This is a genomic window from Streptantibioticus ferralitis, from assembly GCF_029223525.1.
In the GTDB taxonomy this organism is placed as follows: domain Bacteria; phylum Actinomycetota; class Actinomycetes; order Streptomycetales; family Streptomycetaceae; genus Streptantibioticus_A; species Streptantibioticus_A ferralitis.
Window position 1 is genome coordinate 1 of sequence record NZ_JARHTQ010000034.1, and the last position, 57,671, is coordinate 57,671.

49 protein-coding genes are annotated in these 57,671 nt (G+C 68.0%); 27 read left to right on the forward strand and 22 right to left on the reverse strand.

Going from position 1 to position 57,671, the window contains the following annotated elements:
- Positions 1-126 precede the first annotated feature (126 nt).
- Together P2L57_RS33275 and P2L57_RS33280 are read right to left on the reverse strand one after the other, a co-directional pair.
- Positions 127-744 carry an RICIN domain-containing protein gene (locus P2L57_RS33275; RefSeq protein ID WP_275820994.1) on the reverse strand — a complete coding sequence of 206 codons (618 nt, stop codon included), beginning with the start codon at positions 742-744 and terminating at the stop codon, positions 127-129.
- A gap of 251 nt (positions 745-995) precedes the next feature.
- Complete coding sequence (locus P2L57_RS33280; RefSeq protein WP_308292542.1) at positions 996-1,217, reverse strand: integrase core domain-containing protein; 222 nt, start codon at positions 1,215-1,217, stop codon at positions 996-998.
- Positions 1,218-1,272: 55 nt separating this feature from the next.
- On the opposite strand from P2L57_RS33280, the gene P2L57_RS33285 reads away from it, so the two are divergent.
- Positions 1,273-1,581, forward strand: coding sequence for a transposase (locus tag P2L57_RS33285; protein ID WP_372516027.1), 309 nt, complete (start codon positions 1,273-1,275; stop codon positions 1,579-1,581).
- Positions 1,578-2,450 carry an IS3 family transposase gene (locus P2L57_RS33290; protein WP_275820996.1) on the forward strand — a complete coding sequence of 291 codons (873 nt, stop codon included), beginning with the start codon at positions 1,578-1,580 and terminating at the stop codon, positions 2,448-2,450. The genes P2L57_RS33285 and P2L57_RS33290 overlap by 4 nt, the downstream gene beginning before the upstream one ends.
- On the opposite strand, the gene P2L57_RS40950 is transcribed toward P2L57_RS33290, so the two are convergent.
- Both P2L57_RS40950 and P2L57_RS40955 read right to left on the reverse strand, forming a co-directional pair.
- A complete protein-coding gene (locus P2L57_RS40950; protein WP_372516028.1) occupies positions 2,426-2,788 on the reverse strand; it encodes an integrase core domain-containing protein in 363 nt (120 codons plus the stop codon). The two genes, P2L57_RS33290 and P2L57_RS40950, sit on opposite strands and share 25 nt — an antisense overlap.
- A gap of 135 nt (positions 2,789-2,923) precedes the next feature.
- On the reverse strand, positions 2,924-3,643 hold the full coding sequence (locus tag P2L57_RS40955; RefSeq protein WP_372516029.1) for a helix-turn-helix domain-containing protein: 720 nt from the start codon (positions 3,641-3,643) through the stop codon (positions 2,924-2,926).
- Between the two features lie 104 nt (positions 3,644-3,747).
- Here P2L57_RS40955 and P2L57_RS33300 point away from each other — a divergent pair, with 104 nt between their 5' ends.
- Positions 3,748-4,062 carry a hypothetical protein gene (locus P2L57_RS33300; RefSeq protein WP_275820998.1) on the forward strand — a complete coding sequence of 105 codons (315 nt, stop codon included), beginning with the start codon at positions 3,748-3,750 and terminating at the stop codon, positions 4,060-4,062.
- Positions 4,063-4,177: 115 nt separating this feature from the next.
- Here P2L57_RS33300 and P2L57_RS33305 read toward each other — a convergent pair whose 3' ends face one another.
- The gene (locus tag P2L57_RS33305) at positions 4,178-4,693 is read right to left on the reverse strand and encodes a hypothetical protein (protein ID WP_275821000.1); all 516 of its coding nucleotides are present in this window, start codon (positions 4,691-4,693) and stop codon (positions 4,178-4,180) included.
- Between the two features lie 489 nt (positions 4,694-5,182).
- On the opposite strand from P2L57_RS33305, the gene P2L57_RS33310 reads away from it, so the two are divergent.
- Positions 5,183-8,104: an AfsR/SARP family transcriptional regulator gene (locus tag P2L57_RS33310; RefSeq protein ID WP_275821002.1), complete on the forward strand. Its 2,922-nt coding sequence runs from the start codon at positions 5,183-5,185 to the stop codon at positions 8,102-8,104.
- A 763-nt stretch (positions 8,105-8,867) separates the two neighbouring features.
- Here the strand turns inward: P2L57_RS33310 and P2L57_RS33315 are convergent.
- Together P2L57_RS33315 and P2L57_RS33320 are read right to left on the reverse strand one after the other, a co-directional pair.
- The gene (locus tag P2L57_RS33315; RefSeq protein WP_275821004.1) at positions 8,868-9,239 is read right to left on the reverse strand and encodes a hypothetical protein; all 372 of its coding nucleotides are present in this window, start codon (positions 9,237-9,239) and stop codon (positions 8,868-8,870) included.
- A gap of 469 nt (positions 9,240-9,708) precedes the next feature.
- Positions 9,709-10,956, reverse strand: a complete 1,248-nt coding sequence (locus P2L57_RS33320; protein WP_275821006.1) for a tyrosine-type recombinase/integrase — start codon at positions 10,954-10,956, stop codon at positions 9,709-9,711.
- Between the two features lie 892 nt (positions 10,957-11,848).
- Here P2L57_RS33320 and P2L57_RS33325 point away from each other — a divergent pair.
- The 3 genes from P2L57_RS33325 to P2L57_RS33335 all read left to right on the forward strand — a co-directional run bounded on the left by P2L57_RS33325 (position 11,849) and on the right by P2L57_RS33335 (position 16,155).
- Positions 11,849-12,511: a TetR/AcrR family transcriptional regulator gene (locus P2L57_RS33325; RefSeq protein WP_275821112.1), complete on the forward strand. Its 663-nt coding sequence runs from the start codon at positions 11,849-11,851 to the stop codon at positions 12,509-12,511.
- A gap of 298 nt (positions 12,512-12,809) precedes the next feature.
- Positions 12,810-14,213, forward strand: coding sequence for an NAD(P)-binding protein (locus P2L57_RS33330; protein WP_275821008.1), 1,404 nt, complete (start codon positions 12,810-12,812; stop codon positions 14,211-14,213).
- A gap of 760 nt (positions 14,214-14,973) precedes the next feature.
- Positions 14,974-16,155, forward strand: coding sequence for an epoxide hydrolase family protein (locus P2L57_RS33335; RefSeq protein ID WP_425574876.1), 1,182 nt, complete (start codon positions 14,974-14,976; stop codon positions 16,153-16,155).
- 406 nt (positions 16,156-16,561) lie between these two features.
- On the opposite strand, the gene P2L57_RS33340 is transcribed toward P2L57_RS33335, so the two are convergent.
- The 7 genes from P2L57_RS33340 to P2L57_RS33370 all read right to left on the reverse strand — a co-directional run bounded on the left by P2L57_RS33340 (position 16,562) and on the right by P2L57_RS33370 (position 25,447).
- Positions 16,562-17,371, reverse strand: a complete 810-nt coding sequence (locus P2L57_RS33340; protein ID WP_275821012.1) for an APC family permease — start codon at positions 17,369-17,371, stop codon at positions 16,562-16,564.
- 9 nt (positions 17,372-17,380) lie between these two features.
- Positions 17,381-18,466 (reverse strand): integrase core domain-containing protein, encoded by a 1,086-nt coding sequence (locus P2L57_RS33345; RefSeq protein ID WP_275821015.1) that lies wholly within the window; start codon positions 18,464-18,466, stop codon positions 17,381-17,383.
- Positions 18,467-19,761: 1,295 nt separating this feature from the next.
- Positions 19,762-20,940 (reverse strand): Vps62-related protein, encoded by a 1,179-nt coding sequence (locus tag P2L57_RS33350; RefSeq protein ID WP_275821017.1) that lies wholly within the window; start codon positions 20,938-20,940, stop codon positions 19,762-19,764.
- 417 nt (positions 20,941-21,357) lie between these two features.
- Entirely contained in the window at positions 21,358-21,909 is a 552-nt protein-coding gene (locus P2L57_RS33355; protein ID WP_275821019.1) for an integrase core domain-containing protein, read from the reverse strand.
- Between the two features lie 105 nt (positions 21,910-22,014).
- Complete coding sequence (locus P2L57_RS33360) at positions 22,015-22,341, reverse strand: hypothetical protein (RefSeq protein ID WP_275821021.1); 327 nt, start codon at positions 22,339-22,341, stop codon at positions 22,015-22,017.
- Complete coding sequence (locus P2L57_RS33365; protein ID WP_275821022.1) at positions 22,338-24,317, reverse strand: CHAT domain-containing protein; 1,980 nt, start codon at positions 24,315-24,317, stop codon at positions 22,338-22,340. The genes P2L57_RS33360 and P2L57_RS33365 overlap by 4 nt, the downstream gene beginning before the upstream one ends.
- A gap of 47 nt (positions 24,318-24,364) precedes the next feature.
- The gene (locus P2L57_RS33370; RefSeq protein WP_275821024.1) at positions 24,365-25,447 is read right to left on the reverse strand and encodes an integrase core domain-containing protein; all 1,083 of its coding nucleotides are present in this window, start codon (positions 25,445-25,447) and stop codon (positions 24,365-24,367) included.
- 112 nt (positions 25,448-25,559) lie between these two features.
- On the opposite strand from P2L57_RS33370, the gene P2L57_RS33375 reads away from it, so the two are divergent.
- From P2L57_RS33375 to P2L57_RS33385, 3 genes are read left to right on the forward strand one after another with little or no spacing between them, the layout of a single operon-like run.
- On the forward strand, positions 25,560-25,736 hold the full coding sequence (locus P2L57_RS33375; RefSeq protein WP_275821026.1) for a hypothetical protein: 177 nt from the start codon (positions 25,560-25,562) through the stop codon (positions 25,734-25,736).
- 42 nt (positions 25,737-25,778) lie between these two features.
- A complete protein-coding gene (locus tag P2L57_RS33380; RefSeq protein ID WP_275821028.1) occupies positions 25,779-25,925 on the forward strand; it encodes a hypothetical protein in 147 nt (48 codons plus the stop codon).
- A gap of 21 nt (positions 25,926-25,946) precedes the next feature.
- A complete protein-coding gene (locus P2L57_RS33385) occupies positions 25,947-26,243 on the forward strand; it encodes a hypothetical protein (RefSeq protein ID WP_275821030.1) in 297 nt (98 codons plus the stop codon).
- An 82-nt stretch (positions 26,244-26,325) separates the two neighbouring features.
- Here P2L57_RS33385 and P2L57_RS33390 read toward each other — a convergent pair whose 3' ends face one another.
- Positions 26,326-26,583, reverse strand: coding sequence for a DUF1003 domain-containing protein (locus P2L57_RS33390; protein WP_275821032.1), 258 nt, complete (start codon positions 26,581-26,583; stop codon positions 26,326-26,328).
- 703 nt (positions 26,584-27,286) lie between these two features.
- Here P2L57_RS33390 and P2L57_RS33395 point away from each other — a divergent pair.
- The 15 genes from P2L57_RS33395 to P2L57_RS33465 all read left to right on the forward strand — a co-directional run bounded on the left by P2L57_RS33395 (position 27,287) and on the right by P2L57_RS33465 (position 45,796).
- Positions 27,287-27,919 (forward strand): DUF6875 domain-containing protein, encoded by a 633-nt coding sequence (locus P2L57_RS33395; protein WP_275821034.1) that lies wholly within the window; start codon positions 27,287-27,289, stop codon positions 27,917-27,919.
- A 33-nt stretch (positions 27,920-27,952) separates the two neighbouring features.
- Complete coding sequence (locus P2L57_RS33400; RefSeq protein WP_275821036.1) at positions 27,953-28,831, forward strand: alpha/beta hydrolase; 879 nt, start codon at positions 27,953-27,955, stop codon at positions 28,829-28,831.
- Positions 28,828-29,709: a tryptophan 2,3-dioxygenase gene (locus tag P2L57_RS33405; protein ID WP_275821038.1), complete on the forward strand. Its 882-nt coding sequence runs from the start codon at positions 28,828-28,830 to the stop codon at positions 29,707-29,709. The genes P2L57_RS33400 and P2L57_RS33405 overlap by 4 nt, the downstream gene beginning before the upstream one ends.
- Positions 29,710-29,763: 54 nt before the next feature.
- A complete protein-coding gene (gene kynU / locus P2L57_RS33410) occupies positions 29,764-31,026 on the forward strand; it encodes a kynureninase (protein ID WP_275821040.1) in 1,263 nt (420 codons plus the stop codon).
- Between the two features lie 44 nt (positions 31,027-31,070).
- Positions 31,071-32,111 (forward strand): methyltransferase, encoded by a 1,041-nt coding sequence (locus P2L57_RS33415; protein WP_275821042.1) that lies wholly within the window; start codon positions 31,071-31,073, stop codon positions 32,109-32,111.
- A 300-nt stretch (positions 32,112-32,411) separates the two neighbouring features.
- A complete protein-coding gene (locus P2L57_RS33420) occupies positions 32,412-34,013 on the forward strand; it encodes an AMP-binding protein (protein ID WP_275821044.1) in 1,602 nt (533 codons plus the stop codon).
- On the forward strand, positions 34,013-35,035 hold the full coding sequence (locus P2L57_RS33425) for a hypothetical protein (RefSeq protein ID WP_275821046.1): 1,023 nt from the start codon (positions 34,013-34,015) through the stop codon (positions 35,033-35,035). The genes P2L57_RS33420 and P2L57_RS33425 overlap by 1 nt, the downstream gene beginning before the upstream one ends.
- Positions 35,022-35,288: a hypothetical protein gene (locus P2L57_RS33430; protein WP_275821048.1), complete on the forward strand. Its 267-nt coding sequence runs from the start codon at positions 35,022-35,024 to the stop codon at positions 35,286-35,288. The genes P2L57_RS33425 and P2L57_RS33430 overlap by 14 nt, the downstream gene beginning before the upstream one ends.
- 5 nt (positions 35,289-35,293) lie before the next feature.
- Positions 35,294-37,147 (forward strand): class I adenylate-forming enzyme family protein, encoded by a 1,854-nt coding sequence (locus P2L57_RS33435; RefSeq protein ID WP_275821050.1) that lies wholly within the window; start codon positions 35,294-35,296, stop codon positions 37,145-37,147.
- 95 nt (positions 37,148-37,242) lie between these two features.
- On the forward strand, positions 37,243-38,130 hold the full coding sequence (locus P2L57_RS33440) for an alpha/beta fold hydrolase (protein ID WP_275821051.1): 888 nt from the start codon (positions 37,243-37,245) through the stop codon (positions 38,128-38,130).
- Between the two features lie 67 nt (positions 38,131-38,197).
- Positions 38,198-39,346, forward strand: coding sequence for an SDR family oxidoreductase (locus P2L57_RS33445; RefSeq protein ID WP_275821053.1), 1,149 nt, complete (start codon positions 38,198-38,200; stop codon positions 39,344-39,346).
- Positions 39,347-39,364: 18 nt separating this feature from the next.
- Positions 39,365-41,602, forward strand: a complete 2,238-nt coding sequence (locus P2L57_RS33450) for an MMPL family transporter (RefSeq protein WP_275821055.1) — start codon at positions 39,365-39,367, stop codon at positions 41,600-41,602.
- Positions 41,599-42,342: a 4'-phosphopantetheinyl transferase superfamily protein gene (locus P2L57_RS33455; protein WP_275821057.1), complete on the forward strand. Its 744-nt coding sequence runs from the start codon at positions 41,599-41,601 to the stop codon at positions 42,340-42,342. The genes P2L57_RS33450 and P2L57_RS33455 overlap by 4 nt, the downstream gene beginning before the upstream one ends.
- Positions 42,339-44,288 (forward strand): FAD/NAD(P)-binding protein, encoded by a 1,950-nt coding sequence (locus P2L57_RS33460; protein ID WP_275821059.1) that lies wholly within the window; start codon positions 42,339-42,341, stop codon positions 44,286-44,288. The genes P2L57_RS33455 and P2L57_RS33460 overlap by 4 nt, the downstream gene beginning before the upstream one ends.
- A 77-nt stretch (positions 44,289-44,365) precedes the next feature.
- Complete coding sequence (locus tag P2L57_RS33465; protein ID WP_275821061.1) at positions 44,366-45,796, forward strand: nitrosuccinate lyase; 1,431 nt, start codon at positions 44,366-44,368, stop codon at positions 45,794-45,796.
- 275 nt (positions 45,797-46,071) lie between these two features.
- Here the strand turns inward: P2L57_RS33465 and P2L57_RS33470 are convergent, their stop codons facing one another.
- Positions 46,072-46,914, reverse strand: coding sequence for an AfsR/SARP family transcriptional regulator (locus P2L57_RS33470; RefSeq protein WP_275821062.1), 843 nt, complete (start codon positions 46,912-46,914; stop codon positions 46,072-46,074).
- Positions 46,915-47,277: 363 nt separating this feature from the next.
- Here P2L57_RS33470 and P2L57_RS33475 point away from each other — a divergent pair, with 363 nt between their 5' ends.
- The gene (locus P2L57_RS33475) at positions 47,278-49,122 is read left to right on the forward strand and encodes a choice-of-anchor C family protein (protein WP_275821064.1); all 1,845 of its coding nucleotides are present in this window, start codon (positions 47,278-47,280) and stop codon (positions 49,120-49,122) included.
- A gap of 403 nt (positions 49,123-49,525) precedes the next feature.
- On the opposite strand, the gene P2L57_RS33480 is transcribed toward P2L57_RS33475, so the two are convergent.
- The 4 genes from P2L57_RS33480 to P2L57_RS33495 form a co-directional block, all read right to left on the reverse strand.
- Positions 49,526-50,290 (reverse strand): bestrophin-like domain, encoded by a 765-nt coding sequence (locus P2L57_RS33480; RefSeq protein ID WP_275821066.1) that lies wholly within the window; start codon positions 50,288-50,290, stop codon positions 49,526-49,528.
- Between the two features lie 36 nt (positions 50,291-50,326).
- Positions 50,327-50,479 (reverse strand): hypothetical protein, encoded by a 153-nt coding sequence (locus P2L57_RS33485; protein WP_275821068.1) that lies wholly within the window; start codon positions 50,477-50,479, stop codon positions 50,327-50,329.
- 874 nt (positions 50,480-51,353) lie between these two features.
- The gene (locus P2L57_RS33490) at positions 51,354-53,081 is read right to left on the reverse strand and encodes a flavin monoamine oxidase family protein (protein ID WP_275821070.1); all 1,728 of its coding nucleotides are present in this window, start codon (positions 53,079-53,081) and stop codon (positions 51,354-51,356) included.
- A gap of 487 nt (positions 53,082-53,568) precedes the next feature.
- The gene (locus tag P2L57_RS33495; RefSeq protein WP_275821072.1) at positions 53,569-53,871 is read right to left on the reverse strand and encodes a hypothetical protein; all 303 of its coding nucleotides are present in this window, start codon (positions 53,869-53,871) and stop codon (positions 53,569-53,571) included.
- A gap of 246 nt (positions 53,872-54,117) precedes the next feature.
- Here P2L57_RS33495 and P2L57_RS33500 point away from each other — a divergent pair, with 246 nt between their 5' ends.
- Positions 54,118-54,363 carry a P-loop nucleotide/nucleoside kinase family protein gene (locus P2L57_RS33500; RefSeq protein WP_275821074.1) on the forward strand — a complete coding sequence of 82 codons (246 nt, stop codon included), beginning with the start codon at positions 54,118-54,120 and terminating at the stop codon, positions 54,361-54,363.
- Between the two features lie 158 nt (positions 54,364-54,521).
- Here P2L57_RS33500 and P2L57_RS33505 read toward each other — a convergent pair whose 3' ends face one another.
- Positions 54,522-54,944 (reverse strand): hypothetical protein, encoded by a 423-nt coding sequence (locus tag P2L57_RS33505; protein ID WP_275821076.1) that lies wholly within the window; start codon positions 54,942-54,944, stop codon positions 54,522-54,524.
- Between the two features lie 813 nt (positions 54,945-55,757).
- Positions 55,758-57,428: an alpha/beta hydrolase gene (locus P2L57_RS33510; protein WP_275821078.1), complete on the reverse strand. Its 1,671-nt coding sequence runs from the start codon at positions 57,426-57,428 to the stop codon at positions 55,758-55,760.
- Positions 57,429-57,671: the final 243 nt, after the last annotated feature.

Genomic DNA, 57,671 nt, shown 5'->3' on the forward strand with positions numbered 1-57,671 from the left:
ACACAGCGGCCGTTCTCTTGTACTTCGTGACTCGACATCTCGAAGCGTGGAGAACGGCCGCCTCCGCTGTCCCGGAAAGAACCGCAGATCAGCAGGTCGGGTGACCTGCGACGTTAAACGTCAAGCTTAGGAAACCATGCTCCAGGTCTGGTACGTGTTCGAGTGGTTGCTACACGTGTAGCTGGCCGTGTTGTTCCACGAGGGCGCGCCGAGGTCGTACAGCATGTTGTTCCAGTGGCCGGCCTGGCCTCGGTCCAGGCAGAGGATCTTCGGGCTGTCGCTGTTTTGCTGGTAGTTGGCGAACTGGTAACTATTTGGGTTCGGGTTGGTGTTGCCCACCCAGGTCAGGTTCCACTGGTCGTGCCAGTCCTGGTAGTCGCAACTACCTGTCTTCCCCACGTAATGCCAGTTGGACCAGACAGGGTCAAGCGCCATGTGCATACGATCGACCCGCAGGCATCGGCCGGTCTGCCGGTTCCTGATCTGGACTCTGTCGTAGTAGTTGCCAACGTTCCCGGCGTAAGAAGTGACGTCCCACCGCTGGTAGTTCCCGCCATTGCAGTTCAAGACATACAGGTCCCCACTGTTGTTGCTGTCCAGGCACTGACCATCGTTCTGGTCCTTGAGCTGGACGCTGTACTGGTAGGTGTTGGCCTGGGCCGTTCCCGCGGTGGCCAGCAGCCCGGCCATCGAGCCCAGGGCAAGGACCCCGGCGCCCACCGCTGACTTGAGGTTGAACTTCATCTGCACTCCTTCGGGGGTGCCCGGTGACGGTATTGATGCGTCTGTTTTGCATTCAGCTACACCACCGTCGTGGAACCGCTGCTGCATTGACCGAACGTTTCGTCGCTGTCCTGTGCGTTGTGCGGGAACGGCTGACCGCCCCGTGGAACGCTATGTCCACGGGTCCTTTGGCCGTCCTAGATTCGTCCTAGTACCAGGTCAGCCAGGGGGGCAGCGTTGTCCTGTGCCGTTCGGAAACTCGTTGTCGCTGGTCAAGCCGTGTACCTGTACTCGTTGATGGTGCCCTGAAGGACTCGGGTTCGTAGGAGTCGGTGAGTGGTCAGGTTGGCCACGGGTGTCGGCTGTTCCTGGGCGAGGGGTGGCAGCTGCCCTCGAGCGTGGTGCGGGCGATGACTGTTGTAGTGCTGGGCGTAGGCGTCGAGGACCTGCCGGGCGTGGGTCTCGTTCCAGATGAGGAGATGGTTAGGCTTGATTCAGTTTGACGGACATCCCAGATCAGGGGCCTCGGCCCCCGGAAGGATGTCTGTCATGGAGAGCATGGGGCAGAAGAAGCCGCGTCCTCGCCGCTCGTTCACTTCGGAGTTCAAGGCCGAGATCGTCGAGCTGTGCCAGCGCGGTGACCGCTCGATCGGGCAGGTCGCCAAGGACTTCGAGCTGACCGAGACCGCGGTACGCCTGTGGGTCGCGCAGGCCGAGACCGACGCAGGCCAGCGGCCGGGTCTGACCAGTGATGAGAAAAAAGAACTTGCCCGTCTGCGCAGGGAGAACCGGCGCCTGCGCGAGGACGTAGAGGTCCTCAAGCGGGCCACGGCTTTCTTCGCGAAGGAGACCCGGTGAACGTGCACCCGTTCATCGAGGCGGAGAAGCGGGGCGGCCACAGCGTCAAGCGCGCCTGTGAGCTGCTGAAGGTCTCCCGGGCCGGCTTCTATCACCGCCACAGCGGCACGCCCGGCCCCCGCGCGGTCCGCGACGCGGAACTGACCGGGAAGATCACCGAAGTCCACCAGTCCTCACGCGGCACCTATGGCGTCCCGCGTATCCACGCGGTCCTCCAGCGAGAGGGCATGGTCTGCGGCCGCAGGCGCGTCGCCCGCCTCATAAGAGCCGTCGGCCTCGTCGGCCGCTACCGCAGGCGAGGGCATCGCACCACGGTCCCCGACCCCGGTGCATGCCTGCGTCCGGACCTGGTGACACGCGACTTCGAGCCCGACCCGGCAGCAGCCGACACCCGCTGGTGCGGCGATATCACCTACATCCCCACCGAGGAAGGATGGCTCTACCTGGCCACCGTCATCGACATCGGCTCCCGCCGCGTCGTCGGCTGGGCCACCGCCGACCACCTGCGCACGGGGCTCGTCATCGACGCCTTGCAAGCGGCCTGCACGCAGCGCCGCCCAGCCGCCGAGGTGATCTTTCATTCCGACCGCGGCTGCCAGTACACCAGTCACGAATTCGCGGCTTTCGCCCACGAGTTGGGCGTCCGGCTGTCCGTCGGCCGCACCGGACAGTGCTGGGACAACGCGCTCGCCGAGTCGTTCTTCGCCACCCTCAAAAGCGAACTTCCCTGCGACCGTCCCTGGCCCAGCCGCGCTACCGCGCGCGCCGCCATCTTCGAGTGGATCGAGAGCTGGTACAACCTGCGCAGGCTGCACAGCAGCCTCGGCTACCGCAGTCCCGCCGACTACGAGACCGCCCTCGCAGCCTGACCAACACAACACCGGTGTCCGTCAAAGCGGAACAAGCTCAGGTCGAGTGCTTCGCGCCGAAGGGTGCCGATGACCCGTTCGCAGTGCGCGTTCATCCGAGGAGCCCGCGGAGCAGTCCTTACGACCTCGATGCCGTCGGCCGCGAAGACCGCGTCGAAAGACTCGGTGTACTTCGCGTCGCGGTCGCGGAGCAGGAAGCGTAGCGATTCGACCCGTAGGCCCAACTCGACGGCAAGGTTTCTCGCCTGCTGCACCGTCCAGCGCCCTGTGGGATGTGCGGTCACGCCAGCGATGTGTAGTCGGCGCGCGCCGTGTTCGAGGAACACCAGCGCGTACACCCGGCGCAGGTCGACCAGATCGATGTGGACAAAGTCGCAGGCGATGATGCCTTCGGCCTGCGCGGTCAGGAACTCGCGCCACGTCGGGCCGTTGCGGCGCGGGGCTGGATCGATGCCCGCCGCGGTGAGGATCTCTCAGACCGTTGTCGAGCTAACCGGGTGCCCGAGCCGGACGAGTTCGCCCTGGATTCGTCGGCAACCCCAGCGCGGATTCTCTTTGGCCAGCCGCAGCACGAGCGCCTTCACCGTGCTCGCGGTCGGTGGCCTGCCGGGCTTGCTGCGGCGCTCGCTGTAGTCCCACTTGTGCGCGATCAGTCTTCGGTGCCACGTGAGCAGGGTCGCGGGCGTCACCGGGAACACCTGCGCCCACCGGTGCCGAGGGATCAGCGAGGATAGCGCTGCGAACCACACTCGATCCGCCGGCTCATACCGCACCGGGCCCGAGAGTTGCCTGCGCAGCACCGCGTTCTCGTGCCGGAGTACCAACACTCCGCATCCTTGGTCATGTCCCGCCGCAGCAGCACCGCAGGGACCGACAGCAGCTTCCGGGCCACCTTGTACACCAGTGAGACGATCACCGGGGCAGGGTTCCAGCAAGCTGTCTTGGCGCGCTAGACCGACCCCGAGCAGCAACGATGAGTTTTCGAACGGCACAAGCTGGTGCAGCAGGGCTGCAAGGAAGGCCCGGTCGCTTGCCTGGAACCGCACCCGTTGTCCGCTCAACTGCCGTTCCAGCACCGTGATCTGATGACGTAGTGCCAGGATCTCCACGTCCTTTTCCCGGTCGTTCATCGAAAGCAGTCCCAGCATCGCGAACGCGTTGGTCACAATCAGGTACGCCAGTCGCAGCAGCACTGTTGATCACCATGCCGGGGTGATCGCAAGTCTCGCCAGTGTACCGACCGGGCGACACGGTCGACATCCTACGAATCATCGCTCACCGCCTCTCACCAGGGCGGATGAGGTATCGGCAAGGGCGGGGCCGCCCCGGCGTCGACCGCCTGACCCGGGTGGTGGTCCACCTCGGCAGCTTCAGCCACCAGGACGTGCTCTGGGCCTCCCGCCAGGGCGGCGTCCACCTCCTAGCCCGCCGTCAGCTGCAGCGCTGGGCGGACGGCGCCACCCTGGACGACCTGGGCCTGTCCGGCCGACGCCTCCTCGCTGGTGCTCGACGTCCAGCCGGACGAGGGGCCCGCCTCGGTACGGCTGGAGCGGGAGGACACCCCGACGCACACGTCCCGGGTAGCGGTCGCCGCGACTGCTTCCCGTCCTGACCTGCGGAGATTATGGAAATGGGCCCTCGTCTGAAGGCCCATTTAGACGAGGCCGTACTCGGTCGCGGACGCGTCGGGGACGACTGTGATGGAACTGGCGACCTGGCCGACCAGCTTAGCAGCCTTCAGACCGGTGGCTGCTGTCGCTGTACCCACTGTTGAAGTTGTGATAGTTGCCGTGGAAATCGTGGTTGGTCAGGCACTTGGGGTATACGAATGGCGGAAAATGCAACACGCCATGTGCCCAGGACAGATACACGTGCGGCATCGAGTAGAGGTAGCCGGAGCCGTCGATCGGAACCAAGTTGGAGGTCCAGAAGTCTCCGCTGATTTGCTGATAGGCGCTGCTGTAGTACTTCTTGCCAGGCTGCTTGTGATTGACGTCTTCGATCCAGATAGAGCCGGGGCCAGAGTTGGTGATGGAACTGTCGCTCCAGTGCACTTCGGCATACATCATGCGGCAGCTGGGGATGTAACCGAGGTACAACACGCCAAGCGTGTCACCCGTGGTGGCTTTCAGGGTCGTTGGGACGCTGGCCATTTCCCGGTCGGATCCGCAAGACGCAGCCTGCGCCGGCGCCGTGCCCAGCACCCCTACTCCGGTGACCAGAGTCGCGGCCGCGAGCACCATGGAGAGCTTCTTCTTGAACTTCCGCCATCCAGGCGCGCTTGCGGACGAGCTGGCGGGGGTCGCACCTACGTTGGAAGCTGTGCGGAGTTTCATCTGAATCCTTTCAGCAAAGGGTTGGAGAGGAACAGAGACCGGCGCGAATCGCACTGTTTTTTGTAGACCGCACCGTCGTGACCGGTAACCGTGCGTACGCGGGCCCGGCTTGAGGCCGGCGGTAGCGAGACCCCTGGATCCACGCAGTAACGCAGCGGTCACTCCCGCTCGCTTGGCATGCTCATCACTTGGATCTGGCCACCTCCCCTGGTCGCCTCAAGCGCGGAATCCGAAGGCACGCTCCGCAGGCGTTGCCCGCCCACTGGTCTTCGGTGAGCTCCGCTACGGCGACGCTATGGACACGGGTCCGTCGGCCGTCCTAGATTCGTCCTAATGCGAGGTCGGCCGAGGGATCGGCGCTGATCGTCAAGTGCCGGGGGGTACATGAGATTCGGCGTGCTGGGGCCGTTACACGCCCAGATCACCGGGCGCGAGGTCCGGCTCGACGGACCACGGCAGGCCAAGATGCTGGCTGCGCTCCTGGTCGAGGCCAACAACCTCGTCGCCATGGAACGGCTGGTAGCCGTGATGTGGGACGGGAAAGCACCCACCACCGCGGTCCGTCAGGTCCAGGACGCTCTGTGCGGGCTGCGCCGCAACCTCGCCGCGTGCGGAGCACCCGGCTCCTTGATCAGCACGCGGCGCGGCGGCTACCAGATCCACCTGACCGTCAATCAGCTCGACCTACTGGAGTTCGACCGCGAGCGGCACCTCGCCGAACGGCACAAGGCCCCGTTCGAGACAGCTGTCGCGCTGCGGCGCGCGCTGACCTGCTGGCGCGGTAACGCCCTGGTCGACATCTCCAGCCGGGTCCTGGAGCTCGATGCGGCACGGCTGAACGAGAGGCGCGCGGCCACCCACAAACTGTGCCTGAGCATCGAACTCGACCTGGGGCGTCATCGTGAGGTCATCGAGGAGCTGACCGCCCTGCTACGCGAGCACCCCTACGACGAGCAAGTCGCAGAACACTTGATGGTCGCCCTCTACCGGTGCCGGCGACAAGGCGAGGCGCTGCAGGTGTACGAGCGACTGCGCCGGACACTGGCAGGCGAACTCGGCGTCGACCCCACCCCGCCGATCCAGGCGCTGCATCTGCGCATCCTGGCCGCCGATCCCGCCCTGGCGGTCCCTGTCCCGGCGAGCGATCCCTCGGACACACGACCGGAAAGCCCTGGCCCAGCGGCCACCGAACCGGTTATGGCGATGCCGGTGCGCCAACTGCCGCTCGATGTACCCGACTTCGTGGGTCGAGCCGACGCGCTGGCCGAGGTCGCCCGATTGCTCGACGGGTCGGCGCCGAACCGGGCCCCGGTGGCCGTCGTCGTGGGCGGTCCCGGTGTCGGCAAGTCCTGTCTGGTGACGCACGCCGCGCGGCTGGCGAGCGCCACCTTCCCCGACGGCCAGCTCTACCTCAACCTCGCCGCGACATCGCACGAGCCGCGGGACCCGGCGCTGATGCTGGCCGAGGCGCTGCGGGCACTTTCGATCGCCGGCAGCGCGATTCCGAACGGCCTGTCTGAACGGGCCGCGCTCTACCGTTCGTTGCTGGTGGACCGCCGGATGCTGGTGGTGCTGGACGATGCCGGTCACGCCGATCAAGTGCTGCCGTTGCTGCCCGGGGCCGACGGCTGTGCCGTGTTGATCACCAGCCGCAATCTGCTGACGCAACTTCCCGGCGCCCGGCACATCGACCTGGACGTGCTGAGCCCGGCAGAGGCGCGGGAGTTGTTCACCGGCATTGTCGGGCGGCGGCGGGTCGAGCGGGAACCGGCGCAGGCCGACGCGATCCTCGACTGCTGCGGCAACTTGCCGCTGGCGATCCGTATCGCCGGCGCCAAGCTCACCGGCCGGCCGGCTTGGTCGCTGCGGGTGCTGCGGGAACGGATCGAGGATGAGTCCCGGCGGCTGGCCGAGCTGAGGATCGGGGACCTCAGCGTACGAGCCAGCGTCGAACTGAGCCTACGGCTGCTGCCGGCCGACGCGGTGCGCGCACTGAGCCTGCTGGGTCTGCTCGGCGCCTATACCCTGCCCGGCTGGGTGGTCGGCCCGCTACTGGACCGCTCGGACGCCGAGGAGGTGCTGGACACCCTCGTCGACGCCAGCCTGGTGCGGCTCACCGCCACCGACGCCATCGGCCAGCCGCGCTACCGGCTGCACGACCTGATCAGGACCTGTGCAGTGGAGATCGCCGCCCAGCTGCCGGCGGCGGACAAGCGGAACGCGATCATCCGGGTGCTGTCCGCCTGGCTCGATCTGGCCGGGCGCGGCACTGATCGGCTGCCGGCCGGGTTGCTGGTCGGCGAGCCCGGTTCGGCGCCGCGCCTGTCGCTGCCCGATGCGGTCGTGGACCGGCTGATGGCCGACCCGGTCGGCTGGTTCGACGCGGAACGCGACACCCTGCTCGGCGCGGTGAAACTGGCTGTGGACTGGGGATTGGACGAGTTGGCCTGGGAGCTGGCGGCCAGCCCGGTGACCTATTACGACCACCGGTGTCTGTATCAGGACTGGGAGCACGGGCACCGGCTCGCGTTGGACACGGCCGAGGCCGCTGGCAACGTGCGCGGCGCATCGGTGCTGCTGCGAGGTCTTGGCCAACTGCACATTTACCGAGACGAGTTCGACGGGGCGACCCGTGCCCTGGAGTCCTCTGTCGCGCTGTGCCAGGACGGCGAGGACAAGCGCGGCGAGGCGTTGTCGGTGGCGATGCTGGGCACGGTCAGCCGGGTGCAGGGCCGTGACGACGAAGCCGTCGAGCGTGTCGAGCAGGCGCTGGCCATCGCGGTCGGTGAGAGCGACCGGCACCTCGAAGCGTACCTGTCCTGTTCGATGGCAGTGATGCGGCTCATGCAGGGCGAACTCGACGAGGCGCAGTCCTACTTCGGCGAGGCCTTGCGCCAGGCCAAGGCGCTCGACGACGGGCATCGGGTGGCGGTCGTGCTGCGGCGGTTCAGCCGGCTGCACGACCGGCGCGGTGATCCGGGCGAGGCGCTGCGCTGCCTATGGCAGGCGTTGGCCACCTTCGAGAAACTCGCCGACGAGCGGTGCGCCGCGTACACGCTGCTGGAAGTCGGCCGCGTGTACGCCGGTCAGCACGACCGGGACCGGGCGAGCCCGGCGTTGCAGCGCGCGGCGGACCTGTTCCACCGGCACGGCGACCGTCAGGACGAGGCCGCGTGCTGGCAACTGATCGGCGACCTGGACGACGTCGCCGGCGTCCACGACCTGGCGCGCCAGCACCACGGGCGGGCGCTGCGGCTGTGGCAGACGATCGACGACATGAACCAGACGAAGGCTCCAGCGCGACCATCATCGCCGTGACCTAGCTGACGCTGTGCGTGCCGAGACAACGTCGCCCAAGAACTCGACCTGGCCCTTCGCCGGGCAGCTCTGCGCCTGCCGGAAACCTCATCCACGCAGGTCAAGCAGCGTGTTGATACTCGTGGATGACTCCCGTAGCGCTTCAAAATGGCTTCACCGGTTGTGAACTGGGGTTTCGTTGGTGGTCAGCTTGCTCGGTGGTGTTCGTTGATGAGGCCTGTGGCAGGCAGCCTGTCGTCGTTCGATCCGAGCTGTCGGTGGCGGTACGACGTTCGGGGCATCGAAGGGCGCGAGCTGGGTTCGGCATTGGTGGAGCCGGTGGCTGTTGAAGAGACGGGTGTAGCTGCTCGTACGGGAGGGTCCAGTCGACGCTGAGATGTGGTCCAAGGCCCAGCGGCTGGCGAGTGCGGCGCGTGATGCTTTCTACGAGGGCGCGCGACGTGACCTCGGCATCGCGGGAGATCCGCCGCCCTCGGGGGACTGGCCACGGCAGTGGCGGACCGAGCTCTCTGGGTGAGTGCCCAGCGCCCCCTGCCAGCTTCCACGGTGCTCGTCTACAGGTGCCACGCAAGCGTCAGTTCAGCCCCTTCCTCGCAGTGGTGCGAAATCAGCCATACCAGGAGCGAGATCGAGCCAACCCCCCCTGGGGCAAGCCGACTTGCCAGACCCCTCTCCTAGCGTCAGTGCCGCATGCCTCTGGCGATTGGTCTTCCGCGCGGTCGTTGACAGCGGGGCCACGTCGCGCGCGTGGTGGATGCGGCGGTTACCGGTCGGCGTACCGGTGCTGCTCTTCCTTGAGGGCTCTCAGGAATCTCTTGTTGCCCGCTCGTCCGGTGAGTACGCACGCCGTTCCGGCGAGGAGGTAGGCACCGCCGACCTTGACCGCGACGGAGTAGCGGCGTCCCTCGCCCAGCGTGACGAAGGCGACGCTGCCCATCGTGTACCAGGCCTTCCGGGCGCTGACCGCCGTGACAGGTGCCCTGTCGATTACCTGGCCGTGGCTGCTGTAGAGCACCAACTCGCCCTCGACGATGTGGACTTTGCCATTCTGTGTGAGGGGCTTCATGCCGCCGAGTCCCGCGCCTATCTGCACGTGCGTTCCCTCGAAGGCGGGCTTTCCCTGGTGTGGTGGCATGGGCCTGACACCCTTCCGTGTCCGGAGGCGGTCGAATCGCGGATCACCATAAAGGTGACTGGCAAGTAGCGGATCCCCTCGTTCCGGAACTGTCCTGGCGCGAGCAAGGGCCGCGTGTCTTCTGGGATCGGCCGAGTTGACCACGGCAAAGCTGCGGGTGCCGAACAATGTATTCGCGCAGGTCAGGCGGTCATGCGCGTGTGTGGGGGAGGGGCATGAAAGCTGGTCGTGGCGAAGGCGTGGGGCGGCGATGCGTGAGCGCTTGACGGCTGATCTGTTCGGCCTGGTATGGCTTTTGAGGGGGGTTCAGGGCATGGAGTCGGTCCCATCACGCGGTGCAGCTTCCCCTGAGGGTGGAGTAGAGCGATGTACGGGCTTCGGTATCGGAATGCGGCTGCGTATAGGCACGGGAAAGGTAGCTACACAGCGAATTTGAATAGCTGCGCAGAGTAGTCAACGCGACTGGGGGTCAAGGGGTCGCAGGTTCAAATCCTGTCGTCCCGACTTGCGAAGCCGCAGGTCGAAGGCCGTTTCCTCGAATTTGAGGAGGCGGCCTTTTGGTCGTCCCATGGAGGTGTGGTCGCAATGTGGTCGCGTCCTCGCCTGGAGGCTCGAGGGCGTGTGGTGAACTGGCGGGCGGTGCGGGGGAATAGCCGGGCTTGAGCATCTGGGGGAGCCAGGTCAGGTGGTCGGGTCGTGGTCGCAGCCAGTTGGGCCAGTGCAGGCGGCTGCGGTCTGGGTCCGCTTGGGTCAGGGTTTGCTCGATCGCGTTGACGGCGTCGTGGGCAGCTTGGGTCGTCAGGTGGCTGTAGATGTTGGCGGTCGTGGACAAGGTGGAGTGCCTGAGAGTCTTCGATACGACCGTGAGGGGGACGCCGGCGTTGATGGTCAGGGTGGCGGCGAGGTGGCGAAGGTCGTGGAGGCCGATGCGGGGCACGCCGGCTTCCTGCGAGACGCGGCGGAAGCGGTGGAGGACGTGTTCGGGGCGCAGGGGGCGTCCGTCGGGGTGGCAGAAGACCAGGTCTGCGTAGGGATCGTCTGGGCTGGCGGGTGAGGTGGGGGCGCTTGCGGCGCGGTGTTTGAGGGCTGTGGCGACGCGTGGGGAGATGGCGACCCAGTTCTTGCTGCTGGATGTCTTCGGCGGGGTGAGGACCAGGTGGTTGTTGTCGATGGCGGAGAGGGTGTAGCGGACGTAGAGGACCTTGTCTTGGAAGTGGACGTCCCTCCAGTGGAGTGCGAGTGCTTCGCCTCTGCGCATGCCGGTGCCGATGAGGAGTTCGCATAGGTCGGCGATGACCGGGTCGCGATGGTGGCAGTGGCGCAGGAAGCGTGCTGCTTCCTGTGGTGTCCAGATGCGCCGTTCCGGGGTTTGTGGCCTGGGGAGGACGGCTGGTCGTGCCGGGTTGTGGGGCAGGCGGTGCTGCCGGACGGCGTCGCCGAGCGCGCTGGAGAGGGTGGCCAGGCAGCGGTGCACGGTGACTTTGCCGCGTCCTTGGGCGAGTTGGGTGTGGACGAAGCCGGCGATGTGGCGGTGGCTGAGTTCGTCGAGCTTGAGGCTGCCAAGCGCGGGGATGAGGTCTTTGGTGACGTAGTCGCGGTAACGCACCAGCGTGGTGGGTTTGATGACGAGTGCTTTTGTCTTCAGCCAGCTGCTGAGGTAATCGGCGACACTTTGGTTGGGGTCGGCGTTGAAACCGCCCGCCTCGCCCTCGAGCAACCGGTGAAGTGACGCTCGGGCGGCGTGGCGGGTGGGGAAGCCGCCGCGACGGACCGTAGTTCGTTCCCCAGCGGGGGAGGGCAGGTCGACGGCGAAGGTCCAGGTGCCGTGATCGGGGGCGGAAGCGATTTTGGGGCAGCGGGTGCCGAGTTGATGGTGTTGGGCGTCGCGGCAGCCGCAGCGGCGGTAGACGCGTCCGCGGTCGGCGTAGGAGCGCACGATGATCGCCTCCAAGTAGAGCCAAGGATGCCAACACGCTCAGTGTCAGCCTGGAGCCCACCACGCGACCACCTGCAGTGCCATACCTGCTCTGACCTGTGGCGATCCCTTGTCGGGGCGACAAGTGCGATGCGGCCTCGCCATGGACAGGGGGTGCGTGATGAGCCCGCCCCTGGTGAATGGCTAGGGTTGTCCGAGGCGCCGCGGTCCGTCGGCGTGAAGCGGGGACGAGCTCCGCCGAGCTGCCGCTCCAGCACGGTGAGTTGGTGCCGCAGGGCCAGGATCTCCATGTCTTTGTCTCGGTCGCGCATTGGCAGCAGACGCAGCGCGGCGAAGGCGTTCGTCGAGGCAGGCCAGGTGGAGCAGCACGACCGGCCATCATGCCCGGCGACGCCTACCCGCCGTGGCAGACATCGCGATCCGCGCCCGGCATCCGGGCGATCAGCGGTTCAAACGGATCCAACCTCGCCTGGCCGGGGCGCCATGTTCGGCTTCTCCGGCGACGGGATGTTGTGCGGCGACCGGTCCTGGTTGTCGCGTGGTGCACGGCAGACGCGCTGCTCGGTCCTGCTTCTCTGAGCGGAGCGCCTGCCGGGCCGTCGTCCTGGAGGGAGAAGGCGAAGCAACTGGAGTTGTCAACTCCAGATAGTGCTACTGTGGACTCATGCACGGAATGGATTCATCCGCGTCCCGTGGCGCACGGCGCCTGAGACGCGATGCCGAGGCCAACCGGCAGCGCACACTCCAGGCTGCTCGGGAGGTGTTCGCCGAACGGGGGCTGGGGGTGAACCTTGACGACATCGCTCGCCATGCCGGTGTCGGAGTGGCGACTTCCTACCGGCTTTTCGGCAACAAGCAAGCGCTGATCAACGAGCTGTTCGAAGAGCGTGTCGATGCCTTGGTGGCGCTCGCCGATCAGGCCCTGACGATTGACGACCCGTGGGAGGGGTTCGTCAGCCTGCTGACCATGGCGTTGGAGCAGCTGGAAGCCGATCGCGGACTGCGAGAAGTGGTGTTCGCCGAGCTCGGGGGTCGTCCCCTGGTCGCGCAGGCTCGCCGCAAGTTCATGCCCGCAGCCGACGCGGTCATGCGTCGTGCCCAGGACGCTGGCCTGCTGCGTTCGGACTTGACGACGACCGACCTGCCCCTCATCTCCTACATGGTGAGCTGTGTGATCCAGCACACCCAACCGGTCTCGAGCGAGGTGTGGAGGCGCTACCTGACGATCGTCCTGGACGGCCTGCACGTCCGCCCCGGGCTGACGGACATGCCGGTGGTCGCCCTCACGACCGCCGAGGAAGAGCATGTTGCCAGCTTGAACGCCTCCCGTTCCTGAGCGTTTCCGTAAACCCCGAGGCGACCCTCGCCGGGCCTGATGCCTTGCTCTTGCCGGGCCCGGAATCTGCGCTTGGGCCTGATCGCAGCGGCGTGAGCCACCGCGTGCGGTCAAGGGCCCCTGCTGACATGCCTTTCCGCTGCGGTGTTGTGCGTTGAGTCTGACGGCTGGACATCGCGCGAGCGGAAGGTCCTCACAAGCCGTGGCTGTGCTGCGGTGTTGCACCGGTAACCGCGGGCCGCGCTGAGTACGGCCGGCTTCCAACCTTCGAAAAGCAACCACGGAAGGACGACATTCGTTGAATCCGACAGCTCTCGAGGTCGACTACCTGATCGTCGGAGCCGGGGCCATGGGCATGGCCTTCGCCGACACCCTCATCGCCGAAACCGACGCGACGGTTGCCATCGTCGACCGCTATGACCAGCCCGGCGGGCACTGGACGGTCGCCTACCCCTTCGTGCGCCTGCACCAGCCGTCGGCCTACTACGGCGTCAACTCCCGCGAGTTGGGCAGCGGCGCGGTGGACCAGGTCGGCTGGAACGCCGGAATGCAGGAGCTGGCCTCGGCCAGCGAGATCCTGGCCTACTTGGACCAGGTGATGCGCAAGACACTCCTGCCGACCGGCCGGGTCTCCTACTTCCCCAAGTCGTTCTACGACGGCCCGGATCCACAGCGGCCCGACGTCCAGCGGTTCCACTCCGTCGTCAGCGGGGCCGGCTTCGAGGTGACCGTCAAACGCCGGACCGTGGACGCCACTTACATGAACGTCACGGTGCCGGCCATGGCGCCGCCCAAGTACGAAGTCGCTCCCGACGTCCGCCTGATAACCCCCAACCAACTGCCCGCCCTGCAGGACCAGCCGCCCCACTACACCGTCGTCGGGGCGGGAAAGACGGGCATCGACGCCTGCCTGTGGCTGCTCAGTCGCGGTACCGATCCGTCCGACATCACCTGGATCATGCCCCGCGATTCCTGGCTGATCGACCGCGCCCACACCCAGCCCGGGGACTCCTACATCGAAACGGAAGCAGCCCGTCGCGAGGCCGTGGTCGGCGCTGACACGGTCCAGGAGCTGTTCGCACGGCTGGAGAGCAGCGGCCTGCTGCTGCGGCTGTCGCCCGACATCGAGCCGACCGCCTACCGCTGCGCGACGGTCGCCCGCGCCGAACTCGAGCAGCTACGCCGCATCGGCGACATCGTCCGCCACGGCAGGGTCAAGCGCATCGACGAGAACGCGATCGAACTCGACCAGGTCACCATTCCCGCGCAGAATGGAACCCTCTACATCGACTGCACCGCCGACGGCCTGGAGCGACGGCCGACGGTGCCGGTGTTCGACCAAGCGTGCATCACGTTGCAGGCGGTGGTTCCCTGCCAGCAGGTGTTCAGCGCCGCAGTCACCGCCCACGTCGAGGCGAGTTACGCCGACGACGACACCAAGAACGCGCTGTGCCCACCCTCGCAGCACCCTGACTCCGCCCTGGACTGGATACAGTTCTTCGGCGACATCCAGGAGCGGATCGCGCGATGGACCGCCGACCCCGCACTCCTCGAATGGCTCAGCACCTGCAGGCTCCTGGGCCGACGGCTCCCCGAGCTCTCCCCCGAGCAGCGGACCGCACTCCTGCCCATGCTCCAAGCCCAGAAGCTGAAGCTGGAGCAGCTTCTCGACCAGGCAAACGTAGTCGCGGCGGTGAACTGACCGGGCGTATAGGGCTGATGGATCGGCGGTCTTGCTGACGGACGGTTGTCTGTCGCGGTAGATCGTCTGGTATGCGGTATGCGGTATGCGGTATGCGGTATGCGGTATGCGGTATGCGGTATGCGGATGGGGGCGGACTGACGGCGAAGGTGCGCCAGCGTCGCGAGGTGGTGCGTCGGGAGGCCGTTGGGCGGTTCACCGAGGTACGCCGTCGGGCCTTCGCGAAAGGCAATTGGTCGCCTGCCCTGGGAATCTCATGATGCTGTCCATCCAGCTTCTGTTGTTCCTGTCCGGCCAGCTGTCGCGCCCGGTTCCGTCGATGTCCTCGGGCTGGTGGCCATCGGCTCGGGCGCACTGCTGGGTTGGCGCGTCTAGCGGCGTGTCCTCGGTGGGCACCACTGCGGCGCCCACGAACGCACGCCAATTCCGGTCGGCCCCCTGGTTCAGAGCCGACCGCCGCCTGGTAGGGACCGGCGGGGACGTGGCGCAAGCACACCGACACCACCGCCTATGCCGGGTAGTTCATCGTGATAGACCCGCCGGAGCACGTCGGTTCCCGGCGGCTGGCTCATCGCCTCGTTACCGTGCGCCGGATACGCCACCTGCACTTTCGCGTGGTGCAGCAGACCGTCGCCAGCAGTTGGGCCCAGCGCTGGCGGCTTCCTGGGCGCGCATCAGAGCCATAGGAATGCGGGAGCGAAGCCGCCCCAACTCCTTTCTACTGTGTATGCGAACTCTGGTTGTGTAAGAACGCAACGATATGCATCGCTGCTCTGTCTGCGATGTGGGAAGAGAGAGTATTGTGGTTGATTCCGACACTGTCGTGCCCTTCGTGCTCAACGTGCCCGACGAAGCGCTGGAGGACTTGCACGACCGCTTGCGTCGTGTCCGGCTGCCCGAGGCCGAGACCGTCGACGGCTGGGAACAGGGGATTCCGCGCTCCTACGTCCAGCAGTTGTGCCGGTACTGGCTCGAAGAGTACGACTGGCGTCGACTCGAAGCCGAGCTCAATGATCGCGGACAGTGGCGCACAGTGATCGACGGGCTCGGAATTCATTTCCTTCACGTCCGCTCCCCCCATTCGGATGCTCGACCCTTGCTGATCACTCATGGGTGGCCCGGTTCGGTGGTGGAGTTTCTCGACATCCTCGACGAACTGGCCGACCCGCCGGCCGGTGAGCCCGCGTTTCACGTCGTTGTGCCCTCGTTGCCGGGCTTCGGTTTCTCCGACAAGCCGGCCGGAACCGGCTGGGGGGCCGAGCGCATTGCCGATGCCTGGGCCGAGCTGATGACCCGGCTCGGCTACGAGCGCTTCCTTGCACAGGGCGGCGACTGGGGTTCGTTCATCACGACGGCGCTGGGGGTCCGTCACCCTGACCGTGTCGAGGCGTTGCATACGACGATGCCTCTTGTCCAGCCGCCCTCGGGGTTCACCGAGGACGATCTCGGTGAACTCGAGCGTGCGGACCTGGCGGCGGCCAGGGAAGTGCTGGCGGCTGAGCGCGGGTACCTGATGGTGCAGTCGACGCGCCCTCAAACGCTCGGGTACGGTCTGACGGATTCTCCGGCCGGGCAACTGGCCTGGATCATCGAGAAGTTCCAGGGCTGGACCGACTGCGGTGGGCATCCGGAGAACGCGGTGTCTCGTCAGCGGCTGCTGGATAATGTCGCGATCTATTGGTTCGGTGCGTGTGGTGCGTCCTCGGCGCGGTTGTACTGGGAGAGTCTGCCACCGCAGAACTTGTCGGTTCCGGTGACTGCCCCGTCAGCGGTGTCGATGTTTCCGAAGGAGCCGTGGCGGGCGCCCCGCGCCTGGGTCGAGGAGCGGTTCAAGAACCTACGGTACTGGAATGGCCTGGACAATGGCGGGCACTTCCCTGCCCTTGAGGTTCCGCACGTATTCGTCGCTGAGCTGCGAGCCGCCTTCGGACGTGAATCCTGACGAGACGAATTCGCTGGCCTGCCGTATACGCAGCACGAGCGCTCAGCGGAGACAAGGCGCACTGGTGAGTGATGGCGAAGGAGTCGTTTCGCCGGTGCGATTGCGAGTTGCACCAACACGAGACACTGGGAATACGTTGTCAGAGCGGGAGACACCGGGAACGAGCCGAGCAAGGGCGCATCGCGGTGGGCACGGTGGTGCGGGACGCGGACGCGTGGCGGGTGTCGCTCCAGTCATCGGCACTGATCAGGGAGCCAGGCCGAGTTGTGGGAGCTCGACAGGAGTGCGTACGACGTGGGCGGGCGGCTGAACGAGGCTCCCGTCGATGTGGGTGCGGTCACCAGTGACCGGGAAGCGTGGATCGCAGGACACCGCGGCAACGGCGGTGGCTGCGGGCACAGCCCGCTCATGCAGCCGGAAGCGGGTGGGCGGTGAGGTGACGGACGGAATCGCGGATGGCGCGGAAGTAGGCCGTCAGTCCGACGAGTGCCACGGCAATCGAGTCCCATGGCGCCGGGATGGCGCCGGAGCCTCCGAAGCTGCCGAGGCTGGAGAGCAACAGCAGCGCTACCAGGTATCCGAGCAACCAGAGACCGGTGGTCAGGTCTGCGAGGTCTCGCTCGCGGCGGATCTGCTGGTATGCGTACAGCGGTGCGGACAAGAAGAGTACGGGGAGTGCGACGCGTAGCTCGTGCCAGCCAGCCCAGTAGGAGATCAGGGTGGCGATTACGAAGGCGGCGGGCGCGAGCAGGCGGGTGCCCCGCACCCAGTTCGCCATGCGCCCAGGGTCCGCACGCCGTATCGAAGCTTCGGCTATGGTGCTGATGGAATAGGCGAACAGCCCCAGTACACCGGCGGCCGCGACGATCGACTGCCAGTTGCCGAACGGCAGCAGGAAGGCCAGGCCGATGGCGAAGTTCACCAGCAGCGCACGGCGCGGCACACCGGAGTCTCGGTGCACCTTGGCTACGGACTCGGGCAGCAGTCGGCTCTTGCCCAAGGCGTAGGCTTCCCGGCTGGTCTCGGCGGTGAAGACGAGTGCTGAGCCGGCCGGAGAGACGATCGCGTCGGCGTACAGGATCCAGGTCAGCCAGGTCAGGTTGAGCGACGTGGCGAGTTCGGCGAACGGGGAGTTGAAGTTGACGCCGTGCCAGCCGCTGCCCAGTTTCCCGGCGGGGACAGCGGCGATGAAAGCCTGTGCCGTTCGGAAACTCATCGCTGCAGCTCACGCCGCGTATCTGTACTCGTTGATCACGCCACCTAGCATGCGGGTGCGCAGGATCCGCTGAGCGGTCGGAGCGGTCATGGGTGCTGGGTGCTCCTGGGCGAGCGGAGGGAGTTGCCCGCGAGCCTGGTGTGGGCGATGACCGTTGTAGTGCCGGGCATAGGCATCGAGGACCTGCCGAGCATGGGACTCGTTCCATATCAGCAGGTGGTCGAGAACCTCGCGCCGCAGGGTGCCAATGACCCGCTCGCAGTGCGCGTTCATCCGGGGAGCCCGCGGCGCGGTTCTCACCACCTCGATGTCGTCGGCCGCGAAGACCGCGTCGAAGGACTCGGTGTACTTCGCGTCCCGGTCCCGGAGCAGGAAACGCAGCGAGTCCACCCGCACACCCAACTCGACGGCGACGTTTCTGGCCTGCTGGACCGTCCAGGGTCCGGTGGGATGCGCAGTCACTCCCGCGACGCGCAGCCGACGTGTGCCGTGCTCGAGAAAGACCAGCGCGTACACCCGTCGCAGGTCGACCAGGTCGATGTGCAGGAAGTCGCAGGCGATGACGCCCTCGGCCTGCGCTGCCAGGAACTCACGCCACGTCGGGCCGCTGCGGCGCGGGGCCGGGTCAATGCCGGCCGCCGTCAGGATCTCCCAGACCGTCGTCGAGCCGACCGAGTGCCCGAGCCGAACCAGTTCGCCCTGGATCCGTCGGCAGCCCCAACGCGGATTCTCGTGGGCCAGCCGCACCACCAGCGCCTTTACCGCACCCGCTGTCGACGGTCTCCCGGGCCCGGCCCGGCGCTTGCTGTAGTCCCACCTCATGGCGATCAACCTGCGATGCCACGCGAGCACCGTCCCAGGCGTCACCGGGAACACCTGCGCCCACCGGCGCCGAGGAATCAGGGAGGACAGCGCCGCGAACCACAGCCGATCCGCCGGCTCGTACCGCACTGGTCCCGACAGCTGTCTACGCAGCACTGCGTTCTCGTGCCGCAGAACAAGCAGTTCCGCGTCCTTGGCCGCATCCCGCCGCAGCCGCAACGCCGGGACCGCGAGCAGCTTCCGAGCCAGCTGGTACACCAGAGAAACGATCACCCGGACAGGCTTTCAGCACGCTGTCGGGGCGCGCCAGACCCACTACGAGCAGCAGCGATGAGTTTCCGAACGGCACAGGAGCGAACGGGGAGCCCTCTGGGAGCCCTCTTGCTCCCACCTCCAACTGGTGTCAATCGGGACCGATTTGTCCGTCGCCCGATCGGGTCGATGTGGGGCGCGGTACGGGGACGTTCCGCGCCGTCGTCAACCGTTGGGTGGCGAGGTCACCCGCGATGATGTTGATGTATCGGCCATCGAGAGGCCTAAATGCACCTTGGCGGGTTTTGGTCGACCTTTGGCCAAGGGAGCGGGGTGCGATGCTCCCCATGGGACGAGGGTGGCGGGGCGGCTCCAGTCGTCGTAACTCGCTAATTCTGCAGGTCAGCCCTCCTTGCCTGTCTTCGCTAAGGCGCTCGCCGTCCCGTAAAGCCGAGGCAATGCCCCTTGGCACCGCCCCGCAGACGGGGCACTCCCAGAACGGGAACGCGGTAGGCCGCCGCTGCGCGCGGTACGGAGCCCTTCGCGTCGCCATGGGACGCTCAATTGGACACGTCTCTTGGCATGGCCGTAAGTGGCGTGGAACCCCTGTCCGCCACAGGGGCGCTCTGTGCTCACTTCTCGAGGCGTCCGTCGTCGATGGCCATACTCGGTTCGACATGCCTGGGAGCACTCCCCGTGGTCCTGACGGTCCGTGGGAGGGAGGTGGTCACCGTGCCCCGAACGTGTCTGGCATGCCACTGGCGTGGGCATCGTGGCTGTCGATGAGAGGTGATGGAGCATCAAGCACCCGCTGACGGAGGACCCCGATCGTAGCTGGCCGCAGGTTCGAGTTCTCGGTGGGGCGTAATGCAGATGGGAACGTGCATGGCCTGCGGTTTTCGGGCGTGTGGGTCACGATCGAAGCGGCCTACGTTCTGTCATGTGAGGGAGGCCGAAGGTGCGAGTCGTCGTCCCGTCGGCCAGCGGAGCACCGAGATGGTCATGCGGCCGACGACCCCCGCTTTACAAGATCTTTCCGAGGGGCGATACGTCTCAGCGATCGATCCCCAACGCGCGCCGCGCGATCCGCAGAGAGCGGTCGACGTTTCCTGATGTGCGTCGGCGTTGCTGTCAGGTTTCGCTGTCAGGCCGGCCTCAGCCGTTTCGACGGCCCGTGAGCGGGGCGGCCAGGGTGTGCGGGTGAGCGATAACCGCACGGCCGAGAAGCCGGTCACGCGCCGAGCCGGAAGCGATGATGGCCCGCGTCGGCCCTTGCCCGCGTTGGGCAGCGGCGGTCGGCGCGGGCACTGGAAACGCTAGGGCTTTTCGGGCATCTCCTGCTTGGCCAGCTCCAGCTTCTTCGTCAGCTCCTCGGCGTCGAAGCCGGGGATGCCGCCGCCTTTCTCCCCGTCGAGGTCGGGTGCCTGCTGGAACTCCGGCTCGGCCGGTGCGGCGGCCTCGATGTGCTGGCCGACGGCGTTGGGCGGGAAGTTGGCGATGGCGTAGGACGGGAACTGGAATGACAGGCCCTCGGCCACCGCGCTGCCGTCGGCCCGGTACAACTGGAGTTCGTGGGACTTGACCCACAGGACCCCCGAAGCCTGCGGCGGGGTGACCATCTCCTGCGTCCTGGTGCTCTCGGTGAACTCGGTGAGCGAGGTGCGCTTCTCGTAGCCGGTCTCACGGGTGATGTTGACGTCCGCACCCACCGAGAGGCCCTTGAACGCGATGCCGGCCGAGGCGGAGACGACGATGCGGGTCAGCGTCGTCCACGCCTCGCTCTCACTCTGGACGACGCCGGTGACCACCTGTTCCGAGGCGCGCGCGTCCTGAGTGCCGTGCTGGTTGTTCGTGAAGATCGCCCGGTTGTAGCCGACGCGGCGGTGCAGCCGGTAGAACGGGCTGTTGAGGACCTTCCATTGCAGGTCGCGCCCCTCGTCGTTGACGCCCGTGAACGGAACGCGCACGATCCGGTCGGTGACCGGCTGCGGGCTGGACGGCTCCTGATGGGAGGTCAGAGGCGGTACCGGCGGCTCTGGCCGCTTCTCGACGTCGGACGGCACGTCCAGGATCCAGGTCGTGTCCGTCGGTGCCGGAGTGCTGTAGTGCGTGACGGTGGTGACCGTGTTGGGGGCGAGGAGCAGCCGCTCGGAGGGGTCCTCCGAGATCGGGGGGACATCGACCCGCCACACGGCCACATCCCCGGCATTGCCGCCGGTCCCCTGGTCGCTCCAGACCCGCTCCCTCAGCTCCGCCCGGCGCACGTAGGTGTGTCCCCCGACGGCGGTCTGCTTCACGCACCAGATCGCGTTCAGCGGCGGTTTGACGTCCCAGCCCGACATCCATACGTCCCCTAGAGCTACGTACCCCTGCGGCGGGATCGGCCGCCACACCGACCCGTAGAGGTGCGCTCCGGTATTGCTGTCGTGCCACAACCGCCGGTAGTCCACCGGAGAGGCCACCACCCCCGACTGCCCGGAGACCGGAGCAATCATCAACTGCGCCACCCGCCCGAAGCGCCTGAAGTCGACGTCGTCACCCGCGTCTTGAGCCGACCCGTAATGGCGTGCGTAGGACCCCAGCGGCCTAAAATTGGGATCACCTGCTGCTGAGGACAGCCAGACACTGACCTCACCGTTCGGCCGCGGCTTCGGCGGCTTCCCGCCCCAATTCGGGACCTGGTAAGAGGACCAGAAGAAACCATTCCGGTAGTCGTGATCAATTGTGTAGCAAAGGTCGAGTTCTCCGAACCTTTCGTACCAGGACATCTGGCGCCCCTTCGGTCGACTAACTCCCCGCATGACAAGCAAGAGGAATCACAGTTACACCCCGTTGTCGACAAGACACAGATCGAAACCAGTCACTACTCCTCCAGGCGGCCGAAGCCTGTGGGGGCCGGAAACCGTGTCACCCTACGCGACCTGCGAATACTCGTGGATGAGGCCGCCGAGTCGGTCGCGTCGGGCGATGTTGTTCTTGCTGCTGGCAGTGGGTGGTTCAAGTTCGGTGACTTGGTCCGGTGCCCGCTGACGGAGGGATCGGTGTGGTCGATGGGTGTTGTGGTGGTCCGCGTACTCGTCGACGACGCGTCGGAGGTGGCGCGCTCCGGTGATCAGGATGCGGTCGGTCGCTTCGCGTCGGCATGATCCGATCCAGCGTTCTGCGATCGCGTTCATCCGCGGAACGGCTGGCAGTGCGGGAACCACCCGGACGCCGATCGCTTGGAAGATGGCGTCGAAGCTGTCGGTGAAGTACGGTTCGCGGTCCCGGATGAGAAATGTGATCGACTCGGCGCGGTCCCCGAGGTGCATGAGGTAGTTGCGAGCCTGCTGCGTGCCCCACGGGCCCGTGGGATGCCGGGTGACGCCGGCGATGTGCACGCGGCGGGTTCCGTGCTCGATAAAGAACAGCACGAACCAGCGTCGCAGGAAGACCGTGTCTACGTGGAACATGTCGGTGGCCACGATCGAGGAAGCCTGTGCCTTGAGAAATGCAGCCCAGGAGCGGTCCGTGCCCTGGGGCGCGGGGTCGATGACAGCATCCGCTCATTTTGGTCTGCGGAGCGATGGTCAGGCCAGCGCTTCGTTCAGCCGTTTTCGCTGGTCATTGGTTAGGTCTTGGATGGGGATCCGCTTTCCGTCCATCTCGATCTCGATATCCTTTGCCTTGTCGCGGCGCGTCTGGAGAAAGTCGATGAGCCTCTGCGTCAGATCGATGGCGGCGCTGGTGAGTTGGATGATCGCCATGACTTCGGCGAGCCCGATCTGGGGCTGTTCTACCTCGACGAGGAGGGGTTCCGCGCCACCGGTGTCGCGAAGGTATGCCTCCAGCTCGGCGGCGGTGCCGGACGGGTCGGTGCCGGACTCGGGAATGCAGTGAATGACGATCTCGGTCATGGGATAACTCCCTGATTGGGTTCGCCTACGCCGGTCAACGTGAGAGATGCCCAGAAGTACGGCCAGCGTTCCTTGACGTTCGCCGTGTCGAGGAACCGTCGTTGTGCCTGGGTGAGCGCGACCTCGGGCAGAGCGCCCTGTGCAAGGTTGCGATGGAACTCGACGACTAGGCGGGAGACGGTTGCCTCGTCGGCTGGCCAGATCGGCGCGAGTATGTTGCGGCACCGCGCCTGCAGAAAGGCGGCGGGTAGCCCGAACAACTCGTCACCCGGCTGTTCGGCCATGCCTCGGCCGCGGATGGCGAGCTGCCCTGAGTCGCAGGCGGTCAGTACGACGACGTCACAGCCCAGATCGGCGGTTGCGATGTCGTAGCCGTCCACTTGGCCTTCAGCAAGATCGAGCATCGATTCCATGGGCGCGTTCTTGGAGATCTCGTCGTCGACGCTGTGCCCGTGTCCGGCGAAGTGCAGGCACCAAGCGCCGTTGATCGTCCCGTCGTGCAGCGCGCTGACCAGCGTGGCTCGCGTGGGTTCGGGCATCGCAGTGGCGGGAACGCCGGCCGACCTGTGGGCCTCGACCATCTGCTCCGTCGCATCTCGGGCCACAAGCAGGGGTTCGAGCGCTGCTTCCCGGCCGGGGAACTCGCTGACCGCGACTCCCACGGACCTGTGCGCGGGATAGAAGGCGTGAGGGAGGAGAAGGCTGGTCAGGTTGGGGATCCGGCGGAGCGTGAAGGTCTGTACGAGCAGTCGGCCCTGGTAGGGCATGGCCGCGAACGGATACCAGTGCAGCAGCCGGTGCGGAGAGATCAGCAGACGCTTCTTCCCCTCCAGGAGGGGAAGACCTGTGACGGGCGTCAGAAGCGGAGCGAGTGGCTGGATGTAGAAGGTATCGAGCTCGCGCAGGGATCCCTTGAGACGGCTGATCGTGTCGATGAGCTCCTCGAGTTTGGTTCGTTCCTCGCTCTTGAAGACGGTGCGATCCTCTGCGATATCGCCTGACGTGATGGTCGTTGTCAACAGCACGTCGGGTCTGAGCCAGTAGTAGTAGAGGACGGCGTCTTGGGGCCCGAGCAGTCGCTGGACGGCGTCGAGGGTCACGGCCGGTGTTTCGGCCTTGGGGTCGCGCAGCGCGATGGCCCGCTGGTCCCACAACTCCAGGCGGTGAGCGCGTCGGGCATCTCTGTCAGCCGCGGGTCGCGGCCCGTTGATGGCATCGCCGAGCTCGGCCAGCTCACGATCGAAATGTTCGGTGCTCTCCGACGCGGAAGTGAAGAGTAGTCGTATGGATGCACGCGCCTTCGACAGCTCCATCCGGGAGAGCATGGCGTCGTGATCGCCTAGCCTCCACGCGCTGAACACTGCGGCGGTGAACACATCAACGTGCGGGGCGAGGTACGCGGCCTGCTGGAAGGGCGCGTTCACCCGGTACCGGTCACGCTCGATGAGAGCGATCGCCCGTTCACAGGCGTGGGAGGTCGCTGCCCAGTCCTGCAGCATGATCTGCACCTTCGCCAGCGACGTCATGGCGATGATGGCCACGTCCGCGCTCCTCTTGCCCGACAGGCTCGTGGCCAGGCCGTACGCCTCCTCAAGCAAGGGCACCGCCTCGGCGAGCTGCCCTGCGGCGACGTGAACACCCGCCCCGGCATTCAGTGTCTGCGCCAAGACCAGCGGGCGGCGAAGCTCGCGGGCGTGGTCCAGGCACTGATCCACCCGCAGCAGCCAGTCCCTGGTCTCCTCAGCGTCCTGGGCGATCTCGGGTCCCACCGAGAGAAACTCGTCGACTTCCCGCATGACCTCCATGAACTCGCGAGCCTCGGCACCGCCATCGATGGTGTCCGCGTGCCTGTCCTCGCCTAGTCGCTCGCGCAGCCGAGCTTGCACTGACTCGACATGCAGTGGGATCTCTTGGACGATCTCGGTAAGCCGTGCGAGATCGGCCTCCGCGTAGGTCGCCCCGGGGTCCAGCATCATCCGCAGCGCGGCGACCCTGCGGGTGCCGAATATTACGTCCGCGCAGATCAGGCCGCATGAGCGTACTCGTGGAGGAGGCCGCCGAGTCGATCACGTCGATGGACGTCGAGGCGGTCCGGATCGGTCATCGGTTCGGGAATTGGCCGGAGGGGCGCCGCGTTGTGAAGCGTGCGGTGTGGCCGATGCTGGTTGTAGAACGACTCGAACTCGCCGAGCGCGTGGAGCAGATGGGCCTGGTTCCAGATCAAGGTGCGGTCGAGGAGCTCATGTCTGCAGGTCTGCACCCAACGTTCCATGATCGAGTTCATGCGGGGAACGCGGATGCCGGTGGTGACGATCTCGATGTCCTCGGCGGCGAAGACAGCATCGAATGCGCAGGTGTATTTGCTGTCGCGGTCCCTGATCAGGTAGGTGACTGTGGCTCCGGCGTCCTGGAGGTCCGTTACGAGGTTCCGGGCGGCCTGGGTGACCCAGGCCGCGGTGGGATGAGCCGTCGCGCCCAGGATGCGGACCCGGCGGTTGGCGTGCTCGATGACGGCGAAGACGTACAGTGTCGCCCCATTGAGCGTGGTGGCGGTGAAGAAGTCACAGGCCAAGATCGCGTGGGCCTGACTGCGAAGGAAGGCGGCCCAGGTCTGGTGGTCGCGTTCGGGCGCGGGCTCGATCCCATGCGCCCGAAGGATCTCCCATACGGTGGATGGTGCGACCTTGATGCCGAGGGCGGCGAGTTCGCCGTGGATGCGCCGGTAGCCCCAGCTTGCGTTCTCGTGGGCCAGACGCAGGACGAGAGCCTGGATGGCGCGGCGGGTCGCCGGTCTGCCGGGCCGCTTGTGGCGGGAGGCGTTGGCGTGGCGGCGGCGCATGAGATCGCGGTGCCACCTCAGGATCGTCTCGGGCGAGACGATCAGGTGCAGCTGCCGCAGCCTGGGCCTGGGGAGCCGGTGCAGGAGCTCGGCAAGGAAAGCGCGGTCCGCCGGGGCCACCCGGGGCCTGTCGATCTGGCGCTGTAGCACGGCCAACTGGTGGCGCAGCGTCAATATCTCGATCCTCTTGTCCACATCGCTCATCGGCAGCAGCCGCATGAAGGCGAACACGCTCGACACGGCGAGGTAGGCCAGTCGCAACAGCACGATCCAGCAGCCTGCCACGCCCACACGGCGACCATCGGCCGTTCGCAAGAACCTGCACGTCACAGGCCATGGATGGGGTTTCCGGCACCCGCAGGGGCAGTCACCGGCCGGCGTGGTCCTGCTCGACTCCCACGCCGGCGTGCTGCGCCCGGACGACGCGCGGGGGCTGGCCCTGATCGCCGCCGGTACCGCCCTGCCGGACGACGTCGTGGACCAGTTCGACGACTCGTTGATGATCGCGGGAGGTGGCTACGCTCGGGTGCTGGAGAGCTGGCGCCCCGAACCTTGACCAGTCCCCACGCTGCTGGTCCGCGGCCGGCCGACTGCTCAGATGCGACGGATCGACCCCGACCGGGACTGGCAGCCGCACTGGCCGCTGCCGCACGACACCGCCGACATCCCCGGCCACCACTACTCCCTCGTCCACCACGACGCCGACACCACGGCCGCGGCGATCCGCGCCTGGCTGACCAGGTGAGATGAGGACAGGAGTTCCTGGATGAACCCGGACTACGACTCAATCGTCGTGGGCGGCGGGCCGACCGTGTGGGTGCCGATAAGTACGTCCGAGCACGTCGGACGGTCACGTGCGCCTGTGGGGCACGGGCGTGAGAGTTGGTCGTGGGACGGCGTCGCGAGCGGCGTGCGGCAGCAGGTGACCGTAGATGTTGATCGTGGTCGCCAGTGTGGAGTGCCGCAAGGTCTTGGACGCCACCGCCAGCGGCACCTGCGAACCGATGGCAACGAGGCCAAGTACGAGGACGGCAACGGCTATAACCGGTGGATGTACGGCTGATCGGATATCACGTGGACCGACTCCAACCTCATGTCGGGGATCGGAGGCTGGGGGCGTGCACGGATGCTGTGTCGTGGCCTGGTTATTGGCCGAGCGTTGAGGCCTGCTGGCTCGTCTCGCCCGTGAGCTGTTCGTTTATTTTTGCGATCTGCTGGTGCAGTGCTTCGTGTTGTGCTGAGAGCGCCTCGAAGTTGGAAGTGAGTCGTTCGAGCAGTTCCTTGGCCTGGACGTCGGTGTCGAAGTCGTGTTGGGCGAGTTCGCTGGAGATCTGGTCGCTGCGTTTGGCTGCGATGAGGAGGATTGCCCCTTGCAGGGCCGCGAGACAGGAGAATCCCATCACGAGGTCTCCGAACTCTCCCCGGCCCGCACCTCCGGTGATGCGCGTCCGGGGCTACTGGACCCGAGGTCCGCGCTGAGCCCACCGGACCGCGGGATGGGTGGCCGCGATGATACCACATACCCTTCGGCCGGCCCGCAGCGCCCGAGGTCCGGGCCCGCCAGCAGTTCACCCGGCGGCAGTGGCCTGCTGGTCCCGAAGCGGCGCCGCCGAGCCCCAACCACCGGCCCCAGCTGGGCCGTTGCGGAGGGCGCTGCCTGAGGCAGGTGACGGTTCGCACGCCTGCAGGGCGAGAAGGCCCGCCCCCGAGAGCACAGCGGGCGGGCTTCTGGTTCCGACCGCATCCGGCCACGGCGGCGATCTGTCCTGCCGCGGTCACCCAACACGGACTTGATGGGCCGAGGTTGATGCTTGACCACTCTTTGGTCGCACTCCCCGAAGCTCCTGCCATGGATTCCGGGGGCCTGTCGCTGTCGGCTCTGCGCTGGCGGAGGGGTTCTGGTACCGCGTTGCCCAGACGGTGATGTGGCGCCCCGTTCCGGCGGGTGCGGCCGTCGTCGTCCTGCTGCTCGTGCTGGAGCGCACCAGGTGCAGACCACCTTGATCAACGACTACCCGGCGCGGGAGACCGATCCGATGGCCCGATCGGCCCCGAGTCACCTCTCATCCGCGTCCTACCAGGACTGACAACCGAGGACTGACAACGATGCTGACTGATGCGCTCTCCGTCGACCTGGAGAAGGCCCTGGAGGCCGTCGACGGTTGGTTGAGCGACTACATCTGCCAACCGCACAGCGAACTCGGACGCCCCGGTCCGGTGTGCCCGTTCGTCGAACCGGCCCAGCGCGCCGGCGCCCTGGAGATCAGGGTCCGGCTGATCGGTCCGACGCCCAGCCAGACCCTGCTCAGCGAGATCGTCCGCTGCGGCCTCCACGAGTTCAGCGAGGCCGACCGGAAGGCCGGCAATCCGAACCTGCGCTCGCTGCTGCTGGTACTGCCCGATCTGCCGCCCGAACACCTGCACTTGCTGGACGAGGCGCACGCGATGCTCAAGCCCGAGGCCGTCCGCCGTGGGCTGATGATCGCCCAGTTCCACGAGAACTGCACCGAGAAGGCGGCCCGCAACCCGGCGTTCGAGGTCAGCTACGCTCCGGTACCGATGATCGCGGTGCGCTCGATGGCGATCCACGACGTGCTGTTTCTGTCGAGCCGGCGGGACTGGTTCGAGGAGTATGCGGGCCAGTTCGGCAACCGCTACCGGACATCGGCGAACGGCGTGGATCCGCTGCTGGCCGAGCTGTACGAGCAGGCCTGCGCCACCTACGGCGTGCGGGGCTGAGCGGATGCGCGGCGTACCGCGCGGAGACGCCCGATGACCGCCACCGCCGTCTACCGGGGCATGGACCAGGCCACGCTCGACCGGCAGTACTCGCCGAGCACGCGGGTCCCCAGCCTCCAGGCCTACCTCGACGCGTACGCGCGGCTGAGCGAGGCCGCCCGGCGCCGCTACCCGGTGCGGGCCGGACTGGCGTACGGTCCGCGCCCGGCGGAGCGGCTCGACTACTTCCCCGGGGCGGGCTCGGGCCGCCCGCCGCTGCTGGTGTTCGTGCACGGCGGGAACTGGCAGGCGCTGGGCCGTGCCGAATCGGCCTTCGCGGTCCCGCCGTTGCTGGCCGCGGGCGCGGCGGTCGCGGTGGTCGAGTACGGGCTGGCACCGGACACCCCGCTGGACTCGATGGCCGGTTCGGTCCGCCGGAGTGTGGACTGGCTGCTGCGGCGCGCGGACGAACTCGGATTCGCCCCGGGCCGACTGCACTTGTGCGGCACCTCGGCCGGGGCGCACCTGGCCGCGATGGCGCTGCTGCCCGGGCCGGCGGACGGCCCGGATGTGTCGGGGCGGATCGCCGGGGCGGTGCTGCTGAGCGGGATGTACGACCTGGAGCCGGTCCGGTTGTCGTACGTCAACGAGACGCTGCGGATGGGCGAGGCCGGGGCGCGGCGCAACAGCCCGCTGCACCACCTGCCGGCGCGGCTGCCCGAGCTGGTGCTGGCCCGCGGCGGCAACGAGACCGAGGAGTACGTCCGCCAGCACGAGCGGATGGTGGCGGCGGTGCGCCCGCGGGCCCCGGTGACGGAGGTCGTCGCCGAACGGCGCAACCACTTCGACCTCCCCTATGACCTGGGGGTTCGGGGCACCGAGCTGGGCGACGCCGTCCTCACGCAGATGCGACGAAGGAGGAAGACCACATGAACGTCGAACCCACCCCCGGGTGTCCGTTCTTTGCCGACGGGCCGAGCCAACCAGGCAATGCGACTGACAATCAGCTTCAGGCTGAGCTCCCGCAGGGCCCCACCCCCTACGTGCAGTACGCGCGGATGGACGCGTTGCTGGCGCTCCAGCATCCGCTGAGCACCGCGGACACCGAGCCGGGCTTCATCATCATGAGCCAGGTGAAGGAGCTGCTGTTCAAGCTGCTGCATACCGAACTCACCACCATCCGCGATCAGTTGCACAAGGACCAGCTCGACGACGCGCTGTGGACGCTGCGTCGGTCGGTCCGGGTGCAGCAGGTGTTGCTGGTGTGCTGGGAAACCTTCTCCGTCCTTTCGCCGGTGGAGTTCGCCGAGTTCCGAGACTTCTTTGGTGCCGCCTCCGGCTTCCAGTCGGTGAGCTACCGGAGGCTGGAATTCCTGCTCGGCAACAAGAACCCGGCGATGGTGGAGCCGCACCGCAACTCCCCGGCGTACCAGGAGGTACTGGCCCAGCTGCACGAGCCGAGCTTGTACGACGAGGCGCTCGGGCTGCTGACCCGCCGCGGGCTGCTGGCGCCGCACGACGCCCCGACGGGCGACCCCACACAGCCATACCGGGCCGGCGCCGAGGTTGAGGCGGCCTGGCGGGCGGTCTACCGGGACCCGATCCGCCACCGCGACCTCCATCTGCTCGCAGAGGCGCTGATGGACACCGCGGACCAGTTCGCCCGCTGGCGCTACACCCACCTGGTGACCGTACAGCGGATTCTGGGCGCCAAGCCGGGCACCGGCGGCACGTCGGGTGTGCCCTGGCTCGCCGCGATCAGCGAGCACCGCTTCTTCCCCGAGCTGTGGTCGGCGCGATCAGCGCTCTGACGATCAGCGCGTTACACGATCCAAGCCAGGCGACACGAGAGAGAAAGGGGACCGATGGAGCGCGGGACCTCGCGCACGGTGGCCGAGAAGCTGGACGCGGCCGATCCGCTGGCCGGGTTCCGGGACCGGTTCGTCATCACCGACCCGGAACTGATCTACCTGGACGGCAACTCGCTGGGCCGGCTGCCCGCCGCCACACCCGACCATCTGCGCGAGGTGGTCGAGGGAGGCTGGGGCGGCGGGCTGGTGCGGTCGTGGCAGAACTGGATCGACTGGGGCAGCCGGCTCGGCGCCCGGCTCGCGGACCACGTACTGGGCGCGCGGGCCGGTGAGGTCGTGGTCTGCGACTCGACCTCGATAAACCTGTACAAGCTGGCCGCCGCAGCCCTGGACGCCGCTCCGCGACGCAGCACCGTCCTGATCGACGCCGAGGACTTCCCGACCAACCGCTACATCCTGCAGGGGCTGGCCGCGCAGCGCGGCCTGCGCCTGCACCAACTGACCTCCGACCTCGATGACGGCTTGCAAGGGGAACAGCTGCGCTCTGCCCTCGATCAGGATGTGGCGCTGGTGGTACTTTCGCTGGTTTCGTATCGCAGCGGTGCGCTGCTGGACATGGCGGCGGTGAACGAACTGGCCCGCGCGGTCGGCGCCCGCGTGCTGTGGGACCTGTCGCACGCTGCCGGGGCTGTCCCGGTCGAGCTCGCCGCGACCGGCGCGGAGCTCGCGGTCGGCTGCACCTACAAGTACCTCAACGGCGGCCCAGGTTCGCCCGCCTACCTCTATGTGCGCAGGGAGCTGCAGGCGCAGCTGCGGCAGCCGGTCTGGGGCTGGTTCGGGCAGCGCGAGCAGTTCCAGATGGGCGCAGAGTACGATCCGGTGCCGTCGATCGAGCGCTTCCTGGTGAGCACGCCGCCGCTGCTGTCGCTGGCGGCGATCGACCCGGCGCTCGCCCTTGTAGAAGAGGCCGGTGTCGAACGGATCCGGGCCAAGGGGCTGCTCCTGGGCAGGCTGGTGACCGACCTGGCGGACGATTGGCTGGGCCCGCTGGGGTTCAGGTCGGCCTCGCCCCACCTGCCCGAGCGGCGCGGTTCGCATGTGTCGCTGTACCACCCCGACGCCTGGCGGATCTGCCAAGCGCTCGCCACGGAGGCGAAGGTCGTCTGCGACTACCGCGTACCGGACCGGCTGCGGATCGGCCCGTCCCCGCTGTACACCCGGTTCACCGAGGTCTGGGACGCCATGGACCGCCTGCGCGAGGTCGCCACCCGGCGCAACTACGTGTCCCGCCCGGCCGATCTGACCCGCGTCACCTGACCACTGCTCGCGCCTTTCCCACCCACACCCCATACGGAGCACCGATGGCAGACGTTCCCCCGCTCAGCACCGATGGCCTGGTCCAGATCCTGTTCGGTTCCTCGGCCTTCCAGATGCTCAACGCCGGTTGCAACCTTGGTTTGTTCGCACTGCTTGACCGGCAGCCCGACCTGACCCCGGAGGAGATCGGCCGAGAGCTCGGCCTGGAAGCGCGCCCGGTGCAGGTCCTGCTTCTCGGCACCACCGCGCTGCGCCTGACCGCCCGTCATTCCGGGCGCTACCGCAACGCCGAGCTGCTGACCGGCATGTTCGCGGATGGAACCTGGGAGATCATGGAGGATCTGGTCGCATACGAGGAGCAGATCGTCCGCCCCGCCGAAGTGGACTTCACCGAGTCGCTGCGCGCCAACACCAACGTCGGCCTACGCCGGATCAAGGGCACCGGCACTGATCTGTACCACCGGCTGTCCGCGGACCCGGACCTGGAGCAGCTGTTCTACCGGTGCATGCGGTCGTGGTCCCGGCTGTCCAACCCGATCCTGGTCGAGAAGGCCGACCTGACCGCGGTGCGCCGGGTGCTCGATGTCGGCGGCGGCGACGGCGTGAACGCGATTGCCCTCGCGCAGGCCGACCCCGGGGCCGAGTTCACGATTCTCGACCTCCCCGGGACAGTGGAGATCGCGCGTCGCAAGATCGCCGAGCAGGGCCTGGCCGACCGGATCACCGTCCAGGCCGCCGACATCTTCGCCGACACCTACCCGTCCGGGCACGACTGCGTGCTGTTCGCCAACCAGCTGGTGATCTGGTCGCCGGAGGAGAACCTGGCCCTGCTCCGCAAGGCCCACCAAGCGCTGCCGGACGGCGGCCGGGTAGTGGTGTTCAATGCCATGTCCGACGACAGCGGGGAGGGCCCGCTGTACGCGGCCCTGGACAACGTCTACTTCGCGACCCTGCCCGCCGCGAGCAGCACCATCTACCGCTGGGGGCAGTACGAGGAGTGGTTTGCCGCTGCCGGGTTCGCCAAGGTCGAGCGGCTGCCGGGCGGCCGGTGGACCCCCCACGGCGTGATCAGCGCAGTCAAATGAGCGGTGGACGGCCAGGGCCGCCACGACCGCGCCCGTCGCCAAGCGGTCCGGAATCGGCCCTCCGTGTGATCAACGTGCGGGGCAAGCCACGTTCCACGAGCTGACCGCGTCCGGCTACGGCTTCCGCCGCCCCCGCAGCGGCGCGCCAATACGGGCCTGGCGAACCGAGGTTGATGCTTGACCGCTTTTTGGTCGCGTTCCCCGAAGCTCCTGCCCTGCTGCTGGCCGCCGCAGCCGCCTGACCGCACCGGCCGCTCCCCGTTCCCTCTTCCGGCTTCCTTGCGACTTTGGAGTCAAACCATGTGGAAAGCGCCTTGGCGCAGAGCCCGCGACTTCCAGCTCGGCGACATGTTCACCCATGAGGCCATACGCAATCCGGAGTTGCTCCTCCGGCTGACCCGGCCGATGGCCCTCAGCCCCTCGCTCGGCACACGGGTGCGGCTGCGCGACATCGCCCGCCTGGTGGAAGAGGCTACACAGTGGCTCAGGTCCGGTGGTGTCCGGCCCGGCGACCGCGTGGCCATCGTCAAGACGCAGTCGCTGGACGTCAGCATCCTGCAGCAGGCCGTGGCCGGGATCGGCGCCACCGCCGCCATGCTGTGGCCCTACACCGATCCGAAGACCCTCCGTGCACTGCTGACCCGCCTGGACCGCCCCTTCCTCGTCACCGACGGTCTGGTGCGGGACACCTCCCTCGCCGGCGTGGAACTACCCGAGCTGACCCGCGCGGTGTTCACCGTGCTCGGTGACCGGCAGGTCGACGTCGAACAGCACTCACCCGCGGCACCGGACCGGCCACTGCAGCTACCGCCGGGAGTCGTGCTGATCGCCCACAGCTCGGGCACGACCGGGGTGCCCAAGCTGATGGCGTTCGACAACCCGGGCATCGGGGCGCACACCGAACTGCAGGTACAGGTCGCCAACTTGCTGCGGATGCGTGGTCCGGTGGCCTTCTGCCTGTCCTACTTCCACGCCCGCATGCCCTCGGCACTGGGCACCGCACTGCGCCGGAACGCCGAGATACTGCTGCTGGACGACCCGGACCCGTTGGCGGCCGCGGAGCTGATGGGCCAGGTGCGTCCCAACGTCGTCGAGACCTTCCCCAATGTCTTCGTGGAGTGGGAACGCCTCGCCGACCATCCCGGCACGCCCTTCGCGGCCGTGCAGTACTTCATCAACACCTTCGACGCCATCCACCCGCGCACCGTCGAGCGCCTGCTGAACGCCTCGCAGCGCCACCACCCACGCTATCTCCAGGCGTACGGAACCACCGAGACCGGACCGCTGTCGATCCGGGTCCACACCCGGCGCGGTATCGGCACGGCCGACGCCCGCTGCGTCGGCTACCCGATCCCCGGTTTCAGCCGCAACCGGCTCGCCGCCCGCCCCGGCACCGAGGACGCGGACAACCGCCGCGGCGAGATCATCGTCCGGGTCCGCGGCGCCGCCCTGACCTACCTCGACGAACCCGTCAGAAGGGCTCCCGGCTCGGCACGGAACTGGTGGAGCACTGGTGACCTCGGGCAGCGCGGCCGATGGGGATGCCTGCATCTGCTGGACCGCATCGTGGATGAAACCCCCGAACTCGGCAGCAACCTGGCGTACGAAGACCTGCTGATGCAACGGCTGCCGAACCTCAACGAGGTGCTGTTCCTGCCGTCGCCGTCCGGCGGACCCCCGCTCCCGGTGGTGTGCACCGTGGGGGACCAGCCGCTGGACGCCGCGGCCTGGGCCGAGGCCGTCGCGGGCCTGCCGCCGTTCGCGGATCCGCTGCATGTGCGATGGAATTCCGTGCCGCGCGGCTCCACCTGGAAGGTACGGCGACTGGAGCTGCGGCGACGGCTGGCCGCCGGCGAGGTCGAACGGCTCGCCTTCAACGCACCTGGAACCGGGGGCCGTTGATGACTCGCCCAGCCGCGGCCGACCGGGCACGCCGCGTGCGTACCGACGTCTGGCTGGCCGCCCTCGACGAGGTGGTGCTGACCCCGGAGGCGTACCGCGAGCGGACGATGACCCGGCAGCAGGCACTCAACTGGCTCTTCTGCCCACCTGAGACCTTCGCAGCGCTCACCGCCGCCGGCCTGCCGGAAGTGGGACGGGCGCCGGACACCTCAGAGCCGCTGTACGACTTCCATGATGTGGTCAACGTGGGCATCGTCGCGGGCGAAGGCACCACCACCGGGGAACTCAGTGAACGCGCCCTGCTGCGCTACGCCGCATCCGCCCCGCAGACCTGGGTGGCTCCCCGGCAGTGGTCGGTCGAGCTGTCCTACACCTGCAGCCACCAGGACCGCTGCACGCAGGGTGCCTGGGAGGTGGCCGACCCCGCTCTGGAGGAGTTCGACGGACAACTCCACGCGCTGAGCGTGATGCGGTCCGCAGCCGGCAGCGCCATCGCCGTCCAGGTCCGGTGCACCGTTCAGGGCAGCCGCCGGGACGTCGTCGCGCCCGAGATCCGCGAGGTCTACCGGCAGGCACTGGCGGACTTCCGCAGCGGACGGCGCCGCTACCAGTGGATGCCTGCGCCGCTGCGCCACGACCCGGCGCGGGCCAAGGCACTCGGTCTCGCGGACTGCCTGGTCACCAGCGGGGAACTGGCCGCGGACCTGGCGGCCGCCGGATACACCACGCGGACCCGTACCGTCAGCGCGCTCGGCCTGGCCGGAATCGACCATGCGTGGGCCGAGGTGATGGACACCGACGGCCAGTGGAAGTTCCTCGACCCGGTGTTCGCCCACCTCGCCCTGCGCCGGCCCGGTACCCGGCCGGAATACGAGGAGTTCTGCCTCGGCTCGTCCAGCAACCGGCTGCTGCCCTGGGCCGCCGCGGCGACCGACGGGGTGGTCCGGCACCACTGCGCACATCCGACGTCGATCATCACCACGACCATCACCACGGGAGCGCCGCACGATGCCCGTACCTGACGCACGTAGCCTCCTCGCCCAAGTGATCCCGGGCGCCCTGGCCGAACAGATTCCGCCGGACGCCCGGCTGCGGTCCGTCGGCGTGGGCTCCGGCGAGCTGATCCGGCTGTCCCTGCTGGTCGAGGAGGCATGCCAGGCCGAGTTGACCGAGGAGCAGATCGACGGCCTGCACACCCTCGACGACATCGACCGACTGCTCACCGGATGCCGCAACGCCCCGGCACGGGCGGCATCCGGTGGAGAGGAGAGCTGAACACCATGTGGCTGGGACAAGTGGTATGCGACGGTGCGCGCGCCTTCCCCGACCGGGTGGCGGCCAGGGACGCCGCTCGCAGCGTGAACTTCGCGGAGCTGGAGCAGCGGTCCGCGTCCCTCGCCGGGGTCCTGCGCGCCCTCGGGGTCGAACGCGGCGGACGTGTCGCGGTGTGCTCGGCCAACCGCGTGGAGGTGCTGGAGGCGTACTTCGCGCTGGCACGGCTCGGTGCCGCGTTCGTCCCGCTGAACCCGAACGGAGTGCCGGGTGACCTGAGGGCGATGGCGGCTTCGGCCGGAGCGCGGATCGTCATGGGGGAGGCCGAGACGCTCACCCGGATCGGCGCGCAGGAATCCCGCTTCGAGACGGTCGCCCTGGACGGGCCCTGGTTCGCCGAGGCCGCCACCGGCCCCCGGCCCGCGGATCTGCCGGACGTGGAGATGGCGGAACTCGCCGCCGTCTTCCACACCTCGGCCACCACTGGCATACCGAAGGCCGTCGGCATCGACCACCGGCATCTGTTCACCGCCGCCATGGGGGTGCACTCAGGAACTCCCGAGGCCGACGACACCGTGGTTCTGGTGTGCAACCCGCTGTACCACGGGTCGATGTTCTTCGCGCTGTCGATGCTCTCCCGGGGCGCGACGCTGGTGCTACGCCGCTCGTTCACCCCCCAGGGCTGCCTGGCGGCGATGGAAAGCGAGCGGGTCACCCACCTGTGGTTGGTCCCGCAGACACTTCGCTTCCTGCTACGTGCCCGGCGCTTGCGCACCGCCGACATCCCGGTGCTGCGCGAAGTGGTCTATGCCGCCGCCCCCATGCCGATGGAGCTGCTCCAGGAGGCGTATGCGCGGCTCGGCTGCGGCTTCCGGCAGTTGTACGGGATGACCGAGGCGCTGCTCATCGCCAGTCTGCGCCCGCAGGACCACGACGTGTGCGACGCCGGGGCAGCGGACCGTATCGTCTCCGTCGGCCGGCCGGTCCCCGGTGTGGCGCTGGAGGTCCGAGACGAGGAGGGGCGGCCGCTGGCCGACGGCCGGGTGGGCGAGATCTGCGTACGCGGTGACTCCGTGATGCACGGCTATCTCGGCAGCCCCGAGGCCACCGGCGAGGTGTTGCCCGACGGCTGGCTGCGCACTGGGGACTTGGGCCGGGTGGACGCCGAGGGCCGCCTGTACCTCGAAGGCCGGCTGAAGGACCTCATCATCCGGGGCGGCCAGAAGATCACGCCGCTGGAAGTGGAGCGGTTCCTGGAACGCCACCCCAGGGTCGCCGAAGCGGCCGTGATCGGTGTCCCGGACCAGGACTGGGGAGAAGTACCCACCGCGTTCGTGGTTCCCGAAGGCGAGGGCCCGCTGGACGGGGACGAGGTGCTGCGCTCCTGCGTCGGAAAGCTCGACGATCACAAGCGCCCGGTCTCGGTCCGCGTCGTAGGGGAACTTCCGCGCAATCCCACCGGAAAGCTACTGCGTCGCGCCCTGCGCGACCTCCTGGAGGCGGCGCCGGCGAATGCCGAGAAGGTAGACGGCCACGGGGAAGAGGTGCCGACGACCGGCAGTGCGACGGCTCGGCGCAGTGAACTCGTCCGTGAGATCGGCGACTTGTTGCGCCAGATATGGCCCGAACACCCCGAGGCGCCGCTCGACCCCGCGGTGCAGCTGCGTAACCTCGGCGTCTCCTCCGGGCAGCAGATCGCCTTCCTCAGCCGCATCGAGGAGACCTACGGAGTCGACTGGAGCGCGCTCGACCCGCCGGTCGGCGCCCTGGGATCCCTCGGTGGCATCGCCGACCTGATCGCCGCAACCCCGGCCGAGCAGCGGACCCGACGGCCGCTTGGCCCGCCTTCGCCCATGTCTTGACCAGCTCTGAGGCGTGGCCGAGGACCATCGGAGCACTGCGACCCCGCGCGTCTGCGGCAACCCCGTCGACCTCCCCGAGCACACAGGAGACATCCATGGCCGACACAGATATCACCAACCTGGACATCCGCTATCTCAGCCACGCGGCTCTCCAACTGCCGGGCGGCGGCGAGCTGTACTACGAGGACCGGGGCGAAGGCCCTGTGATCACCCTGCTCAACAACTTCTACATCGTCAGCCCCGTCTGGCGGAACTTCACCGACCAGTTGGAGAACAGGTTCCGCCTGGTCTCCTACGACCTGCGGAATCAGGGCGCCTCCTCCCCGGGCACCGACCCGGTGACGTTCAAGGACCACGTCGAGGACGTACGACGGCTCCTGGACCACCTGGGCATCGAGAAGACCTACCTGGTCGGCACCTCCATATCCACGCTGATCGCCCGTGACTTCGCGAACACCTACCCCGAAAGCGTGGCCGGCCTGGTGCTGGTCGGGCTGGCGTTCTCACCCAACGGCAGCCTGCGCCGCAAGCTGATGACCCGCTCCTGGCTGGCGAGCCTGGAGGCCGGCAGCACCAAGCAGCTCTTCGACCTCCTCTACCCCCTCGTCTTCTGCGACCAGATGGTCAACTCCGGTGGCAGCGCCGCGTACCTGGCGCTCCGTGACAACTTCCTCGCGCTGCTGTCCAACACCTCGATCCGGGAGAACCTCCTCGCCTCACTGGACGTCGACGACGACCCCGAGGACCTCGCCCGGCTTCAGCCCCCCACCCTGATCATCAACGGTGACGGCGAATTCGTCTGGAGCGCCTCGATGGTGGAGGAAGCCCTCGCCCTCATCCCCGACGCCACCGCGGTGACCCTCAAGCGCGCCGGCCACGTGCCGTTCTTCGACGACCCGGCGGGCTTCCAGAAGGCGATCACCGAGTTCGTCCGCCGGCTGGAGGCCGTCCAGGCACTGCCCGCCGCCGCCCAGCACATCTGACCGCGCCGTGCGGCGCACCCGCACCGGCGGGCTGCGCCACCGATCTGCCCGTACACAAGGAGCCTCCATGACGATCCGTCTGCTGACCGGGGCCACCGGGTTCGTGGGCGGGGCCATAGCCCTGGAACTGCTGGACCGGACCGAGGACGACATCTATGCGCTGGTGCGCGGTGAGGACGAGCAAGCAGCCGGCGAGAGACTGCGCCACGCGCTCATCGGCATGGCCGAAGGGTACGGCCGCCCCGACCTGGTCACGTCGATCCACACCCGAGCCAGGGCGATCCGGGGTGACATCACCGTCGACGGCTGCGGCGCCAGCCTGGTCGGGATTCCCCGGGTGGACGAGGTATGGCACTGCGCCGCCTCACTGCGGTACGAGGAGAAGCACCGCGAGGAGATCGAGGCCCAGAACGTCGACGGCACCCGGAACGTTCTCCGACTGGCACGCCGCCTTGAGGCGCAGACGTTCAACCAGGTGAGCACCGCATATGTGGCCGGGTCCGCACGGGGCTGGGTCGCGGAGGGTCCGGTCGTCGACCCGCAGGTCGCCAACAACGCCTACGAGCGCTCCAAGATCGGCGCCGAGGAACTGGTGCGGGAGGCCGCCGGCGAGATGCGGATCCGCATCCTGCGTCCCAGCATCGTCATCGGGCACAGCCTCACCCACCACGCTGTCAACTGGTCGGGCCTCTACGGATTCGCCCGCGCGGTGCTGCGCTTCCGTAGGAACAGCGAGCGGAAGCTGGGAACCTTCCTCACCCACGCCCGGGTCCGTTTGCTCGCCGAACCGGATGCTGCGATCAACGCCCTCCCGATCGACTATGTCGCACGCAACGCGGTGACCATCGGCCTGTCGAAGTCGCCGGAGACGTACTTCCACCTCGTCAACGCCTGCCCGCCCTCGGCGAGGGACATCGGCCAGGTGGTCACGCGGCTGGTCGGACTGCGCGAGCCGCTGTGGGTGGCGGACCGCGAAGGCTTCACCGCCATCGACGAGGCGCTCGACAGCGGAATGGGCTTCTACCGGTCCTACATGAACTACGGGAAGCTGTTCGACCTCGCCCACACCTATGACGTCTGCGGATCCGCCGCCTCGTACGTGCCGATGGGACACAATGAACTCACCGACTACTTCCTCCACTTCCTGCGCCGAGAACGCGGATACGCATCCGTACGCCGAGCCCCGGACCGGGTGCTGCACGCTTCGGGACTGTGAGCACGAAGGAGTCTCCAGATGTTCAAGAAGCTGGCAGCGTTGGCGAGTCGGCGAAGCAGACTCCTGCTCGGCATCAGCCTGCTGTTCTGCGTGGTCGCCGGAGGAATCGGTGCGACGGTCAGCACGAAGCTGTCCACCGGCGGGTACGACGTGCCGGGCAGCGAGTCCGCGCAGGCTTCGTCTGTCCTGAACAAGGACTTCGGCGCCGGCGAGCCCAACCTGGTCGCCCTGGTGGGCACACCGCACGGTGCCGACGACGCTGACACCGCGGCCAAGGGCGCGCGGTTGACCGCCGAACTCGCCGCCCAGCCTGGTGTGCAAGGGGCGGCATCCTACTGGTCATTGGACCGGGCCCCTTCGCTGCGCGCCGCGAACGGCCGCTCCGCACTGGTGCTGGTGAGCCTGAAGGGCAACGAGGACCAGGACAACAAGACCCTGGAGAAGCTGCTTCCGCGGTACTCGGCCGGATATCGCGGCCTGACGGTCCGGTTCGGCGGCCAGGCCGAGGCGTACCACGAACTCAACGACCAGTCGCAGAAGGATCTGCTGCTCGCCGAGTCGATCGTCACCCCGATCACCCTGATTCTGCTGATCCTCGTCTTCCGTGGCGCGATCGCCGCGATGCTGCCGCTGGCACTCGGCATCGTCGCGATCATCGGCGCGCTCGCCGTGCTCCGCGTCCTGGTGGCCTTCACCGATGTCTCGGTGTTCGCCATGAACCTCACCACCGCGCTGGGACTAGGCCTCGGTATCGACTACAGCCTTTTCGTGCTGACCCGCTACCGGGAGGAACTCGCCGACGGCGCCGCGGTCCACGACGCCATCGCCACCTCCTTGCGCACCGCCGGGCGTACCGTGCTGTTCTCCGCGGTCACGGTGGCCCTGTCGCTGTCGGCTCTGCTGCTCTTCCCGATGTACTTCCTGCGCTCGTTCGCCTACGCGGGCATCGCGGTGGTGGCGTTCGCCGCGCTGTCCACCCTGGTGGTGCTGCCCGCGCTGCTCGTGGTGATCGGAAGCCGCATCGACCGGTGGGCATTGCGCCCGCGTCCCCCCAAGCCGCTGGCGCAGGGGTTCTGGTACCGCCTTGCCCAGGCGGTGATGCGGCGCCCCGTTCCGGCGGGTGTGGCCGTCGTCGCCCTGCTGCTCGTGCTGGGCGCCCCGTTCCTCGGCATCCGCTTCAGCCTCGCCGATGCCCGCGAACTGCCGGCCGACAAGCAAGCGCACCAGGTGCAGACCACCTTGATCAACGACTATCCGGCGCGGGAGACGGATCCCATCCTGGTGGTGGCCGACGGGATCGGCGCACCGCGGCCGGCCGACCAGCGGATCGGGCAGTACGCCGGCCAGCTGTCCCGACTGCCCGGCGTGGCCCGGGTGGACGCGCTCACCGGCTCGTACGCCCGGGGCAGGCAGGTGACGGCGGCCGGCAAGGTGTCCCAGCGCTTCGCCGGCCGGTCGGGCACCTGGTTCTCGGTGGTGCCGTCGGTCGCGCCGTACTCCAACGCGGGGCAGGATCTGGTGCGCGAGGTGCGCGCCGGACGGAGCCCCTGGCCGGTGAAGGTCGGCGGGTCGGCCGCTTCCTTCCGGGACACCATGAACTCGCTGAGCCGGCGGCTGCCCTACAGCCTGGCCATCATCGTGGTCAGCACGTTCGCGCTGCTGTTCCTGCTGACCGGCAGCGTCCTGATGCCGCTGAAGGCGCTGGTGCTCAACATGTTCAGCCTCACCGCGACCTTCGGCGCGATCGCCTGGGTCTTCCAGGAAGGTCATCTCAGCTCGCTGCTAGGCCATTTCACCGTGACCGGAGCGATCGTGGTGACCATTCCGATCATGATGTTCTGCGTCGCCTTCGGCCTGTCCATGGACTACGAGGTCTTCCTGCTCTCCCGCATCAAGGAGGAGTACGAGACGACGGGAGACAACACCCTTGCCGTAGCGCGGGGATTGGGGCGCACCGGCAGGCTGATCACCGCGGCCGCGCTGCTGATCGCGGTGGTCATGCTCTCCTTCCTGCTGTCCGGGATCACCTTCATGAAACTGCTCGGACTCGGGCTCGCGCTCGCGGTGATGATGGACGCGACGCTGGTGCGCGGCATCCTGGTGCCCGCCTTCATGAGGCTGGCGGGCCGGGCCAACTGGTGGGCCCCCGCACCGCTCGCCCGGCTGCACGCCCGTATCGGACTGCGCGAGGGCGAGGCACCGGTGACGGCCATCGCCCGGGGACCGGCGGACAGCGACGCCGGCTCGCCGCGGTGACGGCTCCACCACCGGGCCGCGCCGCCCGTACCGACGGCCCGCGGCTGGCCGCACTGTTCGATCCCGCCGTCGTGCTCGCCATGGCGAGCACCGATGAAACGCCCTTCCCGGACTGGGCGTTGTGGATCCGCACGGCTCTGCCCGAGGAGGCCCTGCCCGCCCGGCAGCGCACCTTCGCGGCCGGGCGGCTGGCGGCGGCTCGGGCCATCACCGCCGCCACCGGCCGCACGCACTGGCTGGACGCCGACAGCCGCGGCGCACCCCTCTGGCCGCCAGGGGTCAGCGGATCCATCAGTCACACCGGCGAGTTCGCGGTCTGCGTGGTCACCCGTGCCCGGGACACCGGCCTGGGCATCGACGTCGAACCCATCGCCTCGGCGCCTGGACTGCACACCGCGAGACGGCACATCTGCACGCCCGCGGAATTCGAGGAGGCGGCCGGGGCGGAGGACTCGCTGACCGCGGTGCTGCGGGTGTTCTGCGCCAAGGAGGCGCTGTACAAGGCGCTGCCCGCGCCACTCCAGGAGGGGCTGGGCTTCTTGTCCGTGCCCCTTCGACGCAGCGGCACCCGCGGCGCACCGGACACGGTGGCCTTCCGCCCGATGGGCGGAGCGCCTGCCCTCAGCCAGGCCGTGATCAGGACCGCGGTGGTCGGCACCACCATGGCGGCGGCAGCCACCCTGCCGCGACTGGGCGCACTCGGAACTGACACGTACCCAGAGGACGGGGAGTTCGGATGACCACGGCAGATCTCGACATCTGCATCATCGGCGCGGGGCCGCGCGGGCTGTCGGTGCTGGAGCGGCTGTGCGCCAACGCCCGGCACACGCCGACCGGAGCGGTCACCGTACACCTGGTGGACCCCCACCCGCCGGGAGCGGGCGGCGTATGGCGTCCGGACCAGTCCCGCCACCTGCTGATGAACACCGTCGCCTCGCAGGTCACCGTGTTCACCGACAGCAGCGTCGAGATCGACGGCCCGCTCGAACCCGGCCCCAGCCTGTACGAGTGGGCCCGCTTCCTGAGCCTCATGGACACCGCGGACGCCTACGACGACGAGACCCTCGCCGAGGCCCGCGACCTCGGTCCCAACACCTATCCGACACGCGGGTTCTACGGCCGCTACCTGGAGTGGGTCTTCCGCCGGGTGGTGCGCCGCGCGCCGGAGCAGCTCACCGTGGTCGTGCACCGGACCCGGGCGCTCGGCCTGGACGGCCCGCACCACGCCGGGCAGTCCGTTGTGCTGGAGGACGGCACCCGGTTGGACGGTCTGGACGCGGTGGTGCTGGCGCAGGGCCATGTACCGCTGGCGCCCACGGCCGAGGAGGAGCGGTTCGCCGTCTTCGCGGCGGACCACCGGCTCGTCTATGTCCCACCGGTGAATCCCGCGGACGTCGACCTGTCCGCAGTCCCCCCGGGAGAGACGGTCCTGCTGCGCGGACTCGGTCTGACCTTCTTCGACCACATAGCGCTGTTCACCGTCGGCCGCGGGGGTGCGTTCGAACGGCGCGACGGGCGGCTGGTCTACCTTCCGTCGGGCCGCGAGCCGAAGCTGCACGCCGGATCCCGACGCGGGATACCGCACCATGCACGCGGCGAGAACGAGAAGGGCGCGCACGGGCGCCACACGCCCCTGGTGCTCCACCCGAAGAAAGTGGCCGAGCTGCGCGGCCGCTCAGCCGGCGGCCTCGACTTCCGCGACGACCTGTGGCCGCTGATCGCCAAGGAGGTGGAGACCGTCTACTACTCCGCCCTGCTCGCCTCCCGCGGCTGCGGTTGCGAGGCGCGCCGCTTCCGCGAGCGCTATCTGCCGCACCCCTGGGGCGACGCCCAGGAGGCCGAGGTGCTGCGCGCGTTCGGCATCGCAGCCTCCGACCGGTGGGAGTGGGAGCGGGTCGCGATCCCGTACCGGGGCCAGGAGTTCGCCGATCCGGCGGACTTCCGCTCCTGGCTGCTCGACCATCTGCGGCAGGATGTCTCCAGGGCGTACGCGGGCAACCTGAGCGGCCCGCACAAGAGCGCGCTGGACGTGCTGCGCGATCTGCGCAACGAGATACGCCTCCTGGTCGACCATGGCGGACTGCACGGCAGCTCGCACCGTGACGACCTCGACGGCTGGTACACACCGTTGAACGCCTTCTTGTCGATCGGCCCGCCGGCCCAACGGGTCGAGCATCTGATCGCGTTGGTCGAGGCGGGCGTCGTGGACATCCTCGGGCCGGGCGCTGCCGTCACCACCGACCCGCACACCGGCCGGTTCGCGGCCTCCTCGCCCGCCGTGCCCGGATCGCACATCCACGCGGCCGTCCTGATCGACGCACGGCTGCCCGAGGCCGACCTGCGCCGCACGACCGACCCGCTGCTGCGCCATCTGCACACCACCGGTCAGTGCCGCCCGTACCGCATCGCGGGCCGGGACGGCTGCAGCTATGCGACAGGCGGGCTGGCCGTCACCGACCGGCCGTACCAGGTGATCGACGCCGGCGGCCGACCGCACCCGCGCCGGTTCGCCTTCGGGGTGCCCACCGAGGCGGTGCACTGGGTCACGGCCGCCGGTGTGCGACCTGGAGTCAACTCCGTGACGCTGGCCGACTCCGACGGCATCGCCCGGGCGGTGCTGGCACTGGCGCCGACGCCGGGAACTGTCAGCGACCGTCCCGTCGACCTGTCGCAGGTGCTGCGATGACGCCAGCCGGGGCTACCGCGGGTCGCAGCACGGGAGAAGGGGACGCCGGTGGAACGACGGCCGGAGACGAGGAAGTAATGACACACTCGATGCTGTTCGGTCGGCGCGCCGGGCTGGACAGCGGACTGCTGTCCCCGGTGCGGGCCGGAACCGATGTGGAAGCCGTGCTGTCCGACGAGGCCTGGCTGCAGGCCATGTTGGAGGCCGAAGCCGCCTTGGCGCGAGCGCAGGCCCGACTGGGGACGGTGCCGACCGCCGCCGCGCTGGCCATCACCGCCGCCGCTCGCGCGGGCAGGCTGGACCTCACCGGCCTCGCCCGCACCGCCCGCGAGGCAGCCAATCCGGTGGTCGGCATCGTCGAGGAGTTCACTGCCGTCGTCGCCGAACAGGACGCCGAGGCAGCGGAGTTCGTCCACCGCGGTTCGACCAGCCAGGACATCCTCGACACCGCCGCGATGCTGGTCGCCAGCCACGCCACGGTGCTCATCCTGGACGACCTCGACTGCTGCGCCGCCGCCCTCACCCGGCTCGCCCGCGACCACCGGGACACCCCGATGGCCGGGCGCACCCTGAGCCTGCACGCGGTGCCGACCACCTTCGGCCTCAAGGCCGCCGGCTGGCTGAAGCTGGTGTACGACGCCAGACGGCGGCTGGAGGCGCTGATGGACGGCGGCCTGCCGGCGCAACTCGGCGGCGCGGCCGGAACCCTTGCCGGATACCTGGAGTACGCGGGCCACGGTTGGGGGCAGGAGGGGCCGTCGCAGGGCGCCGACCGCTATGCCGAAGCGCTCTGCGACACCTATGCCGACGAACTCGGGTTGTCCGTCCCCGTCCTCCCGTGGCACTCGCTGCGTACGCCGGTGGTGGATGTGGCGGCTGCGATGGCGTTCCTGACCGGGGCGCTCGGCAAGATCGCGGTCGATGTGCAGTCGCTCGCCAGAACCGAGGTGGCCGAGGTCGTGGAGCCGGCGGCGGCCGGGCGCGGCGCGTCCTCGGCGATGCCCCACAAGCGCAACCCGGTCCTGTCCACGCTGATCCGCTCCGCCGCGCTTCAGGTGCCGCTGCTGTCGGCGGGTCTGTTCCAGTGCATGCTCACCGAGGACGAACGATCGGCCGGTGTCTGGCACGCGGAGTGGCAGCAATTGCGCGAGTGCCTCAGGCTGGCCGGCGGCGCCGCGCACACGGCCGCCGCACTGCTGGAGGGACTGACCGTACGGCCGGAGCGGATGCTGGCCAATCTCGCCCTCACCGGTGGACAGGTGGTGTCGGAGAAGATCGCTGCGGCGCTCACGCCCGCGCTCGGCAGGGCCGAAGCCAAGCGGCTGCTGAGCCGCGCCGCCGCGGAGGCCGAGCAGCGAGGCTGCTCCCTCGGCGAGGTGCTCGCAGCGCTCCCCGAGGTGACCTCGCGACTGCCGGCCCCCCAACTCACGGCACTACTCGATCCCACCCGCTACACCGGGGCGGCGGGCCACCTGGTGGACCTGGCGCTGCGCAGTGACAACCCGTAGCGGGGCGCGCCTGGGGGGGGCGATTGTGAACGGCACCCCAGTGCCGCCGGGTCGCCGCGCTGCCGTTGCACAGCGGGTGCCCCAGCTTTGCGCGGGCGGATCCGTGACCCGCCCGTCATCCCACCCTTCACCGAGCGAACACGTCATCGCATGCCGTACGCGTCGTCCGCAGTCCATCCGTGGGGAGAGGGGTGCGCCTGCCGCTGGGGAGCGGGCGGCGGCGCCTACCGCCGCACCATCCGCACCATCCGCGCCAGCGGCGAAGGGCCGGCGACCTACCTCGCTCTGCCGGGGTCCACCATGGGACGGCGGACGACGGGACCAGGCTCGGGCGGGAGCACTGCGCGGCTGTCCGCCAGATCCAACGACGGGGCCTCGTTGAGGATCAGGTGCCGCAGGTGCCTGAGCCGTTCCGGAGGTTCGATGCCGAGTTCCTTGACGAGCGCGCTGCGCAGGCGGCCGTATGCCTCCAGTGCGGTTCTCCGCTGGCCGGCCCGGTATGCGGAGATCATCAACTGGGCGCAGAATTCCTCATGGAGCGGATGGTAGGCGGTGAGCATCTTGAGTTCGCCCAGCAAATGCCGGTGCCTGCCCAGCTCCATATCGGCGTCGATGCGTAACTCCAAGGCAGCCAGACGCATTTCCTCCAGCTGAGAGATCCGCCCCGACAGCAACGGCCCCGGTTCGATATCCGCGACCGCTCCACCGCGCCACAGCGACAGTGCGCCACGCAGCACGTCAGCGGCCGATGCATAGTCGCCCGCGTCCATGGCGGCCCGTCCGCCGTCGACGAGGTTCTCGAACTCCCAGACATCCAATTGATCGCGATCGAGATGCAGGGCGTAGCCGCCCGGCCGGGTCTCCAGCAGGGGGCGCTGTCCAGCCGGTCCGGTGCGGTGCACCACCTTCCGCAGACTGCTCACATAGGTTTGGACGATCTTCCGGACGAGCCGCGGCGGATCGTCGACCCAAAGCTCCTCGATGAGCGTCGATATGGTGACCGTGTGGTTTGCGTGCAGCAGCAGTATCGCGAGCAGGCGACGGAGCATCAAGGCGGACGGCGTGATGTCGGCATCCATGTCGCGGACCTTCAGCGATCCTAGGACGGCAAAGCGCATCGTTCTCCTCGTCTGCCTGCCCAGGGCCGAGTCCCCCCGACAGCATTGGTCGATTCCTGTCCCGCGAGGGACGGGCGCGTCCCGCCGCTCGCTCGCCGGCATCCATCAAGCGTCAGTCGCCCGAAAAGTGCCAGATACGGACGGACCGGCTTTTGGGCGCCCGTCAGCGCCCGTAAGGGAGGCGCGATGGCGCGAATGCTTCGTTCAGACAGCGAGTCGGTGCGTGATCGAGATGCCAAGATTTCCCCGAACGAGAGTTCTGCCTGCAGCAGGAGCGCTAAGGTCCCTCACGCGGTGCGCGGCCGGCCCGGACCCAGCCGGTGTTGTGCGCCCGGATGACAATTCTTTGCGGGTAGGTGGGGGATGGCTGCGAAGCCGATACGGCCATGGGAATCCGATGACGGCCCGGAGGGGGAACACTCGAATATCTCCGAGCACCGAAGTGACGAACGACTGATCGCGCGGGCGCGCAGCGGCGATGACGCCGCCTTCGCTGTCCTTTATGAGCGTCATGTGGAATCGGCCCGCCGATTCGCCCGGTACTGGGCTGATTCCCCGACCGACGTGGACGACATCGTCTCCGAAGCCTTCACCCGTGTGTTGAGCGTGATCCGCTCCGGCGGTGGCCCTAGTCGTTCGTTTCGGATGTATGTGCTCACCGTCGTCCGAAGGGTCGCGGTCAATGACGTACGGCAGGGAAAACGGGCCGTATCCACACCGGAGTTGGAGGATTACGCAGCACCGGTACCCTTCGAGGACCCGGTCCTGAAGGAGCTGGAAGGCTCGATGGTGGCCCGTGCCTTCGCCGGTCTGCCGGAACGCTGGCGGACGGTGCTGTGGCACACCGAGGTCGAAGGTGAGAATCCGGCGCAGGTCGCGCCGCACCTGGGGCTGTCCGCCAACGGAGCTGCCGCACTGGCCTATCGGGCTCGGGAGGCGTTACGCACCGCGTATGTGCAAGAGCATCTGTCCGCGGACGGCGTCGAGGGGGAGTGCCGCGCCTACGCGTCGAAACTGGCTTCCTACCATCGCGGCGCCACTGGGGTGCGTGCCCGGCGCCGTATCGAGGAGCACCTCGCCGCATGCGAGCGCTGCCGCCTGCTGCTGGCAGAGCTGGGCGAGGTCTCCAGCAGGCTACGCGGTCTGCTCGGACCCGTCATCCTGGGCCCTGCCTCCGCTGCCCTGCCACGGCCCACGGCGACACCGCCGGGAGCGGGTCAGGCCCACACCGCCCTCCGCGCACGCGATGCGTTCGGCAGGTTGACGGGGGGCGGCCCTTCGACGAGCCATGCGGTGGTCGTCACTTCAGTGGTCACGGGCTGCGCCGTGCTCGCATCGGGGACGTTCTTCCTGCTGCGTCCGACATCCCCCTCCGCTGTCCCGGAAGCCGCAGCAGCCCCCAGCACCGGCGAGTCGGCCGCCGCGGGTTCGCCGTCTCCCTCCGGTCCGCCGTCTGCCTCACGCCCGCCGTCCCCTTCCGGTTCGCCACCGACACCGCAGCCGCAACCGCCAACGCCGTCGGCACCAGCGTCGGCGCCACCGTTGGCACCACCGCCGGCATCGGCCGCACACGGCTCGCCCGGCATCAGCCCGCCCACCGCCACGCCCCCCGCCCCATCCAGTCCGCGATCGCTCAAATCAAAGCCCATCGCCAGTCAAGCCCGTCCCCAGCCCCCAGTCGCCGCCTTGCCACTCAGCCCGGCCGTGGTTCCCCAACCCCTGCTGCACGATGCCGACTTCGAGCAGCCATCGGCCGGTCCCGGCTTCATCACCTACTACGCAGGCCAGTCCATCGGCGGATGGAAGGTGGTGCGGAACTCGGTCGATCTGACGAGCGACCATGTGTGGCAGTCGGCCGCCGGGCACCAGTCGATCGACCTCAACGGCAGTCCTCCCGGGCATGAGGACGGGGCGATCGAGCAGCCCTTCGACACCGTCAAGGGCAAGAGGTACAAAGTCACCTTCGACCTGGCGGGCAACCCCACCGACGGGCCGACGCTGAAGACCCTCAAGGTCGAAGTCGGCGGCGTCACACGGCACTTCTCCTTCGACATCACCGGCCGCACCCCGTCCAAGATGGGCTGGCGGCCGGAGACGGTCCGGTTCACCGCACCGGGCAAACGGACGAAGCTGCGGTTCACCAGTACCACCGACCAGAACAGCCTGCACGGACCCGCGATCGACAACGTCCACGTCACCACCGACTGAGCACCGGACCCTCACCCCCGTCACCGCCGCGTCTCGGCTCGCTGCCACCGGGGCGTCGAGTCCTGCCCGGCGCCCTCGGCGTCGGCGACATCTCGCACCCGGTGGTGGCGTTGGGGTCGGTACCGAGAGAGGAGAGCACGTCGGCGATGCGGGCGCCGATTAATCATCCGGCCTGCTCAGGCAGCATGTTGATACTCGTGCAGGGTCCTTCCGAGCCGGTCTCGGCGGCCCCCAGGTGCCCTGATCTCCCGCAAGGCCCTCACCCATTTCAACTTCGCTCATTGGAGGCCTGCGTCACCAACCTCCGTGGACAGCACAGCTACGCGACTGGTGAGGTTCACGGAGGGACGGGCGGCATGCCGATCGGATGAGTCTCCCGGGGTGATTGCAGCCGGCCGCGTTGTCAGTCCATCTGGTGGAAGCGCGCTTCAGCGAAGGTGAATGCTGTCGGCCGCACTGCGAACGGCTGCTGGAAGGCGTGGTTGAGTTGCGCGGTCAGGCAGATGGCGAAGGCCACCGCCGCGCCGACGAAGCACAGGCCCACGAGGTTGCGCGGATGGTCCACGAGTCCCAGGATCGCCGGAAAAGCGATCAGGAAACCACCGGCGACCAGCAGCGCGAGCCAGGTGATCAAGGGCATGCTCGCGTTGACCTCCGCAGCCCGGTCGGCGCGTGTCTGGTAAACGGTCGCCAGGTTGGACTGAGCGGTGGCCTTTGCCACTTGTTGGTCGGATCTCGGGGTGGCCGCCGTGTTCACTGCGTTGCGCACGTCGTCCAGTGCGCGCCATGCCGCCGGGCTCGTGCGGCCTTTGGCGAGCGCGGGGAACTCCGTCGAGACCACCTCGTCGGTGTAGCGCATCAACAGCGTGCGAACCTTCGTGCGGTCCGTGTCGGCCAGTCCGCCTGACGCCCAGTAGACGTCGGTGAGCGCGCGGGCTTCATCGTAGGTACGGCTTCGCGCCGTACTCAACGCCGACCAGCTTCCGGCGACTTGGAAGCCGGTGAGCAGGATGAAGGAGCTGAGCAGTACGCCTCCGATGAGGGAGAGTGCCTGGCCGCTGAACTCGCTCGCCGCGGCGCGCTGATGGCGTCCCAGTAGTTTGCCGAGGCCGAAGGCGAAGGCGATGCCGCCGAGGGTGGCCAGGAAGCTGATGAGGTACGTGGGCATGGCACTCCCAGGGCTGCTGGTACGAAGCTGTGGGGGTCAGCGGATGGTGCGTTGGGTGATGCGCGGTACGGCGGCAGTGAGGACTGCGGGAAGCACGACAGCCATCATCGTGAGCAGCCACCACCGCTGCGAGTCGTCCGGACGGGGATAGGGAGGCTGCGGCGTCGCCGGGGCGAGCTGTGCCTGCACGGGGACGATGCGACGAGGGGAGGGTGTGTTCGCGGATGGGTGGGGCGAAGGCGATGAAACACGTCGGGTCTGACGGGGCTGCCGGGGATGGACCGGCAGCACGGGATGGACCGGCAGCACGGGATGGACGGGGGCCGCGGGGATGGGCAGCACGGGATGGATGGGGACCGCGGGGGCGGGCGGTGCGGGCCGGGGTGAAGGGGGGCGGTGGACCGGCGGCAGTGGAGGCCGGCGTGGTGGCGTCGGACGCGTGCTCGTACAGGGGGCGCCCACATCGGCGCTGAGCCGACCAGCCGGCGAGAATGCCACGGAAGGGGCGGACGAGGTCAGCCAGACCGCGACGAAATGGTCACCGTCGCAGATCACAACGGTGAGCGCGCATCCGTCGGAGCCCGGGCCAGCTCCGAGAGCGGGTCCGCGGGCAGGGCGAGAGCAGTTGATCGACACGTGTACCCCCGACCGGTGCGCCGCCGGACGGTCGCGCCGCACGGGGCCGGCCGCGACGGGTGGAGTATAGGGTCCGCTTTGCGCTCGCGCCGCAGCGTTCACCGCGACAGTCGGCGCGGCCCGTACCGTGTCGAGTGCATGTTCCCCCGGCGCCGCGTAGACAGCGGGGGCCAGCGTGACGCCCAGCGCCGTGCCAACCAGGAGGACGGCCATGGCCCTTTGCCTGGTGGAGCCTGTCGGCTGTACCACATCGCTCCCGCCCTCCTGGCGTGCCCGGCTCGCTGAGGGCCTGTGGGGTCTGCGCTGGACGACCATGTCTCACCTCACCTCTCGGCCTGGCGGGGTCGCCACTCGCCCCTGGCCCTCGTGTACCGCTCCAACCTTCCGTCCTGACGGTGGGCCGGAGACATACCGCTGTCATGTGGGTTCAGCGGTCGTTCAGTTCGAGGCTGACCCGTACCGCGCTCTCCAACGCGCCCTCGATCCAGGCCGGTTTCAGACTGGTGTGCTCGCCGGCGAAGTGGACACGTCCTTCCACCGTTCGAGCGGCGCCGTGGTGTTCGTGGAGCTGTCCGGGGGTGAAGATGACGGCCTCACCGAGGGCGTAGCGGGCTCTCGTCCAGGACTGGGTGGCGCCGGAGCCCGTGAACTCGTCGCGGATCCGGTCGCCGAACATCCTCGCGAGATTGTCCAGCGCGAACGCGTACCGTTCGCCGTTGGTCAGGGAGTCCCAGCGGATGGCGTCGTCCGACCAGGTGTAGGAGGCGAGCACCACGCCACCCTTCGACCCCTCGACCAACGAGGGGAAGTAGGTGAAGCGATTGGGGCTGTCGGTGACGCAACCACCGCCCGTGTACCCTCGCGCGCCCTGTTCCCAAAAGCGGCTCTTGAATTCCAGGAGCACTTTGGTCGCCGAGTCGTAGTGGAGCTCGGTGATGGCGCGTCGCTTCGGGTACGACAAGGCGGGCTCGAACTCGCAGAAACGCACCGCGGAGAACGGTGCCGTGATGATGGCGTAGTCGCCGTGGAACGTCTCCAAGGGACGCTGCGGAGCACCGTCGCAGGATTCCTCGCTGCCGGACTCGGCCGTCGTCTCGATGGTGACCCCGTGCGCTGTCTGGACGAGCTTGGTCATGCGCCGGTCGTACCGGATGACACCGGTCAGGGAGTCGGTCAGCTTGTCCGTCAGCGACTGAGTCCCGCCTTCGAGCTCCCAGTACCGGGAGGTCGGATTGATGACGGAGCGGTCCATCAGTGTCGGGATCAGCGAATAGTGCAGCCGCGAGGTCATGTTCTCCAGCGTGCCGGCCGCCTCCACCTGTGCGAGATCCCAGCCTGCGTGTTCGATGAGGTAGCGGTGTGTCGAGTAGTTGTCGAAGCTGTTGATCACCTTCGTCCACGCGGCGATCTGGTCGTCGATGGCGAGGTTGGACGCCACGGTCAGCGGGGCAAGCGCCTTGTCGACGGCCGCGGACATGGTGGTCGCCACCGAGGCTCCGAACGAACGGTTGACCGCGCTCGGTGAGGCGGCGTAGGAAGCCCTCGTCACCCGCAAGCCGTTGACCTGTACCAGGCTGTTCATAGTCGCCCGCGGAGCGGTGAACCGCGTGAGCGAACCATTGGTCCACGTCTCACCTGTGAACGCCTTGTAGACGACCGGCGGGACCGTGCCATGTCCGCGTGCCCCAGGGGCCACGTCAACGTTGTAGAACAGGTGGCGTTTGACGCCCAGCTTATCGGCGAGCGCCAACACCATCGGGTGGAAGTCGGGAAGCCGCATGGCGCCCGCCTCGGCGTGGAGCGACTTGTCCGAGAAAACGCGCCGGAAAGTCTTGATCCGTCCCCCGGTCCGATTGCCGTTCGCCTCAAGGATCGTCACCTTGTGGCCGGCTGCACGCAACAGACTCGCCGCCACCAGCCCGGAGATTCCCGCGCCCACGACGAGGACGTTCTTCGGCTGGGCGGTCTTGGGCAGACCGTGGTCGATGAGGATCCGCAAATAGCGGAGTTTGAGGTCCTCGTTGTCGTCACCGACCATAAGCAGTTTACGGGCCAGATCCCGGCTCGTATCGAGAGTCCGGCTGTCCGCCCGGGCGACGAAAGACGATCCCAGTCCCGCCGTGGCCGCCGCGGTACCGGTAGCGAGGGACGCCACAGAGCCAATGAACCCGCGTCGCCCCAGAAAACGAGGGCTTTGAGATTTCATGGCGAATAAGCTATCTGGGTGGCGCGCTCCCCGTCACTAGCAAGGATCATGATGGCGAGAAGTGCACGCCCAATGCGTATGTACATGCGATGTGATGAGGCGCCAATTCGCTCGAATGAAATTTCTTCAGGCTGGTGTGCGGAATCGTGCAGAAACGATACAACGAGATGATTCGCGGATTTCCGCGTGGCGTTCGGCCCTTCGGCGGTCCTGATGGCCGACACCGTTCCTGCGAGCGCACCCGGCGTCTCGCCTGTGAGCCGCTCGGAACGGGGCGAATTCAAGCCGGTTGTCGACGGAAACCGGACGCCCGAGACAGACCTCCGGCGCACGGGCGGTGGCTCGCCGAGTTCGCGGCGGGAATCCTCACCAACGAGCTCCGCAACTTTCTGGAGTCCCTCGGTGGCGCCCAGGACGCCAGTGGCTGCCGGAGGCTTCACTCGTGCAGGTCATCACAGCGGTCGGTGCATTCGGCGCGCAGGGTGCGTGTCCACCGCTCCGCGCGGGCGTTCGATCGCGAGCTCTGTGGCGGGCTCTGGATGATTTCCGTGTCGTTGTCGGCGAAGACGGCGTCAAAGGTGGTGGTGAACTTGGCATCGCGGTCGCGGATGAGCAACCGGAAACGCCCGGCCCTCTCGCCCCGGTCCATCAGCAGGTTACGGGCGAGCTGCGCTACCCACTCGCCGGTCGGATGTGCGGTGACGCCGAGAACGTGGACGCGCCGGGTCTTGATCTTCATGACGAAGAAGACGTAGAGGCGGCCGAGGAGGACGGTGTCCAGGTGCAGGAAGTCGCAGGCGAGCAGCGTGTGAGCAATGCGTCAGTAAAGACACCCCTCACGCCTGTCCGTGGACGAGGAGATGACAGCCCGGCACGGGCGGCTCGGCAAGGACCACGCCGAGCATGCGCACCTAGCGCTCCAGGCACCCGTAATCCAGCACATGCGGCGCCGACTTGTGGAAGTCATAGGGGAGGCCAGTCAGTCGTGCTTGACCACGGGCTCGGGACCCGCACAACCCGGGATGACTACAAGCGCCTGGTCACCCAGCACGGCGCGACGTGGATGCTGGTCCACTGCGAGGTAACACACGAGGACCTGTTGCGGCGCCTCGCGCAACGCAGCGCTGGCCCCGAGTTCGAGGTGATCTCGCCTGAGCCACTCGCCTGGCTCGCCGAGCACTCCAAGCCGCCCGCAGGTGAAGGCGAGGAGCCACCAGTACTCCCTCGATAGCCCCCCGCGGGAACCCCCGCAGCCCCTCATCGAGATACGCCTGGACCGGCCCGTACACCCTGCCGGAATCAACTCGGCGAGCCAGGCAGGGCTGGCCCAGGCAATCCGCGCGGCCGCGGGCAGTGGTCGTGCCGGTTGTCAGCGGCCGCGCTGCTGGCTCAGCGGACGTGCACTGTCACCACGTCAGAGGCGTGCAGGCGCACGGGATGGTGGTCGTGCGTGCTGGTCAGGCCGTACAGCACCGCACGGAATTCCAGGTTGCCGCGGTGCGCGGCCTTGCCGCGTGCAGTGACCCGCGCGTCGGCTTTGACCGCGGCGCTGCAGGTCTCCTGGTGCCACGGCTGCTTGCCGCTGCGCTCCTGCAGGCACAGCTGATGCAGGTAGCCGGCGCTGTCGTCGTCGCCGTGCGCTGTGACCGTGATGGTCTTGCCGACATGCGCCGTGTGCGGCGCCGTGATGTCCACAGCGCCCTTGGCGAACGCCGGCGCGGCGGCCAGAGTCACTGAGGCCAGACCCAGCGCACCGATCACGGCCACACGTCCGCCCCGCGCCTTCATCCCGGTCTTCTTCGTCCTGGTCATGGACTTCCCTCCCGTGGATCTCCCCACATGGTGAGACCCACCCTTTCGCGAAGGCGCCCAGTTGCGCCCCGCTGATCACCACACGAGTTGGCCGCCCCACCTGGTTGCTCTTCGCCCGGCGCCGTTACGGATCCATGACAAAACCCGCCGACCGTGCCCGATCCCGCCAACGGCCACCAAATCGCTTCTCGGGAGCGGCAGCCCGCTGACTGCGCGGTCCGATATCGCGAACAGGCAGGCACTCACTCAGACCAAGACCTACACCCGGGGGCTTTGCTCGACATTCCCTTCCAGGCGGTCGGCCCGGGCCCCCTCTGCACTGGCCGGTGCACGTCCCGGCAAAGTAGCTCTGCGACTGGCCAACTCTCGCTGCCAGTCACAGCAACGTCATCTGGATGGTGTCCTGTGCCGTGTGACCTCAACGGGGTGTCAGCGATGCTTGATCGCCTGGCGGTTCGCGTCGCCGAAGTGTGACCGCTGGCAGGTCAGCGATCCAGTGCATCGGCGGTGCGTGTCGGGGGCAATCCGCGGCTGCTCGCCGTACATCTGACGCGTCCGCTGCTGTGCCGGTACCCCGTTCATATATCGGGATGCGAGATACGTACCATCCGGCAATCCCACGGAGCAAAGGTGTTCCATGGTGAAGATGGGTAAGGACTTCCTGGCCGTGGGGCGACAGGTAAATCCATGACCATCGCATGGACTCCGATCATCTCGCCCTGGCTCCGCCCCCGCAGAGGAATCGCCCGGCCCAGCGGCCCAAAGACGAGTTCTCACGCGGGACACCGTCACGCGACCAGTCGGACAGCCCGGCTAGGGGAGTGCGTAGCCGAGGCGGCCGTCCTTGTGGGGGTAGCCCTCGCAGTTGGGGTCGGTGCTGGTCATGTGGTGGCCGTTGTTGTCGTAGCCGCGGTAGAGGGGGACGGAACCGGGGATCTGTGTGGTGTAGATGTAGCCGAGGCGTTCGTCTTTGTGGGGGTAGCCCTCGCAGTTGGGGTCGGTGGTGTCGAGGTGGTCGCCGTTGGCGGGGTTGTAGCAGCGGTAGAGGGGGATGGTGCCGGCGACCTGGCGGGCGGAGATGTGGCCGAGGCGGCCGTCGAGGTTGGGGTAGCCCTCGCAGCTGGTGTTGGTGGTGCTGACGACGGTGGTGGTGAGGTGGTCGCCGTTGGCGGGGTTGTAGCAGCGGTACAGGGCGGTGGGTGGGGGCGGCTGATGGTCGGGCGAGTCGGCGAAGGCGACTTCCGGGTAGTTCGGGGAGGGACCGTCGAGCAGGGGGCCGTGCTGGTGGCGCAGTTCCTTGTCGAAGAAGGCCGCGAGGTAGACGCGTTGGAGTTCGATGGCGCGGTCCGGGGCGATCGTGCCGAGGTCTTGGACGAGTTGGGTGGGGGATAGTTTGAAGGGGCCAGGCGCCTGGGACCACAGAGCTTCGTAGTCGATGAAGGAGACGTGCTGGGCGCCGAGCAGCTTCAGGTCGAACCGCTCGCCGTGCAGGTGTTCCCAGAAGGTCGCCCAGCTCGAATCGTCGTTGCGGTCGTGGTTTTGGGAACTGAACAGCAGGAAGGGGCGGTTGAGGTCCCGAGCGGCCTCCGGCCCGAAGAACTGTCCGTCGAGGTTCGCTCCTGCGCCGATCCTTGAGTCTGCCTGCATCGCCGCAGGCACTACCGCTCCGCCGAGGGAAGCGCCGAACATCCCGATTCGGCCCATGTCTATCGCGCCGGACAGCCCGTGGGGAACGGGCGCGTGGTCCACGTCCGGGTTGTGGCCGTGGGCGATCACGTTCAGCTGGTCGATGACGAAGCGGGTGTCGGCGACCCGGGCGGCGATCACGCGGGATGCGGGGGTGGTGGGCGGCATGGTGCCTACTTCGAGCCGTCCGCCGGGGAATTGCACTTCGCTGTCATCGTGGGTGTCGTCGAGGGTGACGACCAGGTAGCCGCGGCTGGCCAGATCCTCGGCAAGCGCGGTGCCCGTAGCGCGGTCCGAGCCCCGCCCGGTCGAGTACAGCACCACCGGCAACTTGCCGGCCTTGTGATCAACCGGTGTGCCGGTGTGCCCGGCGGTGGTAGGCAGGGTCACCGAGTTCGGCGGGATTTGCCAGTTGCCCAGGAAGTGCGCGGCGGCGGCGGACTGCAGCCAAGGCGCGGCGGGATGGTGCGCGGTGTCCGTGGCCGGGTACCACAGCGAGATCATCAGCTCGCGCGGCTTGTTGCCGGGCACCCATGGATCCGTGCGTGTCGTGTCGCGCAGGTGGAGGTCGACCGTCCCGACGCGATAGGGCCCAGTCGGAGCAGGGAGCGTCAGCTCGCCCGGGGCGTTCGCCGCTCCTAGGGGCACCGCTTTGGCCGTGGGCGTCCCGGCGGTCTTGCCAGCAGCGGTGGCTGGCACGATCCCGGCGCCCAGGACGACGGCCAGTGTGCCTGTGGTACCGGCGACCCGGGCACGCAACCGGCTGTGGTTTCTTCGTGCGTGCTTGGCGTGCTTCATGGGCAGGGCAACCTCCTCCGTGAGGGGGACGCCGAGTGATCGGCGAACGGATTGCCGCGCATCGTATCGGTGTTCGCGGTCGTCGCCGCAACTCTGCTTTGTAATGCCGGGAGTTCACTTAATGAGTGACTGTCAGTAGTCGTCCGTTACGCCTGTCTTGACGCCAAGTGCTGTACGAAACCCTGTAGATGCAGATGACCTGCGGTTTCATGACTACTCTCCAGTAAATTAGAGAAGTTGGCA

Bases quoted from the DNA above. Each gene is read 5' to 3' on its own strand.
- P2L57_RS33275 (WP_275820994.1), bottom strand. From the start codon at position 744: ATGAAGTTCAACCTCAAGTCAGCGGTGGGCGCCGGGGTCCTTGCCCTG.
- P2L57_RS33285 (WP_372516027.1), top strand. From the start codon at position 1,273: ATGGAGAGCATGGGGCAGAAGAAGCCGCGTCCTCGCCGCTCGTTCACT.
- P2L57_RS33300 (WP_275820998.1), top strand. From the start codon at position 3,748: ATGAGGTATCGGCAAGGGCGGGGCCGCCCCGGCGTCGACCGCCTGACC.
- P2L57_RS33305 (WP_275821000.1), bottom strand. From the start codon at position 4,693: ATGGTGCTCGCGGCCGCGACTCTGGTCACCGGAGTAGGGGTGCTGGGC.
- P2L57_RS33315 (WP_275821004.1), bottom strand. From the start codon at position 9,239: ATGCCACCACACCAGGGAAAGCCCGCCTTCGAGGGAACGCACGTGCAG.
- P2L57_RS33325 (WP_275821112.1), top strand. From the start codon at position 11,849: ATGGATTCATCCGCGTCCCGTGGCGCACGGCGCCTGAGACGCGATGCC.
- P2L57_RS33335 (WP_425574876.1), top strand. From the start codon at position 14,974: ATGCATCGCTGCTCTGTCTGCGATGTGGGAAGAGAGAGTATTGTGGTT.
- P2L57_RS33340 (WP_275821012.1), bottom strand. From the start codon at position 17,371: ATGAGTTTCCGAACGGCACAGGCTTTCATCGCCGCTGTCCCCGCCGGG.
- P2L57_RS33350 (WP_275821017.1), bottom strand. From the start codon at position 20,940: ATGATTGCTCCGGTCTCCGGGCAGTCGGGGGTGGTGGCCTCTCCGGTG.
- P2L57_RS33360 (WP_275821021.1), bottom strand. From the start codon at position 22,341: ATGACCGAGATCGTCATTCACTGCATTCCCGAGTCCGGCACCGACCCG.
- P2L57_RS33365 (WP_275821022.1), bottom strand. From the start codon at position 24,317: ATGATGCTGGACCCCGGGGCGACCTACGCGGAGGCCGATCTCGCACGG.
- P2L57_RS33380 (WP_275821028.1), top strand. From the start codon at position 25,779: ATGCGACGGATCGACCCCGACCGGGACTGGCAGCCGCACTGGCCGCTG.
- P2L57_RS33385 (WP_275821030.1), top strand. From the start codon at position 25,947: ATGAACCCGGACTACGACTCAATCGTCGTGGGCGGCGGGCCGACCGTG.
- P2L57_RS33395 (WP_275821034.1), top strand. From the start codon at position 27,287: ATGCTGACTGATGCGCTCTCCGTCGACCTGGAGAAGGCCCTGGAGGCC.
- P2L57_RS33400 (WP_275821036.1), top strand. From the start codon at position 27,953: ATGACCGCCACCGCCGTCTACCGGGGCATGGACCAGGCCACGCTCGAC.
- P2L57_RS33405 (WP_275821038.1), top strand. From the start codon at position 28,828: ATGAACGTCGAACCCACCCCCGGGTGTCCGTTCTTTGCCGACGGGCCG.
- kynU (WP_275821040.1), top strand. From the start codon at position 29,764: ATGGAGCGCGGGACCTCGCGCACGGTGGCCGAGAAGCTGGACGCGGCC.
- P2L57_RS33415 (WP_275821042.1), top strand. From the start codon at position 31,071: ATGGCAGACGTTCCCCCGCTCAGCACCGATGGCCTGGTCCAGATCCTG.
- P2L57_RS33420 (WP_275821044.1), top strand. From the start codon at position 32,412: ATGTGGAAAGCGCCTTGGCGCAGAGCCCGCGACTTCCAGCTCGGCGAC.
- P2L57_RS33425 (WP_275821046.1), top strand. From the start codon at position 34,013: ATGACTCGCCCAGCCGCGGCCGACCGGGCACGCCGCGTGCGTACCGAC.
- P2L57_RS33430 (WP_275821048.1), top strand. From the start codon at position 35,022: ATGCCCGTACCTGACGCACGTAGCCTCCTCGCCCAAGTGATCCCGGGC.
- P2L57_RS33435 (WP_275821050.1), top strand. From the start codon at position 35,294: ATGTGGCTGGGACAAGTGGTATGCGACGGTGCGCGCGCCTTCCCCGAC.
- P2L57_RS33440 (WP_275821051.1), top strand. From the start codon at position 37,243: ATGGCCGACACAGATATCACCAACCTGGACATCCGCTATCTCAGCCAC.
- P2L57_RS33445 (WP_275821053.1), top strand. From the start codon at position 38,198: ATGACGATCCGTCTGCTGACCGGGGCCACCGGGTTCGTGGGCGGGGCC.
- P2L57_RS33450 (WP_275821055.1), top strand. From the start codon at position 39,365: ATGTTCAAGAAGCTGGCAGCGTTGGCGAGTCGGCGAAGCAGACTCCTG.
- P2L57_RS33460 (WP_275821059.1), top strand. From the start codon at position 42,339: ATGACCACGGCAGATCTCGACATCTGCATCATCGGCGCGGGGCCGCGC.
- P2L57_RS33465 (WP_275821061.1), top strand. From the start codon at position 44,366: ATGACACACTCGATGCTGTTCGGTCGGCGCGCCGGGCTGGACAGCGGA.
- P2L57_RS33470 (WP_275821062.1), bottom strand. From the start codon at position 46,914: ATGCGCTTTGCCGTCCTAGGATCGCTGAAGGTCCGCGACATGGATGCC.
- P2L57_RS33475 (WP_275821064.1), top strand. From the start codon at position 47,278: ATGGCTGCGAAGCCGATACGGCCATGGGAATCCGATGACGGCCCGGAG.
- P2L57_RS33480 (WP_275821066.1), bottom strand. From the start codon at position 50,290: ATGCCCACGTACCTCATCAGCTTCCTGGCCACCCTCGGCGGCATCGCC.
- P2L57_RS33495 (WP_275821072.1), bottom strand. From the start codon at position 53,871: ATGAAGATCAAGACCCGGCGCGTCCACGTTCTCGGCGTCACCGCACAT.
- P2L57_RS33505 (WP_275821076.1), bottom strand. From the start codon at position 54,944: ATGACCAGGACGAAGAAGACCGGGATGAAGGCGCGGGGCGGACGTGTG.
- P2L57_RS33510 (WP_275821078.1), bottom strand. From the start codon at position 57,428: ATGAAGCACGCCAAGCACGCACGAAGAAACCACAGCCGGTTGCGTGCC.